49 protein-coding genes and 1 tRNA gene (1 of these 50 running past the window's edge) are annotated in these 57,671 nt (G+C 73.0%); 20 read left to right on the plus strand and 30 right to left on the minus strand.

From position 1 onward, the window contains the following. The 3 genes from FM110_RS07665 to FM110_RS07675 form a co-directional block, all read right to left on the minus strand. Positions 1-329 (minus strand): ArsR/SmtB family transcription factor (locus tag FM110_RS07665; RefSeq protein ID WP_327230585.1); only part of this gene is annotated, 329 nt, incomplete at its 3' end. Positions 330-888: 559 nt separating this feature from the next. Beyond that, complete coding sequence (locus FM110_RS07670) at positions 889-1,410, minus strand: rhodanese-like domain-containing protein (protein WP_087104187.1); 522 nt, start codon at positions 1,408-1,410, stop codon at positions 889-891. 363 nt (positions 1,411-1,773) lie between these two features. After that, complete coding sequence (locus tag FM110_RS07675) at positions 1,774-3,423, minus strand: DEAD/DEAH box helicase (protein ID WP_200810194.1); 1,650 nt, start codon at positions 3,421-3,423, stop codon at positions 1,774-1,776. 328 nt (positions 3,424-3,751) lie between these two features. Between FM110_RS07675 and FM110_RS07680 the strand changes: the two genes are divergently transcribed. Beyond that, on the plus strand, positions 3,752-5,770 hold the full coding sequence (locus FM110_RS07680) for a glycoside hydrolase family 2 protein (RefSeq protein WP_159458010.1): 2,019 nt from the start codon (positions 3,752-3,754) through the stop codon (positions 5,768-5,770). Positions 5,771-5,962: 192 nt separating this feature from the next. Here FM110_RS07680 and FM110_RS07685 read toward each other — a convergent pair whose 3' ends face one another. After that, positions 5,963-7,987, minus strand: a complete 2,025-nt coding sequence (locus FM110_RS07685) for an OPT family oligopeptide transporter (protein WP_234992050.1) — start codon at positions 7,985-7,987, stop codon at positions 5,963-5,965. Between the two features lie 399 nt (positions 7,988-8,386). On the opposite strand from FM110_RS07685, the gene FM110_RS07690 reads away from it, so the two are divergent. From FM110_RS07690 to FM110_RS07700, 3 genes are all read left to right on the plus strand, one after another. Beyond that, entirely contained in the window at positions 8,387-9,529 is a 1,143-nt protein-coding gene (locus FM110_RS07690; protein WP_087104191.1) for a ribonuclease HI family protein, read from the plus strand. A gap of 10 nt (positions 9,530-9,539) precedes the next feature. After that, positions 9,540-10,100, plus strand: coding sequence for a DUF4031 domain-containing protein (locus tag FM110_RS07695; protein ID WP_087104192.1), 561 nt, complete (start codon positions 9,540-9,542; stop codon positions 10,098-10,100). Between the two features lie 239 nt (positions 10,101-10,339). Next, a complete protein-coding gene (locus tag FM110_RS07700) occupies positions 10,340-12,187 on the plus strand; it encodes a phosphoenolpyruvate carboxykinase (GTP) (RefSeq protein ID WP_407641038.1) in 1,848 nt (615 codons plus the stop codon). A gap of 188 nt (positions 12,188-12,375) precedes the next feature. Here the strand turns inward: FM110_RS07700 and FM110_RS07705 are convergent, their stop codons facing one another. From FM110_RS07705 to FM110_RS07725, 5 genes are all read right to left on the minus strand, one after another. Continuing rightward, a complete protein-coding gene (locus FM110_RS07705; protein ID WP_234992052.1) occupies positions 12,376-13,950 on the minus strand; it encodes a sensor histidine kinase in 1,575 nt (524 codons plus the stop codon). A gap of 10 nt (positions 13,951-13,960) precedes the next feature. After that, on the minus strand, positions 13,961-14,680 hold the full coding sequence (locus FM110_RS07710; RefSeq protein WP_087104194.1) for a response regulator transcription factor: 720 nt from the start codon (positions 14,678-14,680) through the stop codon (positions 13,961-13,963). An 81-nt stretch (positions 14,681-14,761) separates the two neighbouring features. Next, positions 14,762-15,175, minus strand: coding sequence for a LapA family protein (locus FM110_RS07715; RefSeq protein ID WP_087104195.1), 414 nt, complete (start codon positions 15,173-15,175; stop codon positions 14,762-14,764). A gap of 116 nt (positions 15,176-15,291) precedes the next feature. After that, the gene (locus tag FM110_RS07720; RefSeq protein ID WP_087104196.1) at positions 15,292-16,935 is read right to left on the minus strand and encodes a DNA repair helicase XPB; all 1,644 of its coding nucleotides are present in this window, start codon (positions 16,933-16,935) and stop codon (positions 15,292-15,294) included. A 102-nt stretch (positions 16,936-17,037) separates the two neighbouring features. Further along, entirely contained in the window at positions 17,038-17,985 is a 948-nt protein-coding gene (locus FM110_RS07725) for a hypothetical protein (protein ID WP_087104197.1), read from the minus strand. 388 nt (positions 17,986-18,373) lie between these two features. Here FM110_RS07725 and gndA point away from each other — a divergent pair, with 388 nt between their 5' ends. Then, entirely contained in the window at positions 18,374-19,915 is a 1,542-nt protein-coding gene (gene gndA / locus FM110_RS07730; RefSeq protein WP_087104198.1) for an NADP-dependent phosphogluconate dehydrogenase, read from the plus strand. Between the two features lie 85 nt (positions 19,916-20,000). On the opposite strand, the gene FM110_RS07735 is transcribed toward gndA, so the two are convergent. The 3 genes from FM110_RS07735 to FM110_RS07745 all read right to left on the minus strand — a co-directional run bounded on the left by FM110_RS07735 (position 20,001) and on the right by FM110_RS07745 (position 23,062). Further along, positions 20,001-20,285 (minus strand): hypothetical protein, encoded by a 285-nt coding sequence (locus FM110_RS07735; RefSeq protein ID WP_087104199.1) that lies wholly within the window; start codon positions 20,283-20,285, stop codon positions 20,001-20,003. A 94-nt stretch (positions 20,286-20,379) separates the two neighbouring features. Then, entirely contained in the window at positions 20,380-20,700 is a 321-nt protein-coding gene (locus tag FM110_RS07740) for a hypothetical protein (protein ID WP_234992054.1), read from the minus strand. A gap of 190 nt (positions 20,701-20,890) precedes the next feature. Beyond that, positions 20,891-23,062, minus strand: a complete 2,172-nt coding sequence (locus FM110_RS07745) for a helicase-associated domain-containing protein (protein ID WP_087104200.1) — start codon at positions 23,060-23,062, stop codon at positions 20,891-20,893. A gap of 102 nt (positions 23,063-23,164) precedes the next feature. On the opposite strand from FM110_RS07745, the gene FM110_RS07750 reads away from it, so the two are divergent. Then, positions 23,165-23,238: transfer RNA gene (locus FM110_RS07750), tRNA-Leu, on the plus strand. A gap of 46 nt (positions 23,239-23,284) precedes the next feature. Here FM110_RS07750 and FM110_RS07755 read toward each other — a convergent pair. Continuing rightward, positions 23,285-23,608: a DMT family transporter gene (locus FM110_RS07755; protein WP_087104201.1), complete on the minus strand. Its 324-nt coding sequence runs from the start codon at positions 23,606-23,608 to the stop codon at positions 23,285-23,287. After that, positions 23,605-23,952, minus strand: a complete 348-nt coding sequence (locus FM110_RS07760; protein WP_087104202.1) for a DMT family transporter — start codon at positions 23,950-23,952, stop codon at positions 23,605-23,607. Before FM110_RS07760 ends, FM110_RS07755 begins: the two co-directional genes overlap by 4 nt. 122 nt (positions 23,953-24,074) lie before the next feature. Between FM110_RS07760 and FM110_RS07765 the strand changes: the two genes are divergently transcribed. Both FM110_RS07765 and FM110_RS07770 read left to right on the plus strand, forming a co-directional pair. Next, complete coding sequence (locus FM110_RS07765) at positions 24,075-24,761, plus strand: cyclodeaminase/cyclohydrolase family protein (RefSeq protein WP_087104203.1); 687 nt, start codon at positions 24,075-24,077, stop codon at positions 24,759-24,761. A 12-nt stretch (positions 24,762-24,773) separates the two neighbouring features. Then, complete coding sequence (locus FM110_RS07770; protein ID WP_234992055.1) at positions 24,774-25,526, plus strand: YggS family pyridoxal phosphate-dependent enzyme; 753 nt, start codon at positions 24,774-24,776, stop codon at positions 25,524-25,526. Between the two features lie 49 nt (positions 25,527-25,575). Here the strand turns inward: FM110_RS07770 and FM110_RS07775 are convergent, their stop codons facing one another. Continuing rightward, a complete protein-coding gene (locus tag FM110_RS07775) occupies positions 25,576-26,166 on the minus strand; it encodes a hypothetical protein (protein WP_087104204.1) in 591 nt (196 codons plus the stop codon). Between the two features lie 209 nt (positions 26,167-26,375). On the opposite strand from FM110_RS07775, the gene FM110_RS07780 reads away from it, so the two are divergent. From FM110_RS07780 to cls, 6 genes are all read left to right on the plus strand, one after another. Continuing rightward, entirely contained in the window at positions 26,376-27,509 is a 1,134-nt protein-coding gene (locus tag FM110_RS07780) for a trans-sulfuration enzyme family protein (RefSeq protein ID WP_087104320.1), read from the plus strand. A 130-nt stretch (positions 27,510-27,639) separates the two neighbouring features. Then, entirely contained in the window at positions 27,640-28,506 is an 867-nt protein-coding gene (locus tag FM110_RS07785) for a transporter substrate-binding domain-containing protein (RefSeq protein WP_087104205.1), read from the plus strand. A gap of 4 nt (positions 28,507-28,510) precedes the next feature. Next, positions 28,511-29,179: an amino acid ABC transporter permease gene (locus FM110_RS07790; RefSeq protein ID WP_087104206.1), complete on the plus strand. Its 669-nt coding sequence runs from the start codon at positions 28,511-28,513 to the stop codon at positions 29,177-29,179. Then, positions 29,163-29,960, plus strand: a complete 798-nt coding sequence (locus FM110_RS07795; RefSeq protein WP_087104207.1) for an amino acid ABC transporter ATP-binding protein — start codon at positions 29,163-29,165, stop codon at positions 29,958-29,960. Before FM110_RS07790 ends, FM110_RS07795 begins: the two co-directional genes overlap by 17 nt. 156 nt (positions 29,961-30,116) lie before the next feature. Next, a complete protein-coding gene (locus FM110_RS07800; RefSeq protein WP_087104208.1) occupies positions 30,117-31,082 on the plus strand; it encodes a Bax inhibitor-1/YccA family protein in 966 nt (321 codons plus the stop codon). A 142-nt stretch (positions 31,083-31,224) separates the two neighbouring features. Next, a complete protein-coding gene (gene cls / locus FM110_RS07805; protein WP_087104209.1) occupies positions 31,225-32,712 on the plus strand; it encodes a cardiolipin synthase in 1,488 nt (495 codons plus the stop codon). Between the two features lie 81 nt (positions 32,713-32,793). Here cls and FM110_RS07810 read toward each other — a convergent pair whose 3' ends face one another. Together FM110_RS07810 and FM110_RS07815 are read right to left on the minus strand one after the other, a co-directional pair. Beyond that, positions 32,794-33,564 carry a hypothetical protein gene (locus FM110_RS07810; protein ID WP_087104210.1) on the minus strand — a complete coding sequence of 257 codons (771 nt, stop codon included), beginning with the start codon at positions 33,562-33,564 and terminating at the stop codon, positions 32,794-32,796. After that, positions 33,561-34,436 carry a hypothetical protein gene (locus FM110_RS07815; protein WP_087104211.1) on the minus strand — a complete coding sequence of 292 codons (876 nt, stop codon included), beginning with the start codon at positions 34,434-34,436 and terminating at the stop codon, positions 33,561-33,563. Before FM110_RS07815 ends, FM110_RS07810 begins: the two co-directional genes overlap by 4 nt. A 187-nt stretch (positions 34,437-34,623) precedes the next feature. Here FM110_RS07815 and thiD point away from each other — a divergent pair, with 187 nt between their 5' ends. Then, positions 34,624-35,523 (plus strand): bifunctional hydroxymethylpyrimidine kinase/phosphomethylpyrimidine kinase, encoded by a 900-nt coding sequence (thiD, locus tag FM110_RS07820; protein WP_087104212.1) that lies wholly within the window; start codon positions 34,624-34,626, stop codon positions 35,521-35,523. A gap of 12 nt (positions 35,524-35,535) precedes the next feature. Here the strand turns inward: thiD and FM110_RS07825 are convergent, their stop codons facing one another. Next, positions 35,536-36,747, minus strand: a complete 1,212-nt coding sequence (locus FM110_RS07825) for a glycoside hydrolase family 3 N-terminal domain-containing protein (RefSeq protein ID WP_087104213.1) — start codon at positions 36,745-36,747, stop codon at positions 35,536-35,538. A gap of 63 nt (positions 36,748-36,810) precedes the next feature. Here FM110_RS07825 and FM110_RS07830 point away from each other — a divergent pair, with 63 nt between their 5' ends. Genes FM110_RS07830 through FM110_RS07845 form a run of 4 tightly spaced genes read left to right on the plus strand, consistent with a single transcriptional unit; the run spans position 36,811 to position 41,727 of the window. After that, positions 36,811-37,443 (plus strand): hypothetical protein, encoded by a 633-nt coding sequence (locus FM110_RS07830; protein ID WP_234992057.1) that lies wholly within the window; start codon positions 36,811-36,813, stop codon positions 37,441-37,443. Beyond that, the gene (locus FM110_RS07835; RefSeq protein ID WP_087104214.1) at positions 37,440-39,662 is read left to right on the plus strand and encodes a prolyl oligopeptidase family serine peptidase; all 2,223 of its coding nucleotides are present in this window, start codon (positions 37,440-37,442) and stop codon (positions 39,660-39,662) included. Before FM110_RS07830 ends, FM110_RS07835 begins: the two co-directional genes overlap by 4 nt. Next, positions 39,659-40,318, plus strand: a complete 660-nt coding sequence (locus FM110_RS07840) for a DinB family protein (RefSeq protein ID WP_200810195.1) — start codon at positions 39,659-39,661, stop codon at positions 40,316-40,318. Before FM110_RS07835 ends, FM110_RS07840 begins: the two co-directional genes overlap by 4 nt. After that, entirely contained in the window at positions 40,315-41,727 is a 1,413-nt protein-coding gene (locus tag FM110_RS07845; protein ID WP_087104215.1) for an alpha/beta fold hydrolase, read from the plus strand. The genes FM110_RS07840 and FM110_RS07845 overlap by 4 nt, the downstream gene beginning before the upstream one ends. Before the next feature lie 13 nt (positions 41,728-41,740). On the opposite strand, the gene FM110_RS07850 is transcribed toward FM110_RS07845, so the two are convergent. The 5 genes from FM110_RS07850 to yedE form a co-directional block, all read right to left on the minus strand. Next, positions 41,741-43,162, minus strand: coding sequence for a DUF2079 domain-containing protein (locus tag FM110_RS07850; protein WP_234992058.1), 1,422 nt, complete (start codon positions 43,160-43,162; stop codon positions 41,741-41,743). Between the two features lie 65 nt (positions 43,163-43,227). After that, positions 43,228-44,094, minus strand: coding sequence for a DUF3349 domain-containing protein (locus FM110_RS14280; protein ID WP_200810196.1), 867 nt, complete (start codon positions 44,092-44,094; stop codon positions 43,228-43,230). Positions 44,095-44,237: 143 nt separating this feature from the next. Then, positions 44,238-44,933, minus strand: a complete 696-nt coding sequence (gene msrA, locus FM110_RS07865) for a peptide-methionine (S)-S-oxide reductase MsrA (RefSeq protein WP_087104325.1) — start codon at positions 44,931-44,933, stop codon at positions 44,238-44,240. A 124-nt stretch (positions 44,934-45,057) separates the two neighbouring features. Next, positions 45,058-45,501 (minus strand): sulfurtransferase-like selenium metabolism protein YedF, encoded by a 444-nt coding sequence (gene yedF / locus FM110_RS07870; protein ID WP_087104216.1) that lies wholly within the window; start codon positions 45,499-45,501, stop codon positions 45,058-45,060. Further along, positions 45,498-46,811 carry a selenium metabolism membrane protein YedE/FdhT gene (yedE, locus tag FM110_RS07875; RefSeq protein ID WP_159458012.1) on the minus strand — a complete coding sequence of 438 codons (1,314 nt, stop codon included), beginning with the start codon at positions 46,809-46,811 and terminating at the stop codon, positions 45,498-45,500. Before yedE ends, yedF begins: the two co-directional genes overlap by 4 nt. 930 nt (positions 46,812-47,741) lie before the next feature. Here yedE and FM110_RS07880 point away from each other — a divergent pair. Further along, a complete protein-coding gene (locus tag FM110_RS07880) occupies positions 47,742-49,358 on the plus strand; it encodes an HNH endonuclease signature motif containing protein (protein ID WP_159458013.1) in 1,617 nt (538 codons plus the stop codon). Positions 49,359-49,503: 145 nt separating this feature from the next. Here the strand turns inward: FM110_RS07880 and FM110_RS13800 are convergent, their stop codons facing one another. The 7 genes from FM110_RS13800 to FM110_RS07915 all read right to left on the minus strand — a co-directional run. Further along, positions 49,504-50,946: a THUMP-like domain-containing protein gene (locus FM110_RS13800; RefSeq protein ID WP_143276326.1), complete on the minus strand. Its 1,443-nt coding sequence runs from the start codon at positions 50,944-50,946 to the stop codon at positions 49,504-49,506. A 218-nt stretch (positions 50,947-51,164) separates the two neighbouring features. After that, complete coding sequence (locus FM110_RS07890; RefSeq protein WP_159458014.1) at positions 51,165-52,385, minus strand: sialidase family protein; 1,221 nt, start codon at positions 52,383-52,385, stop codon at positions 51,165-51,167. Between the two features lie 75 nt (positions 52,386-52,460). Next, the gene (locus FM110_RS07895) at positions 52,461-53,144 is read right to left on the minus strand and encodes an N-acetylmannosamine-6-phosphate 2-epimerase (RefSeq protein WP_087104220.1); all 684 of its coding nucleotides are present in this window, start codon (positions 53,142-53,144) and stop codon (positions 52,461-52,463) included. Between the two features lie 101 nt (positions 53,145-53,245). Continuing rightward, positions 53,246-54,220: an ROK family protein gene (locus FM110_RS07900; protein WP_087104221.1), complete on the minus strand. Its 975-nt coding sequence runs from the start codon at positions 54,218-54,220 to the stop codon at positions 53,246-53,248. Position 54,221: 1 nt separating this feature from the next. Next, positions 54,222-55,166 (minus strand): dihydrodipicolinate synthase family protein, encoded by a 945-nt coding sequence (locus FM110_RS07905; RefSeq protein ID WP_087104222.1) that lies wholly within the window; start codon positions 55,164-55,166, stop codon positions 54,222-54,224. A gap of 50 nt (positions 55,167-55,216) precedes the next feature. Continuing rightward, complete coding sequence (locus tag FM110_RS07910) at positions 55,217-56,029, minus strand: ABC transporter ATP-binding protein (RefSeq protein WP_087104223.1); 813 nt, start codon at positions 56,027-56,029, stop codon at positions 55,217-55,219. Then, positions 56,026-57,671, minus strand: the 3' portion of a protein-coding gene (locus FM110_RS07915; RefSeq protein ID WP_087104224.1) for a dipeptide/oligopeptide/nickel ABC transporter permease/ATP-binding protein. Its footprint extends 352 nt past the window's final position; the window shows 1,646 of its 1,998 coding nt (coding positions 353-1,998); its start codon lies beyond the right edge, outside the window — the gene reads right to left on this strand; its stop codon occupies positions 56,026-56,028. The genes FM110_RS07910 and FM110_RS07915 overlap by 4 nt, the downstream gene beginning before the upstream one ends.

The following is a 57,671-nucleotide window of genomic DNA, read 5'->3' on the forward strand; positions in this document are numbered from 1 at the left end:
GGGGAGAACGGCGCCGGGTCGGGGGCGAGGGTGCCGTCGGGGGCGATGTGCTCGAAGATCTGCTCGACGAGTCCGACGACGTGCGGGTCGCGGACCTCGTAGAACGCATGCCGACCCTCGCGGGTGGCCGCGACGATCCCCGCCAGGCGCAGGCGGGAGAGGTGCTGGCTGGTGGTGGGGAGGCTCAGGCCCACGCGCTCGGCCAGGGCGCCGACGTCGTGGCGGCCGTGGGTCATCAGCCAGACGAGGTGGAGGCGCGCCGGGCTCGCGAGCAGGGCGAACGTGTCGGCCGCGGAGGCGAGCTGCGGCTCGGTGGGCTCTTTGTGCACGACCTTAGCTTCCCAGCGGTTCATCGCTTGCGCAATCGACGAAACGGCGGTGTGGGCAAGGTCGCCGGGTGCCGGGTGCCGGGTGCCGGGTGCCGGGTGCCGGGGTCGCGGGTACCGGGAGCTGGGCGCGGGCGCCGGGTACCTGGGTGCGGGTACCGGGAGCTGGGCGCGGGCGCCGGGGAGATGGTTGAGCTGGGGTGCCAGGTGCCAGGTGCCAGGTGCCAGGTGCCAGGTGCCAGGTGCCTGGTGCGAGGTGCCGGGCGCCGGGGGAGCTGGGCGCGGAGGAGGTGGTCGAGCGAGGTTCCCGGGAGTCAGCCGCGGGAAGCGGGACTCAGGCGAACGTCTGCCGACCATATGGGCCTCACCTCCCCACAGGAGTCCCGCTTCTCGAACGGGCGATGCCGGATGCGAGGGGCGCGTCGCAGAACTGGTAGCCATACGTGCAGACGGCGCCCGTAGAGGTGGTGTCTGCACGCATGGCTACCAGTTCTGTCAGCCGTGTGGCGTGCCGTGGTACCGGGGTGACGGTCGAGGCGGGAGCCGTCGGCGCTGACCCCGGTCAGGTGATGTAGCGCGTGGGCTCCGCCTGGATCGGCAGCCCTGCCTCGGCCCAGGCGCGGAAGCCGCCGATCACGTCGGTCGCGCGGGCGAAGCCCAGTTCCCGCAGGTCCCGGGCCGCGAGCGTCGAGGAGTAGCCCTCGTTGCACATGGTGATCACGAGATCGTCATAGCCGGGGCCGTCGGACAGTCGGCTGCCGCTCAGGGGATCCAGGCGCCACAGGAAGACGGTCGGCTCGATGACGACGCCGCCGGGGACATGTCCCTCGAAATCCCGCGTCCACGGGGTGCGCAGGTCGATGAGCCACGCCCCCTGGTCCAGCAGTCGGGGGAGGTCGTCGGCGTCGACGCGCTCCCGGCCTTCGCGCGCAGCGGCGACGATCTCGTCGATGCCGCGCGGCGCGGTGTCGGCCGGTGGCGCCGCTGGGGGACGAGAGGTGCCCGCAGCGTCGGTGTCGACAGCCGGGGCGTCGGCGGTGCTGGCCCCGTCAGCGGACAAGCGGCTGTCATCGAGGGTGTTCATGGAGACATTGTCGCGTGCGCGTCCGCCTCGGGGTCGACGCGAAGAGGACATCGGTTCTGCTGTCTCGGGGGCGACACCGCGCTGTCCTCGTCACGAGTACGAAGAACCTGCGGCTTCCGCGGCCGGATTCCCGCACTTCCTTCGTACTCGACTACCCGCACGTCCTTCGTACTCGACGTAGGTCGGTCAGAGGTGGCGGCGGCCGAGTGCATGTGACGGCAAGCGACCCTCCGCGTCGTCAGCGTTGTCCGCAACCCCAACGTCGTCCGCAGACCCAGCATCGTCTGCAGTCCCAGCGTCGTCAGCGTTGTCCGCAACCCCAGCGTCGTCCGAGTCGTCAGCGTGTCAGCGGCCCCGGAGTCGTCAGCGGCCGCGGCGTCCTGCGGAGAACGCCGCGAGGCCGCCCGTGCGCGAGGCGCCCGCACCGCTCGAGGACGTCGAGTACGCGGTGGACGTGCCGCCGCGACGCCCTGCGCCGGAGCGCGACCCGCCCTGGCCGCCGCCGGAGACTCCCTGGCCCCCGGCGGACCGGCCGTCGCGCTGGCCCTGACCGCGGGAGCCGGAGGCGCTGCCGCCCTGGCCGCCGCGCCCACCGCGCGCACCGCCGCCCGCCGCGCCGCCGCGACCGCGGGCGCCGCCCTGGGCGCCCCGGCCCTGGCTGTCGCGACCGTCGAGAGCCTGGCCGCCCTCGCTGCGGCTGCCGCGCCCACGCCCCTGGCCGCCGCCCGCGCCGCGACCGCCCTGCCCGGTTCCGCGACCACCGCGCCCGCCGCCGTTGCCGCGCCCGCCGCCCTGGCCCTGCTGCTGCGCCGGAGCGCGGTCGGGGACCTCGCCGAAGACGCGCTCGCCGGGAGCCAGCTCGGTCAGGATCGCGGCACCCCGGCGCACGCCCGTGTGGTGGTGCGGGCGGATCTTCGCCGCGCGCATCAGCCCGTGGACGTCATGGCGCTGCTCGGGGGTCTGCACGGTGATGACGGTGCCGGACTCGCCGGCGCGGGCCGTGCGGCCGCTGCGGTGCAGGTACGCCTTGTGCTCGACGGGCGGATCGGCGTGGACCACGAGGGCCACCTCGTCGACGTGGATGCCGCGGGCGGCGATGTCGGTCGACACCAGCGTGGTGGACCCGCCGCCGCCGAAGGCCTCGAGGTTGCGGGTGCGGGCGCCCTGGGACAGGTTGCCGTGCAGCTCGACGGCGTCGACGCCCTGCGCGCGCAGCTTCTTGGCCAGGCCCTTCGCGCCGTGCTTGGTGCGCGTGAACATGATGGTGCGGCCAGGAGCGGCGGCGAGGTCCAGGAGCACCTCGAAGCGGTCGGAGCCGGCGACCTCGAGCACGTGGTGGGTCATCGTCCCCACCGGCGAGGACGCGGGATCGGCCTCGTGCGTGACGGGGGAGTGCAGGAACTGCTTGACGATCTTGGCCACGCCCTCGTCGAGGGTCGCCGAGAACAGCATCCGCTGGCCGCGCTGAGGGGTCTTCTCCATGATCCGGCGGACCATCGGCAGGAAGCCCATATCGGCCATGTGGTCGGCCTCGTCGAGCACGGTGACCTCGATCGCGGAGAGGTCGCAGAACCCCTGGCCCATGAGGTCCAGGAGGCGGCCCGGGCAGGCGACGAGCACGTCGACGCCCGCGGTGAGCGCATCGGTCTGGGGCTTCTGGCCCACGCCGCCGAAGACGACGGCGGTGCGCAGGTTCGCGGCCTTCGCGAGCGGCTCGAGGGAGGTGGCGATCTGCGAGGCCAGCTCACGGGTCGGCGCGAGGATCAGCGAGCGCGGGCGCTTGGGCGCTCGGCGGGTGCCGGAGGCCTCCAGGCGCGCGACCAGCGGCAGCAGGAACGCGTAGGTCTTGCCGGAGCCGGTGCGGCCGCGGCCCAGGACGTCGCGGCCGGCGAGCGAGTCCGGGAGGGTCGCGTGCTGGATCGGGGTGGGGGTGGTGATGCCCTGCGGGGCGAGGGCATCGGCGAGGGGGGCGGGCACGCCGAGGCGCGCGAAAGTGGGCACAGAGGTGGTCACGAGGACTGTTCCGTTCGTTCAAGGGGGGTCACCGGGGCGCGGGGTCGTGCGCGGCCGAACGATTCGGCGGGCGGCGCGGACCTGCGCGGCCGACGGATCCCGGATCGCGGCCGCCGCGGCTCCGCCGAGAGGCGATGCGTCAGGTGGGGCCGGATGCGCCGCATCGGGCGGCGAGGGGACTCCGTGGCAGGTCGTCGCGGTGATGTTCGACGGCGACCGTCGCGTGCCACTGTAGAGGTGCGGCCCCCGCCCGGCGAGGAGCGGAGCCGCGGATGTGAGAAGGTCGTCCGCTCAAGCGAAACCGGAACAGCGTCGGATGGAGTCGCAGATGTCCCACAACCCGCCCGCCCGTCTCACCGCTCTCGCGGCCCGTGCCGACGCGCTCGCCGCCGCGCTCGAGCCTCCGCTGTCGAGGGCCGCAGACGTCCCGCGGCCCGAGCATCCGAGCCCGCAGCTGTGGCGCGAGGCGTGGCTGAACCTCAACGGGACCTGGCAGTTCGAGATCGACCGCTCGGACTCCGGCATCGACCGCGGCCTGCCCGACCGCGAGCTCGACGGCACGATCACGGTGCCCTTCGCGCCCGAGTCCGAGGCCTCCGGCATCGGCGACACCGACTTCCTCGAGGCCGTCTGGTACCGCCGCGAGATCGACATCCCCGCCGACTGGCAGGGCCTGCGCCCGGTGCTGCGCTTCGGCGCCGTGGACCACGACGCGACGGTGTGGGCGAACGGGATCGAGGTGGCCCGGCACCGCGGCGGCTTCACCCCGTTCTCCGCGGACCTCGGCGATATCGCCCGCGCCGGCGAGCGGGTGACGATCGTCGTGCGCGCCCGCGACCCGCGCGACAGCGCCCAGGCGCGCGGCAAGCAGGCCACGTGGCATGCGAACACGCACTGCCACTACACGCGCACCACCGGCATCTGGCAGACGGTGTGGCTCGAGGGCGTGCCGGAGACGTCGATCCGGGGCCTGCGGATCGCCCCCCAGCTGAGCGCGGGGGCGTTCGGCATCGACGTGGAGCTGAGCGCGAACCGGCCCGGCACCGTCCTCGAGGTCGAGGCCCGGCACCTGGAGGTCGCGCCCGACACCCCTGCCGCCGCCCTGCGCGCCGTCCCCGGCGCCCCGGTCACGGCATCGGCTCGCGCCGACCTCGACCTCGCTCCCCACCTCCACCTCGCCCTCCCTCCCGAGGGCGTGCACGTGTGGGGGCCCGGCTCGCCCGAGCTCTACGCCCTCGTGGTGCGGCTGCGCGATGCCGACGGGACCGTGCTCGACGAGGTCCGCTCCTATGCGGGACTGCGCTCGACCTCGCTCGACGGCCGCGCCTTCCGCATCAATGGCGAGAGGGTCTTCCAGCGCCTGGTCCTCGACCAGGGGTACTGGCCGCGCTCGCTCATGACCGCACCCGACGACGCCGCGATGGTCGCGGACATCCGCCTCGCCCTGGAGGCCGGGTTCACCGGCGCCCGTCTGCACCAGAAGGTCTTCGAGGAGCGGATGCTGTTCTGGTCCGACGTCCACGGCTACCTCACGTGGGGCGAGTTCGGTGACTGGGGCATCTCCGGGATGGGCCCCATCGGCCACAACCAGCAGCCGACCGCGAGCTTCGTCGCCCAGTGGCTCGAGGCTCTGCGGCGCGACCGCAACCACCCGAGCATCGTCGGGTGGTGCCCCCTGAACGAGACCCATCAGGTGCTGCACGACCGCATCACCGTGCTCGACGACGTCACGCACGCGATGTACGACGCGACCGAGCTGGCGGATCCGACGCGCCCGGTCCTCGACGCCTCCGGGTACTCGCACCGGGTCCGCGGCGCGGATATCTACGACTCCCACTCCTACGAGCAGGACCCGGAGGCCTTCCGCGCCCAGCAGGCCGGCCTCGCCGAGGGGGCCCCGTACGTCAATCGGGTCGAGCTCGCGCCCGAGCAGATGCCCCACGCCGACGGCACCTGGTCGCTGCCGTATGCGGGCCAGCCGTATTTCGTCTCCGAGTACGGGGGCATCTGGTGGAATGCGGAGGAGGCGGCCCGCGTCGAGGCCGAGCGCGTCGAGGCCGAGCGCGCCGCCCGCGAGGCGGGCGGGGAGGCCGGCAGCGATCAGGCGGTCTCCTGGGGCTACGGGGAGCGCGTGCGCGATGAGGACGAGGTGTACGCGCGCTTCGAGGGCCTCACGCGCGTGCTGCTCGAGGACCCGGAGATGTTCGGCTACTGCTACACGCAACTCACCGACGTGTTCCAGGAGAAGAACGGGGTGGTCGACTTCGAGCGCGGCCGCAAGCTCGATCTCGCGCGCCTGCGCGCCGTGCAGGAGCGTGCGGCGGCCTACGAGCAGCGGGAGGACTGAGCCCTCCGCGAGGTGGGCGTCCAGAAAGTGCATCCCAGCGGCATCTGCCCTGGACTATCCAGGGCTTCTGCCGTGGGGATGCAGATTCTGGACGGGGCGGATGGGCTGGACGGGTGGCCCGGGCAGGACCGGCCGGGTGGCGGAGCGGGCGGGACGGGCGGAGCCGCTCAGCCCGCGTCCGTCCCGCGGCGGTCAGCCCTCGGCGGTGACGGGGGAGTCCTGCGCCTCCGCCTTCGTCGACTGCCCGGCGACCCACCGGTACAGCCCCGCGACGACGCCGACGAACAGGATCACGCCGATCACCTGGGCGGCGCCCTCGAAGCCGTCGCCCATGATCGCCAGCGGCGCGTCGTCGCCGACCGCGGCGATGATGCCCGCGTTGAGCACCCCGAAGAGGCTCTCGCCGACGATCAGGCCGGTGGCCATGAGCACCCCCAGGCGCTTCGACCGCTCGGGGTCCGCGGTCCGCGCGGCCCAGCGGTCGTAGAGGAGGCCGATCAGGGCGCCGAGCGGGATCACGAGCGACAGCGACATCGGCAGGTACATGCCCATGCCGACGGCCAGCGGCGGCAGCGCGAGCGTGCGCGCTGAGCTCTTGGTCATCGCGCGCAGGATCTCGTCGACGACGATCGCGCCGATGCCGATCAGGGCGCCGATGCCGATGAGGTTCCACTGCAGGTCGCCGCCCATGACGCCCTGGACGAGCGAGGAGATGAGCGAGGCCTGCGGCGCGGCGAGGGCGTCGGGCCCCGCGCCGGGGGCGCCGGCGAAGCCGAAGGCGGAGCCCATCAGCGTGAGGACCGGCGGGATGATGATCGACCCGAAGACGACGCCGATGACGAGCGCGACCTGCTGCTTCCACGGGGTGGCGCCGACGAGCTGGCCCGTCTTGAGGTCCTGCAAGTTGTCGTTGGAGATGGTGGCGATGCCGAACACGACGGCCGAGACGAACAGGGTGAAGGCCACCAGGGCGGCGGTCTCCTCGGCGGACCCGCCGTGGACGGCCTTGACCACGAGCGCGGCGGTGATGGCCACGAGGATGCCGACGCCGGAGATCGGGGAGTTGGAGGCGCCGATGAGGCCGGCCATGTACCCGCAGACGGCGGCGATGACCAGGCCGGTCACGAGCACGAACACGATGGCGATCGCGATCAGGGCGGTGGTGTTGTGCGCGAGCGGCGTGCCCTGCACGAACAGCCACAGCAGCACGCCGATGGGCAGCATCGACGCCAGGGTCACACCGGCGACGACGCCGAAGGGGATGTCGCGCTCGGTCAGCGGCACCTCGCCGCCCGCATGGCGGGAGCGGGAGGAGGCCAGGGACTCGCGGATGCCGCGGATGATCGGGAGGATCAGCTTGATGAGGGTCCAGATGGCGGCGATGCCGATCGCGCCGGCGCCCATGAAGCGGATGTCGGATGCGAAGACGCCCTGGACCGCGTCGGCGATGTCCCCGGAGACGGGGACCAGGCCCTGCGAGAGCATCGGCAGCAGCACGATGTAGGAGATGATCACGCCGACGACCATGGCGACGCCGACGGTGATGCCCACGAGGTGGCCCACGCCGATGAGGGCCAGCGACAGGCTGGCGCCGAACATGCCGCCGCCGGCGCCGACGCGGAAGAACTTCTCGACGGCGCCCGTGGTGACCTTCAGCGCGGTGAGCAGGGCCATGCCTGCGGAGGCGAGGCCGCCGGCGATGATGACGGCGAGGCCGCGGCGGTTCTCGTCGGCCGCGCCCTGGCTGTCGCCCACGCGCAGCACCTCGGCGGCGGCGACGCCCTCGGGGTAGGGGAGGTCGGAGCCGGTCACGAGCGCGCGGCGCAGGGGGATGGAGTACATGACGCCGAGGGTGCCGCCGATGGCGCACAGGGCGACGGTGGTCCAGTAGGGGAAGCCCGTCCACCAGCCGACGATCACGAGGCCGGGCAGGACGAAGATGATCGCCGAGAGGGTGCCGGCGGCCGAGGCGATCGTCTGCACGATGTTGTTCTCGACGACGGTGTGGTCCGTGAAGAACCGCAGGATCGCCATGGAGATCACCGCGGCGGGGATCGAGGTGGCGAACGTGAGGCCGACCTTGAGGCCGAGGTACACGTTGGCGGCGGTGAAGACGAGGGTGATGATGCCGCCGAGGATGACGGCGCGGAGCGTGAGCTCCTTGACGGGCGACGTGCGGCGCGCCGGGGCCGCGGCGCTCTCGGGTGTGCTGGACACGATGGTCTCCAGGTCCTGTGGGAGGTGATGGATGGCTCGGCGCGTCGGCGCGACGAGCCCGTCCACGGTACGCGCCGGTAACCTCCGCGGCGGGGGACATGGGGCCCGCAGGCGGCGGATTGCGACATGCGCGACACGTGACGGAGGCGGCGGGTCGGGTGCCGGGGACGGCGGTCGGGTGCCGGGCCGGGAGGCGAGAGTCGGCGCCTGCGCAGCACGATCTGCGAGAACGTCGAAACAAGCCATATCTGCGGCTCGTTTCGGTGATCTCGCGGGCCGAAGCGGCTCGTTCTTGCGTTCTCGCGATCTCGGCTGCGGGCAGCGGGCGCCCGCCTCAGGGTCCTCGGCGGCCGACCGGCGCGTGCTGGTCCGTCGGCCCCCTGTGGAAGCATGGCGCCCATGACGATCATCGCTGCCGCCGACGGCTCCGCCCTCGGCAATCCCGGGCCCGCGGGCTGGGCCTGGTACATCGACGAGGACTCCTGGCGCGCCGGCGGCTGGCCCCATGGCACTAACAACATGGGCGAGCTCAAGGCCGTGCTGGACCTCCTGGAGGCGACGGCGGTCGATGCCGATCAGCACCTGCACATCCTGTGCGACTCGCAGTACGTCATCAACTCGGTCACGAAGTGGATGCCGGGCTGGAAGCGCAAGGGCTGGCGCAAGAAGGACGGCAAGCCCGTGCTGAACGTGGAGCTGCTCAAGGCCATCGATGCGGCCCTGGCCGGGCGCAGCGTCGAGTTCGAGTGGGTCAAGGGCCATGCCGGGCACGCGATGAACGAGGCCGCGGACCGGCGCGCGAACGCCGCCGCGACCGCGTTCCAGCGCAAGCAGGACCCGCAGGTGGGGCCCGGGTATCGGGGGAGCGGGGAGTCGGTCGCGGCGTCCGGACCCGCCCTCGCGCGCTCGTCGGCCGATGCCCCGGTCTCGCGCCCCGTCTCCGGGCCGGTCGATACCCCGATCCTCCGCCCGGCCGACGCGCCATCGGCTCGCGCTCGCACCGACGCCGCATCGCCGGTCGCTGTGCGCTCGTCGGCCGATGCCCCGGTCGACCGCCCGGCCGATGACCTGCTCGCGATGCTCGACGAGCTGGCCCCGGAGGACATCGCCTCCTCGACTTCGGCGAGCTCGGGCGGCGGGTCGGCCTTCTCGTCCCCCTCCTCGTCGGCCTCATCCGGGGCGGGCGATGCGAGCGGCGCCGCGTTCGAGGACGTCGTGACCCGCGAGCTCGCCCTGCTCACCGACGCCCTGCGCGCGGATCCGCCGAGCGCCGCCCAGCTGCTGCACCCGTCCTTCACGGAGGTCGGAGCCTCGGGCCGCACGTACGACCGCGACGAGATCCTCGGCGTCCTCGCCCCGATCCCCGGGGGCGTCGACGCGAGCGACATCGTGGCCGACGAGATCGCCCCGGGCGTCGTCCTGCTGCGCTACACCGCCCAGGACGGTGCGGGGGAGCGCGCCGAGCGCAGCTCGATCTGGGTGCGCGAGCGCGGGCAGTGGCTGCTGCGCCACCACCAGGGCACACCCGTCACGGGCGCGTGAGCCGGATGTCGTGACCGTCTACGCCGATACCCCGCGCTGGCCCCGCCACGGGCTCCTGTGGGGGCACATGATCTCCGACCGCTCCCTCGCCGAGCTGCACGAGAGGGCCCGCGAGGCCGGTCTGCACCCGCGGTCCTTCGACCTCGATCACTACGACTGGCCCGAGCATGCGCGCGCCGACCTCGTGGCCGCGGGCGTGGTGATGGTGGGGAACAAGGAGCTCACCCGGCGCCTGATCGCCGGCGGCCTGCGCATCCCCGCCGCGCGCCGTGCGGCCGCCCGCCGCGAGCGCACCGAAGCCGCGGCCCGTGACCTCGGCCTGGACCGTGTGCCGCTGGACCTCATCACCGGACCCGTCGGGCACGTCGACCCGCTGCCGCAGCGCCCCGGCGCCTTCCGCCTGACACGGGACGAGGCGGGCGCCCCGCCGCGCATCGAGGCGCAGGACGCGGACGGCCGTCGCGCCGCCGAGCGCTTCCTCGCCGCCGTCGACGATGCGTCGTGGACCCGTACGGGGGCGCTGTGGATCGGGCAGGTCGTGGACGCGCCGGAGAGCGGTCGCCCCTCCTGACCGGCAGCGGCGGAATCCGAGCCGCCCCGCAGGGCACGCCGCGCCTGCCTCTGCTCGTGGACGCGGGACCGCTGACCCCGGGTGCGCTCTTGTCGCATCCCATGTTCGGTGAATCACGCGAACCCCTGCCGCGGAGCCGAGTGAGCGTATACGATCGGGAGGGTCAAAGGCTGGTACGACGAGGTGCCCCGCCGCGATCATCCACAGGCCCGGAAACCCCGCCCGGTGCCATCGGCCCGATCGCATCCGCCGCCTCCGCCGGCACCGGACCGCGCGCACCCCGCACCGGCCGCGGCCGCGCGGCCCTGGACCGCTGGGTCGCCGACGTCGCCGCCCTCACCCGCCCCGACGAGGTCGTCTGGTGCGACGGCTCCGAGGAGGAGAACGAGCGCCTGCTCGCCCAGATGGTCGAGGCCGGCTCGCTCATCGCCCTCGACGACGACCTGCGGCCCGGCAGCTTCCTGGCCCGCTCCGACCCGGCGGACGTCGCGCGCGTCGAGGACCGCACCTTCATCTGCTCCGAGCGCGAGGAGGACGCGGGCCCGACCAACAACTGGCACGACCCGGTCGACGCGAAGCGGCGGCTCCTGGCGCGCTTCGACGGCGCGATGGCCGGCCGCACCATGTACGTGCTGCCGTTCTCGATGGGCCCCGTCGGGGGCGCGATCTCCCAGATCGGCGTGCAGGTCACCGACTCGCCGTACGTGGTCGTCTCGATGCGGATCATGACGCGGATGGGGGCCGACGCGCTCGCGCAGATCGGGGAGGACACCTTCTGGGTCCCCGCCCTGCACTCGGTCGGCCAGCCCCTCATCGACGCCGACGGCACCCGCCGCGCGGACGTCGCCTGGCCCGCCTGCGAGAACAAGACGATCGACCACTTCCCCGAGACCCGCGAGATCTGGTCGTTCGGCTCCGGCTACGGCGGCAACGCCCTGCTGGCCAAGAAGTGCTTCGCCCTGCGCATCGCCTCGGTCATGGCCCGCGAGGAGGGCTGGCTGGCCGAGCACATGCTCCTGGTGCGCGTGACCAATCCGCAGGGCCGGGCGATGCACATCGCCGCCGCGTTCTCCTCGGCCTGCGGCAAGACCAACTTCGCGATGATGATGCCCTCGCTGCCGGGATGGAGGGTCGAGACCATCGGCGACGACATCGCCTGGCTGCGCCCCGGCGCGGACGGCCGCCTGCGCGCCATCAACCCCGAGGCCGGGTTCTTCGGGGTGGCCCCCGGGACCGGGCGCTCGACCAACCCGGTGGCGATGGACACCATCGCCCGCGACACGATCTTCACCAACGTCGCGCTCACCGAGGATGGCGACGTCTGGTGGGAGGGCATGACGACGGAGCCGCCGGCGCGCCTGACCGACTGGCGCGGCGAGCCCTGGACGCCCGATGCGGGCCGCCCGGCCGCCCACCCCAACGCCCGCTTCACCGTCGGTGCCGCCCAGTGCCCGTCGATCTCCGAGGACTGGGACGATCCCGATGGCGTGCCGATCGACGCGATCGTCTTCGGCGGCCGCCGCGCCACCAACGTGCCCCTCGTCTCCGAGGCCGAGGACTGGGGCCACGGCGTATTCTTCGGCGCCACCATCTCCTCGGAGCAGACCGCCGCGGCGGAGGGCCCCGTCGGCGAGCTGCGCCTGGACCCGTTCGCGATGCTCCCCTTCTGCGGCTACAACATGGCCGATCACTGGGCGCACTGGCTGCGGATGGGGGAGACGCTGGGCGAGGGCGCGCCGCGGGTATTCCGCGTCAACTGGTTCCGCAAGTCCCCCGAGGGGAAGTTCCTCTGGCCGGGCTTCGGGGAGAACGCCCGGGTGCTCGAGTGGATCGATGCGCGCCTGCACGGCGAGGTCGAGGCGGAGGCCTCACCCGTCGGCCTGCTGCCGCGGCTCGAGGACGTCGACCGCGAGGGCGTCGACCTCGATGATGAGACGCTCGCGCAGATCTTCGCCGTCGACCCGGACTCGTGGCTGGCAGAGGCCGAGCGGCTGCGCGAGGGGCTCGACCGCTACGGCGACCGCGTGCCCCCGCGTCTCGTCGAGCTGCTCGACGAGCTGGAGGAGCGCCTGCGCGCCCGCGCCTGACGCGTGCGCCCCTGACGCGCCCGCGCCTGACATGTGCCTGTGCTGCCCGGTCGCCTGCCAGCCTCAGCGCCGGTGCGCCAGCTTTGTGTCCATTTCCGTGTACATCCAGGCCGCCATGTACACGGGAATGGACACAAATTATGGTGCGGTGCGGTGCTTCAGGCGTCGGCCCCGCCTCAGCCCCCGGCTCAGCCCTCGGTCTCGGTATCGGGGGTGGCGACCCCGCCGATCGCCCGCGTCTGGTCGGGCATGACGGCGTCCTCGGGGGCCACCTCTGCGGCGACCAGCTCGACGCGGAACGTCGCTCCGCCGCCCGGCGTCTGGTGCACCGAGATGCGCCCGTGATGCTGCTCGACGATCGTCGCCGCGATCGACAGGCCCAGGCCGGCGCCGCCGCCCTGCGTCGCCGAGCGCTGGCGCGACTCGTCGGTGCGGTAGAAGCGCTCGAACACCTTCTCGCGCTGCTCGGGCGGGATGCCCTCGCCGTGGTCGCGGACCTCCACGATCACGGAGCCGTCGCGGGAGTGCCCGACGGCCAGCTCGACCGGTGAGCCCTTGGGGGTGTGGCGGTTCGTGTTGCCCACGAGGTTCAGGATCACCTGGCGCAGGGACGGCTCGTCGCCGAGGACGCCGATGGGGGCGTGCGGCTGCACGGCCAGCGGCGTGCCTGACAGGTTGACCACCTGCACGCGCCGCTCGGGGTCGAGAGCGCGCAGGTCCTGGGCGGCGTCGAACACGGCGTCGGTGATGTCCACGGGGGCCAGGTCCGGCTCGGGGTTCTCGTCGAGGCGGGCCAGGCGCAGCAGGTTCTCCACCAGGGAGCCCATGCGGCGGGCCTCGTCCTCGATGCGGCGCATCACCTGGGCCACATCCTCGTCCTTGCGCAGGGCACCCATGCGGTACAGCTCGCCGAAGCCGCGGATCGCGGCCAGCGGGGTCCGCAGCTCATGGGACGCGTCGCCGACGAAGCGGCGCATGCGGGCCTCCGACGCGGTCGCGCGGGCCTCCGACGTCGACTGCGCCTCGAAGGACTCCTCGATGCGGACGAGCATCTCGTTGAGGGAGACGGCGAGGTCGTGGACCTCCTGGGAGGTGGAGGAGACGGGGACGCGGCGCGAGAGCTCGCCGCCGACGATCTCGCGGGCGGTCGCCTCGACGTCCCGCAGGGGCTCGAGGGCGCGGTGGGCGACGTAGCCGCCGATGCTCATGCCGCCGAGCACGACGGCGGTGCCGACCAGCACGATGATGAGCGCCATCTCGTGCATCGTCGTGTCGACGTTCTGCAGGGGCAGGGCGATGTACACGGAGCCGCCCGAGGCGGGATCGGGCACCGCGAGCACGCGCCAGCGCTGCTGATGCGCGTCCAGCAGGGTGAAGGGCTCGCCGTCCAGGGCCCGGATCTGGGAGGAGGTGAGCTCGGGGAAGTCGAGCGCGGGGTCGCCGGCCCCGTGGTTCTGCTCGACGCGGCGCAGGGTCTCGCCCGCGTCGTCGCGGTACTCGACGACGAAGTCGACGGGGGCGAACGAGCCGCCGTCGACGCCGTCGACCCCCTCGGCGGCCACGGCGTCGGGCCCCTGGGACACGACCTGGGCCTGGGCGTCGTGGAGGTCCTCGTCGACGGAGCTCAGCAGCGTCCGGTTCAGGAGGTACAGCGAGAGCGCGCCGGTGATGATGGTCCCGGCGACGAGGACCGCGGAGATGACGGCGACGACCCGTGTCCACAGGGAGACGGGTCGGTCGGAGCGCCGGGGGCGGCGAGCCACGAAGCGGGCGTCAGTGCGAGTCGGCGGCGCGCAGGACGTAGCCGATGCCGCGCTTGGTGTGGATCATCGGCTCGCCCACGACATCGATCTTGCGACGCAGGTAGGAGATGTACGACTCGACGATGCCGACCTCGCCCGACCAGTCGTAGTCCCACACGTGGTCGAGGATCTGCGTCTTGGAGACGACGCGGCCCGCGTTCAGCATGAGGTAGCGCAGGAGCTTGAACTCGGTGGGGGACAGGTCGATGGGGGAGTCGGCGCGCGTGACCTCGTGGGAGTCCTCGTCCAGGCGCAGGTCGCCGACGACGAGGGCGGAGTCGCTGGGCGCCTCGTGGCCGCCGTGGGTGCGGCGTAGCACGGCGCGGATGCGGGCCACGACCTCCTCGAGGCTGAACGGCTTGGTGACGTAGTCGTCGCCGCCGACGGTGAGGCCCGCGACCTTGTCCTTCGTCTCGTCGCGCGCGGTGAGGAACAGGATCGGGTAGTGCTCGCCGCGGTCGCGCAGGCGCCGGGTCACGGTGAAGCCGTCCATGTCGGGCAGCATCACGTCGAGGACCACGAGGTCCGGGGTGTGCTCGGTGGCCTCGCGGATCGCCTCGTTGCCCGTCGACGCCGTGAAGACCTCGAAGCCGGCGAAGCGCAGCGAGGTGGCGAGCAGGTCGCGGATGTTGGGCTCGTCGTCGACGACCAGCAGCCGCGCCTCGAAATCCTGGTCGGTGTCAGCACTCATGCCACCAGTCTGGGGACAGCGCGTGGGAATTGCCTGGACGCGCGCTGTGAGCGCGCGAAGCCGTGCAGCGGCGTCCGGGGCTCAGTCGCCCTGGACCAGGTTGCGGAAGGCCTTCTGGTTCTTGCGCAGGCGGCGCATCTCCCAGGACATCTGGATGATCCGCACGGTCCCGACGAGCGCCATGACCAGCGCGCCGGCGATCGCGGCCAGCAGCATCGCCACGCCGAGCGGGAGCTGGAAGGTCGCGCCGAAGTACTCGAACTGCGTCGAGGCGGAGTTCTGGATCACGAAGATCAGCAGCAGGACCAGTACGATCGCGCCGAGGATGAGGGCGATCCAGATGCCCGCGGTGCGGGATCCGCCCTTCTTGGCGTCGTCGGGCAGCTGCTGGGAGAGCTCGCGGTCTCGCTGGGCGCGGGCGTCGCGACCGGCGTCGTGCGCGGGATCGGCGGGGGCGTCGGAGACGGGGGCCTGGCGGTCGTCGAACTCGGTCATCGTGCTTCTCCTTGGGGAAGGGACGGCGCGGGCGCCGGGTGACGGGCCCACACTACTCACGGTGCGGCGCACCGGGGAGAAAGCGGACAGCGCCCGGGCGCGGCGCTTGCGCGGCGTCACGCCGCGGCGAGGTCCTCCGCGTCGAGGATCGAGTAGGCGTACCCCTGCTCGGCGAGAAAGCGCTGGCGGTGCGCCGCGAACTCCTGGTCCTGGGTGTCTCGCGTGACCACGGTGTAGAAGTGCGCGGCCCGCCCGTCGGCCTTGGGACGCAGCAGGCGGCCCAGGCGCTGGGCCTCCTCCTGGCGCGAGCCGAAGGCCCCGGAGACCTGCACGGCGACGGAGGCCTCGGGCAGGTCGATCGAGAAGTTCGCGACCTTGGAGACCACGAGGCGGCTGATCTCGCCGGCGCGGAACGCGTCGAACAGCTCCTGCCGCTTCCTCACGGGGGTCTTCCCGGTGATGAGGTCGCAGCCCAGGCGCTGCGAGATCTCCTCGAGCTGGTCGATGTACTGGCCGATCACCAGCATCGGCTCGCCCTCGTGCCGGGCGGCGATCTGCTCGACGACGGCGGTCTTGGCGGGGTGGGTCGCCGCCAGGCGGTGGCGGTCGCCGGCCTCCGCGGTCGCGTAGACCATGCGATCGGACTCCGGCAGGGCCACGCGCACCTCGGTGCACTCGGCCGGGGCGATGTACCCCTGGGACTCGATGTCCTTCCACGGGGCGTCGTAGCGCTTGGGGCCGATGAGCGAGAACACCTCGTCCTCGCGGCTGTCCTCGCGCACGAGGGTCGCGGTCAGTCCCAGGCGGCGGCGCGCCTGGAGGTCCGCGGTCATGCGGAACACGGGCGCCGGCAGCAGGTGCACCTCGTCGTACACGATGAGGCCCCAGTCGCGGGCGCTCATGAGCTCGAGGTGCGGATGCACGCCGCCGCGCTTGGTGGTCAGCACCTGGTAGGTGGCGATGGTGACCGGGCGGACCTCCTTGGAGGTGCCCGAGTACTCGCCGATCTCGTCCTCGGTGAGGGAGGTGCGGCGCACCAGCTCGGCCTTCCACTGCCGGGCCGAGACCGTCGAGGTCACGAGGATCAGCGTGGTGCGGGAGGTGCGGGCCATGGCTCCGGCGCCCACGAGCGTCTTGCCCGCGCCGCAGGGGAGGACCACCACGCCGCTGCCGCCCAGGTGGAAGCCCTCGACGGCCTCCCGCTGGTAGGGGCGCAGCGCCCAGCCGTCCTCGATGAGCGCGATGTCGTGCTGCTCGCCGTCGACGTATCCGGCGAGGTCCTCGGCGGGCCAGCCGAGCTTCAGCAGCGCCTGCTTGAGGTTGCCGCGCTCGGAGGGATGGACCGCCACGTGGGTCTCGTCGAGGCGCTCGCCCAGCATCCCGGCCACGCGCTTGGCGCGCACGACCTCCTCGAGCACGGCGCGATCCAGGGCATGCAGGACGAGACCGTGGCTCGGATCGGAGACGAGCTGCAGGCGCCCGTAGCGATCCATCGTGTCGGCCACGTCGACCAGCAGGGAGTGGGGGACCGGGTAGCGGGAGTTCTCCACCAGCGCCGCGATCACGGTCTCCGCGTCGTACCCGGCGGCGCGGGCGTTCCACAGGCCCAGGCTGGTGATCCGGTAGGTGTGGATGTGCTCCGGGGCGCGCTCGAGCTCCGCGAACGGGGCGATCGCCGCGCGCGCGGCGGCAGCGGCGGGGTGCCCCACCTCGAGGAGGAGGGACTTGTCGCTCTGGACGATGAGGGGGCCGTCGGTCACCGCGACAGGCTACGCGCGGTGGCCGACGGCCGGGAGGGACGGGAGGCGCCGATCACGCCTCGGCGGCGGCGCGGGGCGTCAGGCGCCTGCCGGCCGGGGCTCTCAGGCGGCCTGGGGCTCGACGAGCTCGCGACCGTTCAGGCGCTCGTACATCCCGCGCAGGAACAGCGCCGTCAGCGCCGGCAGCACGACCAGCGGCAGCAGGAACGTCCCGCCGATGGAGGAGGCGGCGTAGATGATCAGCATGGTCACGATCGAGGTGGCCACGTTCTCCTTGGCCAGGCGCGCGCTCTCCTTGAGCGCCTCGATCGGGGTGGCACCGTGCGTGGAGGCGGGGATCGCCCACAGGAAGAAGAAGGCCGCGAGGATGCCGGGCAGGTAGCACAGCAGGGAGCCGATGAACGTGATGACCGCGACGAGCAGGGCGGTCGTGATCACGCGCCCGGGGCCGGTGAAGGCCTCGCCGGTGCTCGGGCGCCTGCCGTCCACGATCGTCGCGGCGGCGCGCGCCGATCCCGACTGCCACAGCAGGCTCGGGATCATGGTGAGGAGCGACAGCCCCGTGAAGATGCCCAGGCCGATGAGCAGGCGCTCGAGGTTCGGGGTGTACTCGCCGGCGACGGGGTCGTACTGCATGTCCGAGACGAAGCCCCAGACGTACGCCGCGATCGCGCCGCCGATGAGGACCAGCATCAGCAGCCCGTAGACGATGCCGGGCACGAGGAAGGCACTGAGGTTGCGCGTGAAGGACTGCCACATCCAGCGCATCGCCGCGGAGATGTCGGAGCCGAGGTCGGTGCCCGGAGAACGCTGACCGGCGGGGGCGTACGGCGCGGAGTCAATCGCGGGCGCGCCGGGCTGCTCCGCCTGCGGCGCGGGCTGCCCCCACTGGCCGCGGCTCGGCTGGGACGGGGTCTGGTCGGCCGACGGCTGTCCCCACGGCGTCCGCCCGGGCGCGGGCGGGGCATCGTGCTGCGGCTCGGACGGAGCGACGGGCTCCGGGGGCGAGGCCTGCCAGGGCTGCTGCGGGTTCTCGGGCGTGGTGCTCATCGTGACCTCGGAATGTCGGGAAGCGCTGCGGGTCGACGGGGGCGGATGCCGCAGCCTGTGCGGCCCGCACCTCGACGTCTCCTCCACGGTAGGCACCGTCGTGCCCGGGCGCACCCTCCGGCGGCCGCGTCGATACCTGGGACGGCGAGATGTCGACCTTCGTCGGAGCCTCCGCGGTCTGCCCCTCGGCGGCGGGAACGGATACGCATGCCGTCCCCGTCTCCGTGCCTGTCGCCCCGGCGCCGCTCGCCGCCGCCCGCCCCAGGGGCAACTGCTGGCACGGGCGACCGTCCGTCCAGGCGTGATCCCTAGAATGACAACGACGCCGAGGGCGCCCGCCGTGCGCGGCGCACCCGGCCCCGACGCCCACGACCAGAGGAGCATGCACATGGCCACCTTCGAACCCTCCCCCCGGGACTCCGCCGACATCGGCGTGACCGGCATGGCCGTGATGGGGTCCAACCTCGCGCGGAACCTCGCCCGTCACGGCTACAAGGTCGCGATCCACAACCGCTCCGTCGCCAAGACGGAGGCCGTCATCGCCGAGCACGGCTCCGAGGGCGCGTTCTTCCCCTCCGAGTCCATCGCGGACTTCGTGGCCTCGCTGAAGGCGCCGCGCGTCGCGATCATCATGGTCAAGGCCGGCGGCCCCACCGACGCCGTGATCGAGGAGCTCGCCGAGCACATGGAGCCGGGCGACATCATCGTCGACGGCGGCAACGCACTGTACACCGACACCCGCCGTCGCGAGGCGGCGCTCAAGGAGCGCGGCCTGAACTTCGTGGGCATGGGCGTCTCCGGCGGCGAGGAGGGCGCGCTCAACGGCCCCTCGATCATGCCGGGCGGCTCGCCCGAGGCCTGGGAGCGCCTGTCCCCGATACTGCGGGACATCGCCGCCAAGGCCGATGAGGACGGCGAGCCCTGCACCACGTACGTGGGCGCGGACGGCGCCGGGCACTTCGTGAAGATGGTCCACAACGGCATCGAGTACGCGGACATGCAGGTCATCTCCGAGGCCTACGACATGATGTCGAAGGCCCTGGGCATGAGCGCCGCGGAGATCGGCGACCGCTTCGCCCAGTGGAACGAGGGGGACCTCGAGTCCTTCCTCATCGACGTGACCGCGACCGTGCTCAAGCACGTCGACGCCCGCACCGGCAAGCCCTTCGTCGACATCATCCTCGACCGCGCCGCCCAGAAGGGCACCGGCGCCTGGACCGTGCAGACCGCGCTCGACCTGGGCGTCCCGGTCACCGGCATCGCCGAGGCCACGTTCGCCCGCTTTGTCTCCGGCGACATCGCCCAGCGCGAGGCGGCGCAGAAGACGCTGCAGGCGCATACGGCCGATGAGCAGATCACCGATCCCGAGCAGTTCATCGACGACCTCCAGAAGGCGCTGTACGCCTCCAAGCTCGTCGCCTACGCGCAGGGCTTCGAGGAGATCGCCAAGGGTGCCGAGGTCTACGGCTGGGACATCGACCTGGGCGCGATGGCCCGGATCTGGCGCGCGGGCTGCATCATCCGCGCGAAGTTCCTCGACCGCATCACCGAGGCGTACGAGCGCGACGCGAACCTGACCCTGCTGCTCGCGGACCCGTACTTCGCCGAGGCGATCAACGACTGCGTGCCCGCGTGGCGCCGCGTCGTCGCCTTCGCCGCGGCCAACGGCTTCCCGGTCCCGGTGTTCGCCTCGAGCCTGTCGTACTACGACGCGATCCGCGCCGAGCGCCTGCCGGCGGCGCTCGTGCAGGCCCAGCGCGACTACTTCGGCGCGCACACCTACCAGCGCGTGGACGCCGAGGGCTCCTACCACGTCGAGTGGACCCGCGATCGCTCCGAGACCCGCACGGACGGCGGCGAGGGCGGCGTGACCCACGGCGCCGTCGACCCGCAGGCGGGGGAGAAGATGCAGGAGGCGACGACGAGCTGACGTCGCCCCGAGCACGGCGAAGGCCCGGAGCCCCGCAGGGTTCCGGGCCTTCGCCATGCCCTGTGCGCTGGTGCGCACAGAGATGTCACACGCCGGTCGTCGACATCGATGCGGAGAACATGCCGGTCGCGATCGCGATGACGATCCACAGGATGTTCAGGACCCAGATGATCGCGAAGACGATCCACGCCCACTTGGTGAACATCTTCGCGGTCTCGGGCTCGGTGTCCGCCTTGAGGTAGCCGAGGAGGCCGAGGACGCCCGGGATGACGCCGCCGCAGAGGAAGCCGACGATCATCGCGATGAGAGCGTTCTTCTTGATCGCCGCCTTGGCGGGGTTCGCGGCGGGCTGGTTCTGGTACTCGGTCATGATGCTCTCCTGAGGAGGTCTCGGTGCCCGCCGGGCGGCGGGACGGGATCGGGATGAGGCGCTGCGGGGCGGGTGCCCGGCAGCGATCGAGCGGTCAGTGGGTGGTCGTCGTCGTGCCGACGGCGGCGAAGACGAAGATGTTCAAGAGGATCACGGCGACCCAGGTGAGGATCATGAGCGCCCACATGATGCCGAAGGCGATCCAGGCCCACTTCGTGAACTTCTTGGCGGTCTCGGTCTCGGTGTCCGCCTTGAGGTAGCCGAGCAGCCCCAGGATGCCGGGGATCATGCCGCCGCACAGGAAGCCGACGATCATCGCGATGAGAGCGTTCTGCTTCACCTTCTCGACGTCGAGTCCGCCGACGGGGCCGCCCGCCGGGGCGCTGCCGTAGGGCTGGTTCGGGTACTGCGTCATGGAAGCTTCTCCCCTGATTCGTCGAGGCCGCGGCATGTGCGGTCCGGATCTGTCGGCCGGATCGGTGCCCTTGTGATCCGCCGTGCCCAGACTTTATCCCAGGGTGTACCAAGGAAGGCGATGGGGAGAGCTCCCCATGAGACGAGTCGTCCGTTGCGCGCGCGTTCGTCCCGGCCTCGTCGCCGGCCGTTCAGCCGAGCGTCACCCGGTGGACGAGAACGGTGAACTCCTCAGCTCCGCGCGCATCCCGGGCGCGCAGGCGCCCTCCCTCGAGCGATAGGGGCACGGCGTCGCGGGCGATGATGCCGCCGCGGCCGTCGACGATCCCCAGGCGCAGCTCCTGGCCGTGGGCGATGGCCTCGAGGAGGCGGTCCGTCACCGAGAGGTCCTCGCCGTCCCCGGCATCGGCCTGGCGGATGCGGGAGACGGCCTCGGCGGCGGGCAGGCGGAGCTCGGGGCCCTCGACGGTCTCGAGCTCGGGCTCGACGGGGCCGCCGTGCAGGCTGTGGTCGCGCTCGTCGCGTGCGGTCAGCCCGTCGGGCCCGACGGCGATCGCCGACAGCCCCGAGCGCCGCACCATCTGCAGCACGAAGCCGGGGTCGGAGGCGGTGATCGCGACCGTCGGCGCGAGGCGCTGCAGGTGCAGGGCCTCGGCGTGCGGCGTGCCCTGGAAGAGCGTGAGGACGTCCTCGTCGGCGGTGAGGTAGGCGGCGGCGCGGCCGATGCGGATCTGCCCGTGGCGCCGGGCCTCGTCCCGCAGCAGGTACTCGAGCGTCTGGGGGACGGGGGTGCGGGAGGCATCGCGCAGCAGGGCCAGGAGGTCGTCGCCGTCGAGGCCCGCCCCCATGGCGCGGCGGATGGTCGCCGCCGTGAAGCGCAGCGTCATCGCACCGCCGCGGGAGACGACGTCGGTCCACGGCAGGAGCGCGAGGAGGCGCTCGGAGGGGCGCCCGGGGATCGTCGCGGTGAGGTCCGCGTCCAGCAGCAGCTCATCGACCGGAGGCGGGGCCAGGGCTCTCAGCACATCGGCAAGATGCCCGTCGGCGCTCTCGACGTCCTCCTCGAGCGCGTCGACCAGGGCGGTGCCGAGCGTGGTCAGCGCTCCGTCGAGGACCACGCCCAGAGCGGTGCCCTCGACCAGCGCCGCATGCACCTCCTCGGCGAGGAGGGTGGGCGCGACCAGCGGGAACGCCCAGCCGAGGGAGGCGGCGAGCGACGCCTCGGTGGCATGGATCCCCGTCGCGGGGCGCAGCGCGCGCAGGATGCTCAGGCGCCGCGTGCGCAGGCCGTCGCGCGCGCTCGCGCTCGACAGCGCCGCGCGCGCCTGTCCGTGCTGGGGATCGGCCGGGGCCGAGGCCACGGCGAGGTGGCGGCAGCGCGCCCAGGTGAGCGCGAGCTCGGCCCAGCGCTGCTCGAGGCCGCGGGTGCGGAAGGCGTCCCAGTCGGCGGTCGGCTGCCAGGACTCGCCGTCGTGGCCCAGCAGGCCCGCGCACCAGGCCGTCTGGATCACGGTCGTGTACGTGTCGAGCGGGGCGTCGGCCTGCTGCGCCAGGCGGCGCAGGTCCCGCTGGGGGATGCCGCCGCGGCGCAGCACCGCGGGCGGGTCGTCGTCCCAGGCGCGGACCGTCCCGACCAGGCGCACGGCCTCGAACGCGGCCTCGACGGACTGGGCGTCGCGGGTCCCGGGGATGCGCTCGCGGATCGCCTCGCCCTCCGGGAGGGGCCGGGTGATCGTGATCGCGGGGCAGACGCGGCCGCCGCGCAGGGCCAGATGCACGGGGCGGGGGATCAGGTGCAGGTCGCCGCGGCGCACCAGCACGCCGGCCTCGCCCAGGACCCGCGCGGCGGCGGAGCCCTCGGCGGCGTCGACCTTCGCAGGTCCCCAGGCGAGGCGCTCGAACAGGGGCTCGAGCTCCGGCGGTGCCTCTCGCAGACGGCGTGCGGCCTCGGCGGGGGAGGGGTCGTCGTCGGCCTCGGGGGCCAGGCCCGCCGGGGTGCGCAGCACCTCGCGGACCGTCCGCACCGCCCGCAGCTCGCTCTGGCCCCACACCAGGGCCAGGGTGCGCAGGCGGTCGAGCACGCCGGCGATCTCCGCGGGCGTCGCGCCGACGGCCGCGGCGACATCCGCCGGGCAGGTCGGGTCCTCCAGCACGGCGAGGGCCTCGAGGACCGACAGCTCTGGGCGGGTCAGCGCACCGAGCGCCCGCTGCACGGAGGCGGCGCCGGCGGCGCGGGCGGCGAGGGGGCCGATGCCGCGGGGCACGGGCGCGGAGAGGTCCGGCCGGGCGAGGAGGAGCTCGGTGAGGCGCTCGTCGTCGAACCGGCGCAGCTCGTCCGCGAGGGACCGGGTGGGCTCGGACATGACTGCTCCAGCATAGGCTGACGGCCGTCGCCCGGTGATCCGAGTGCACGGCGGTCCGAGCTCGCGTCCGAGGACCGCCGTGCCGTAGGACCGTCCGGGCGCGCCCCCATAGCCCAATCGGCAGAGGCGGCCGCCTTAAAAGCGGCGCAGTCCGGGTTCGAGTCCCGGTGGGGGCACGCACCGGGCCAAAGATAGGGGCGCGTGCGCGTGGGCGGCGCGGCCTCAGGGCGCGCCGCCGACCTCCACAAGGACGACGCCGACGATGATGAGCGCGATGCCCGCGACCATCCGCGTCGTGAGCGGATCGCGCCAGATCGCCCGCGCGAGCACCGCGACCGCGGCGATCCCCGTGGCCGTCCAGATGCCGTAGGCGACGCCGACGGGCATGCCGGATGCGAGCGCGCGCTGCAGAGCGGCGAAGGCCGCGAGGTAGCCGAGCACGACGACGATGAGCCAGCCGCGTCGCCGCAGCCCGTCGCTCGCCCGCAGCGCCAGGGTTCCGCTGATCTCGCTCGCGATCGCGGCGGCGAGCCACAGCCCGCTCATGCCGCATCCGCCCGGGCGGCGGTGCGCTCGCCGGAGCCGGTCTCGACGAGCACGACGCCTGCGATGATCAGCGCGATGCCTCCGATCGCGGTCGCCCCCAGGCGCTCGTCGAACAGGACGGCGCCGAGGGCGGCGGTCAGCGCGACCCCGCTGGCGCCCCAGATGCCGTAGGCGACGCCGATGGGCATGCCGCCGCGCAGGGCGATGCCCAGCAGCGCGAACGCGGCGGTGTAGCCGAGGGCGACGACGGCCAGCCAGGCGGGGGCGTCGATGCTCGCGCGCAGGGCGAGGGTCGCGGTGGTCTCGGCGAGGATCGCGACGACAAGGGCGATCGAGGGGCGCATGCCGCGACGCTATCGACTCCGGATCCGCCCGAGCACGCGGTCGGTGACGCACGGCACGGACGACCTGCGCCCCCTACACTCGCCGCGGACGCGAGCCGCCGAGCAGGGAGACCGAACGCAGCATGACCGATGCCCAGCCCACTGTTCCCGGCGCGGCCCCCGACGATCGCCTGGCCGCGCTCCCCGTCGAGCGCTTCTGCACCGAGCTCGCCGCCCGCCGGCCCGCTCCGGGAGGCGGTGGCGTCGCGGCGCTCGAGGCGGCGCTGGCCGCCTCGCTCGTCGCGATGGCCGCCCGCTTCACGACCGGGGAGCAGGACCCGGACTGCGCCGACGAGCGAGGCCGCATCACCGAGGCCGCCGACCGCATCCGTACCCGCGCGCTCGAGGCGGTGCAGGAGGATGCCGACGCTTTCGAGCAGGTCTCCGCGGCCTACGCCCTGCCCCGTGAGAGCGACGAGGAGCAGGCGCGGCGCCGACAGGCCCTGGCCGCGCGCACCGCGACCGCGGCGCGGACGCCTGCCGCCGTGATCGGTCTCGCCGGTGAGCTTCTCGACCTCGTCGAGGGTCTCCTGCCCCGCGTCAAGCCACTGCTGGTCTCCGACCTCGCCATCGCCGCGTCCTCCGCGCGCGCCGCCGCGGTCGCCGGCCGCATCAGCCTGCACGCGACCCTCCCGGACATGGACGACGGCGGCCGTCATGCCGCCCTCGAGGCGTCGACGCGGGTGGAGGAGATCGCCGCACGCGCCGACGCGATCGAGCGACAGATCAGGGCGCGCACCCTCGCCGCCGCGGACCGACGGGCGGACTGAGAGGATGGCGGCATGGATGATCGGACGGCGATGAGAGCGCACGATGGCGCGGGACAGGGCGGGCAGGGACTCGAGGGCCGCATCGACGCGATCCTCGCGCGGATCGACGCCGCCGCCGAGCGCGCCGGTCGCGCCCCCGCGGACGTGACGATCCTGCTGGCCACCAAGACCCGCACGGCCGATGAGATCCTCGCGGCCGTCACGGCCCTGCGCGAGCGCGGGCGGCGTGTGGCGGTGGGGGAGAACCGCATGCAGGAGGCCGCCAAGCACGAGGATCCGCGCCTGCTGGCCCTCGACATCCCGCGCCACGTGATCGGCCGCCTGCAGACCAACAAGGCCAAGGACGCCGTGGCCTTCGCGAGCGTGATCCACAGCGTCGACCGCGATGACCTGATCGAGGCCCTCGAGCGGCGCTGCGCGCTCGCCGACGTGCAGCGGGACGTGATGGTGCAGGTCAACACGTCGGGGGAGGAGTCGAAGGCGGGCTATGCCCCCGACATCGAGGCCGTCCGCGGCGCCCTCGAGCGGATCCGGGCGACCGAGCGCCTGCGGTGCATCGGCCTGATGACGATCGGGGCGAACACCGCCGAGGAGACAGCGGTGCGGGCATCGCTGTCGCGGCTGCGGGAGCTGCGCGACGAGCTGGGCGAGGTCGAGGTCCGGGAGCTGTCGATGGGTATGAGCGGCGACCTCGAGATCGCCGTCGAGGAGGGCGCGACGATCGTGCGCCTGGGCTCGGCCGTGTTCGGTCCGCGCGAAGCCTGACAGGCGGCCATCCCTTCGCGGTCGGCGGTGCTCTCTGCCCGTGCCCCTGTCAGCGGCGGGTGTGGTGCCGGTGCGCCTGGCGCCAGCGCCGCAGGGTCCGCAGCAGGACGATGCGCGTGCCCGCGAGCGAGTCGGCGGCGATCGCGACCAGGATCGTCGAGGCCACCGAGGCGATGAACGTGCCGGTCGCGGTGCCCAGCAGGCCGAGGTGCGAGGCGAGCGTCCAGGAGCCCGTGGCCGCGGCGCCGCCGGCGGCGATGTCGCGCATGCGCAGGGAGCGGACGGCAGCGGCCGTGGTCGGGGCCGCATCATCTGCGCTCGTGCCTGTGCCTGTGCCTGTGCCTGTGCCCGGTGCGGTGGTTGCGCCCGTTCCCGTGCCGGTGCGCGTGGTCCTTCTCGCGCCTGTGGCCGCCCCGGCGGATGACCGCTCCGCGGCTCCCGTCATGGCGGCCCCCGTCGCCGTGGTGGTCGGCGGGGCGATGATCTGCGGGATGGGTCCGGTCCCGATCGCGCGCAGCATCGAGGTGGCGGTCTGCTCGCGGCGCGGACGGTGCCTTTGGACGCGGACGTGGGCGTGGACGTGGTCCTGGACGTGGGCGGGGGCGGCGGCGGGGAGCTCGAGAACGGCGGTCGACGGCATGGGATCCAGCCTCCTCCTCGCATCCCCGAGCGTCACCCCCGGTGCGGGGGAGGCCCCGTAGCGGGTTCGTGAAGACGGTGCGAAGGTGACGACTCGGGCGTCAGGCGCGATGCGAGCCGTCACATTCGGACACATGTGGTTATGTGAGACCAAAGGCAGGCTTTATGGTGGTCGGCATCCGCTCGCCCGATCGCCTTCCCGGAGGACCCGTGCACATCGACACCATCGCCGTCCAGACGCTCCGCGACCACGAGCACGGCGCCGTCGTCCCGCCCGTGCACCTCGCCTCCACCTTCGAGCTCGACCCCGCCACCGGGGAGGGCGCCTACGCCTACCAGCGCGGCTCCAACCCCACCCGCGCCCAGCTCGAGACCGTGCTCGCCGCGCTCGACGGCGCGGAGCACGCCTTCGCCTTCGCGACCGGCATGGCCGCCACGGGCGCCGCCTTCGGCCTGCTCGCAGCGGGCGATGAGGTCATCGCCTCGGCGAGCGTCTACGGGGGCACCTACCGCTTCATCGACCGGATCTTCCCCGCCCGCGACCTGACCGGACGCTTCGTCGACGACCTCGACGCGCTCACGGATGCGGACTTCTCCGAGCGCACCCGCATGGTCTTCATCGAGACCCCGGCCAACCCGACGCTGAGCATCACCGACTTGCGCCGCGTGATCGCCCTGGCGCACGACCACGGCGCCCTCGTCGTCGTCGACAACACGTTCATGACGCCCGTGCTGCAGAAGCCCCTCGCGCTCGGCGCCGACGTCGTCGTGCAGTCCGCGACCAAGTACCTCGCCGGGCACTCCGATCTCCTGGCCGGCGTCGTGACCACGGACGACGACGCGATCGCCGAGCAGATCGCGCTCGCGCAGAAGGCCCTGGGCGGCGTCCTCGCCCCCTTCGACGCCTACCGCCTGATCCAGGACATCAAGACCCTGCCGCTGCGCCTCGAGCGCCAGCAGGCGAGCGCCGTCGCGATCGCCGAGCACCTGCGCTCCCACGAGGCGATCTCCGCGGTGCTCACGCCCGGCTCCGCGAGCGAGGAGCAGGCCGTCGTCCACGCCTCCCAGGCCTCCGGCCCCGGTGCCGTGCTCTCCTTCGAGCTCGCCGACGGCGTCGACCGCGTCGCCTTCCTCCGCGCCCTGCGCATCCCCGTCTACGCGGTGAGCCTCGGCGGCGTCGAGTCGCTCATCTGCCACCCCGCGACCATGACGCACGAGGCCATGACCCCCGCGGCGCGCGCCGCCGCCGGGATCTCCGACGAGCTGCTGCGCCTGTCCGTCGGCATCGAGCACATCGATGACCTCATCGCCGACCTCGACCAGGCGCTCGCCGCCGCCCGCTGACCCGGCGCCCGAAGACCCGGCGCCCGAAGACCCCGCGCCCGAAGACCCCGCGCCGCCTGCTGGCCCGGCGCCGCCCGTCACCGCTGCACCCATCGCCCCGCCGCATCCGCCTCGCACCCCTGGAGCCATCATGACCCCCGCACGCCACCTCGCCCGCCGCACCGCCGTCGCCCGCCGCACCGCATTGGCCCTCGGGCCCGCCGCCGTGCTCGCGACCCTCGCCGCCTGCGGCCCGTCCCAGAACCGGGATGCGAGCGGATCCGCCGCATCCGGCACGCCCGCCGCGGAGGACCTGCTCGAGCGCATCCGCGCCGACAAGAAGGTCCGCATCGGCATCGAGGGCACCTACAAGCCCTACGCCTTCCACGACGACTCCGGCGCCCTCGTCGGCTTCGAGAAGGAGATCGCGGACGCGATCGCCGCAGGCCTGGGCGCCGAGCCCGAGTACATCGAGACCGAGTGGGACTCGCTGATCGCAGGCCTCGACGTCGACAAGTACGACCTCGTCATCAACAACGTCGGCATCACCGACGAGCGCAAGAAGAAGTACCTGTTCTCCCAGCCCTACGCGCAGACCGCCGGGCGCATCGCCGTCGCCGAGGACTCCGACATCCAGACCCTCGCCGACGTCTCCGGCCGCACCGCGGCGCAGACCGCGACGAGCAACTGGGCCCAGGCCATGACCGACCTCGGTGCCCAGATCCTCCCCGTCCAGGGCTTCGCCGAGGGCATCGAGCTCGTGCTGCAAGGCCGCGCGGACGCGATCGGCAACGACCTCGTCTCCTTCAACACCTACCGCGAGGAGCAGCCGGACGCCGCTTTCCGCCTGCTCGAGGAGCCGCTGCCGACGAACGCGACCGTGGGCGTCATCATGCCGTCGGGCCAGGAGGCGCTGCGGGGCGCGGTCGACGAGGTCATCACGCGCATGAAGGACGACGGCTCGCTGGCGGCGATCTACCAGCAGTGGGTGGGGCTGGACCTCACCCCGCAGGGCTGAGCGAATGGGACGCGCCCTCGAGCTGTGGACCAGCTCGCTGCCCCGCCTCCTCGAGGCCACCATCGCCGTCACGATCCCCCTCTCGCTCGCGGCCTTCGCCCTGGCCCTCGTGATCGCCGCCGCGGTCGCGCTCGTGCGCCTGTACGCGCCCGCCCCGCTGCGGGCCCTGGCCTCGGCGTACGTGTGGGTCTTCCGCGGCACGCCGCTGGTGGTGCAGCTGTTCATCGTGTTCTTCGGGCTGCCGAACGTCGGCATCGTGCTGCCCGCCTTCGCAGCGGCCGTCGTCACGCTGGCCCTGAACACGGGCGCCTACGCCTCCGAGGCGATCCGCGCGGCGATCCTGTCGATCCCGCGCGGCCAGTTCGAGGCGGCGCAGACGCTGAACCTCTCGCGCCGCGACACGTTCCGGCGGGTCGTCGCGCCGCAGGGGCTGCGCATCGCGCTGCCGCCGCTGGCCAACGACTTCATCGACCTGGTCAAGGGGACGAGCCTGGTCTTCGCGATCACCCTCGTCGACGTGTTCCAGGTGGGCCGCCAGATCGCGGCGACCACGTTCGAGCCGCTCGTCCTGTACGTCGAGGTCGCCGCGATCTACCTCGTCATCGTGTCCCTGCTGAGCCTCGCGCAGTCCCAGCTCGAGAAGAGGGTGTCCCGCCATGTCCGCAGCAGCTGAGCCCGGAAGCGCCGCGCCCTCAGACCCCGCCGCGTCGGCGCCCGCCGTCAGGATCCGCGGCCTGCGCGCCGAGTTCGGGAGCCTCGTGGCCCTCGACGACGTCTCCCTCGACATCCCGCGCTCGCGCACGACGGTGCTGCTGGGGCCGTCGGGCTCGGGCAAGTCCACCCTCCTGCGCTCGATCAACCTCCTCGAGCGCCCGAGCGCCGGCACGATCGACCTGGGCGACGGGCCGGTCGAGCTCGGCGGGCGCCTGAGCCGCCGCACGGTCCGGGCGGTGCGGGCCCGCTCGACGATGGTCTTCCAGCAGTTCAACCTCTTCGCCCACCTGACGGCGCTCGGCAACGTGACGCTCGCGCCGATCGCGACCCGCGGTCTGGGGCGCGCCGAGGCGGAGGCGCGCGGGCAGGAGCTGCTGGCGAAGGTGGGGCTGGCCGACAAGGCCGACGCCTACCCCGATCGCCTCTCCGGCGGGCAGCAGCAGCGCGTCGCGATCGCCCGGGCGCTCGCGATGGAGCCCGATGTGCTCCTGTTCGACGAGCCCACCTCGGCGCTCGACCCGGAGCTCGCCGCCGAGGTCGTCGCCGTGCTGGCGGACCTCGCCCGCGAGGATCGCACCCTCGTGGTCGTCACCCACTCGCTCGCCTTCGCGCAGCGCGTGGCGGACAAGGTGGTGTTCCTCGAGGGCGGGCGCGTGCTGCTCGACGACGAGCCCGGCGCGTTCTTCGACAGCGACGATGAGCGCCTGGTGCGCTTCCGGGACGTCATCGGCTCCGTCTGAGCCGACCGCGCGATCCGGCGCGGTGCGCCCTGAGCGGAACCGGCGCTCCGGCGCGCCCCAGGCACAGACAGTCCTCATCGCCCGCCGATATGGTGGTGCGTGCCGGTGCGTCGCCCGAGCGCGTTCCCGGACCCGTCCGGCCCTGAAGGAGGAGCCATGGCTCGTCACAATCTCATCCTCGGCAACGACCGAGCGTTCACCGGCACGTACGCCGGATTCGACGGCGGTCGCGTCGACGACCGCCAGGCCCCACGTGACCCCTACGGCGGCGCGCAGGGCTACGCCTCGCCCCAGTACGGCCAGTCGGCGCAGTACGGCCAGCCCGCGCAGGGCCAGCACGGCCAGGCGACCGAGTACGGTCAGCAGGCCCCGCGCCGCGAGGACCTCGAGGCGATGTACGCGCGCCCGTCGGCTACCGGGCACGACACCGGCCGCATGACCATGCGCGACGCCCTCAACGCGATCACCGCGACGCTGGGCGTCGTCGTCCTCGTCGGTGCCGCCGTCATGGCCGCACCGATCGCCCTGGGCCTGGCCCTGGGCACGCAGGGCGCGGAGCTCGGCTACGGCCTGGCGATGATCGCGACCCTCGTAGGCCTCGTCGGCGGTCTCGTCCTCGGCCTCGTCAACGCCTTCAAGAAGCAGCCGTCGGCGTTCCTCGTGCTCGCCTACGCCGTCTTCGAGGGCCTGCTGCTGGGCGGCATCTCCACGAGCTTCGAGGTGATCTACCCGGGCATCGTGCTGCAGGCCGTCATGGGCACCCTCGCCGTCGCGACCACCATCCTGGTGCTGTTCCGCGTGGGCGTGCTGCGCACCTCGCCCCGCCTGACGAAGATCTTCATGGTCGCGATGCTCGCCTACCTGGGCTTCTGCCTCGTGAACATCGGCATGCTGGCCATCACGGGCACGGACCTGCGCAGAGGGATGCTGGGTCTGGCGATCGGAGCCCTCGCCGTGCTCATGGCCTCGTACTCGCTGGTCATGGACTTCGAGGACGTCCAGCGCGGCGTCTCCAACGGCGTCCCGCGGGTCTTCGCCTGGCGCTGCGCCTTCGGCCTTGCCGCGACGCTCGTGTGGATGTACATTGAGATCCTGCGCATCTTCTCGATCTTCCGCGACTGACGGAGCGCCGCCCCGCTCATCGGGGCGCGCATCGACGACGGGTCCGGCACCGCTGCGGTGCCGGACCCGTCTCCGCAGGGCACCGGGGTAACGAGGGCACCAGGTAACGAGGGCACCGGGGAATCGGAGGGGGAAGCAGGGCATGGACAGCATGTGGGCGTGGATCGTCGCGCACTGGCCGGTGGCCTCGACGACGCTCTACACGCTCGTCGACGTGGTCCTGCGCCTGGTCGCGATCGTCGTCGTCCCCCGCAACCGGCGTCCCGCCTCCGCGATCGCGTGGCTGCTGGCGATCATGGCGCTGCCGATCGTCGGCTTCCCCCTGTACTTGATGCTGGGCAAGGCGCAGTTGCCGCGGCGGCGCCGCGAGAAGCAGCGCGTGGTCAACCGCCTCATGCGCGGGCGCGCCCAGGACATCCCGGACTCCGAGCTCGACGACGACAGCCCCAGCTGGCTGCAGAGCGCCGTCCAGCTCAACCGCGAGCTCGGCGCCTACCCGCTCACCGGCAACAACTCCGCGGACCTCGAGACCGACTACGAGCGCACCCTCGCGCGCATGGCCGCGGACATCCGCTCCGCCCGCGACAGCGTCCACGCGCTCTTCTACACGATGGGCCTCGATGAGGTGACCGAGGACTTCTTCGCAGCCCTCGGGGAGGCGGCCGAGCGCGGCGTGACGGTGCGCGTGCTCTACGACCACTTCGGCTCCGCGACCCACCGCCGGGTCTACCGGGCCATGAAGCACCACCTGGACGCCTGCGGCATCGAGCACTACCCGATGATGCCGATCAAGCCGTTCCACGACGGCGCCCTCCAGCGCCCGGACCTGCGCAACCACCGCAAGGTGCTCGTCGTCGACGGCGAGGTCGCCTGGATGGGCAGCCAGAACATCATCGCCCGCCACTACGACAAGCGCGCGAACATCCGCCGCGGACTGCGCTGGCAGGAGACGATGGTGCGTCTGCGCGGCCCGATCGTCTCCGAGCTCAACCTGCTGTTCGCGACCGACTGGTTCTTCGAGTCCGACGAGTTCCTCGCGGAGTCCGAGCTGGTGCGCCACTCGCCCGACACGTCCGGCTCCTTCGAGTGCCAGATCCTGCCCTCGGGCCCCGGCTTCGTGCTCGAGAACAACCTGCTGCTGTTCAACCAGCTGTTCTACAGCGCCCGCGAGCGGATCGTCGCGGTCTCCCCGTACTTCGTGCCCGACGAGACGATGCACGCGGCCCTCATCACCGCCGCCAAGCGCGGGGTGCAGGTCCAGCTGCTCGTCTCCAAGGCCGCCGACCAGTTCATCGTCTCCCACGCCCAGCGCTCCTACTACTCCCCGCTGCTCGAGGCTGGCGTCGAGATCTGGGAGTTCGAGGAGCCCTACATCCTGCACGCCAAGCACATCACCATCGACGACTCGGTGACGGTGATCGGCTCCTCGAACATGGACATCCGCTCGTTCCTGCTGGACATGGAGTCCTCGCTGATGATCGGCGGCTGCGACTTCATCGAGCGGATGCGCGAGATCGAGGACGGCTACCGCGCGCGCTCGACCCGTCTGGATCCGTCCGAGTGGGCGCAGCGCTCCTTCCCGCGCCGCACGCTCGACAACCTCTGCCGCCTGGCTTCCGCGATCGTCTGACCGCGCCGCTCAGCGGGTCGCAGAACGGGGGCGCAGGCGGCGCTCAGGGGTGCGGGCGGCGCCCACGGCTTACGGGGGCGCTCAGACCACGACGAGGGTCTGGATCGCGGCGTCCCGCTTCGCCTGCAGGTCCGTGTTCTCCCGGGGGATGTCGGAGAAGAACAGGACCGGGCCGTCGGGGGCGTCCAGGACGATGGCGGTCAGGATCGTGCCCGAGGTCTTCGTGAGCTTGTGCTGGTCGAAGACCAGCACGGCGTCGGTGCGGTGCCCTGACAGGCCGCCGATCTCGACGGCCTCGGTGGTCCTGGACTCGACATGGCGCTTGGAGACCATCGAGTCCCACGGACCCGAGGACCCGGCGAAGCAGTCGACCACGCGCTGGGCCGCCTTCTCGGTGCCCGGGAACTCATAGCCCGGCTGCCAGACGACGCCGCCAACGGCCATGAGCGCCACCCAGTTCTCGTCGACGGGCGTCGTGATCACCGAGACGTCGTCCAGGGCCGGCACGTACGGCAGGGACGTCTGGTGCTGCCAGTCGATGCCCTGGGGGACCGCCATCTGCAGCCCGCCGCCGGCGATGCGCCCGCTCGGGTCGACCGAGGTGCGCTTCTCCTCCGCGTTGTACCAGCAGAACTCCGCCTCCCCGGTCGGGGTGATCGCCGGGTCCGGGGTCGGCACCGGATCGGTCGCGGGCACGGTGGTGTCGATGCTCGTGGCCGACGCCGTCGGCGGATCACCGCCGCCCGCGCCCCCGCGGAGCACGAGGAAGGCGACCGTGCCGCCGATGATGAGGGCGAACACGGCCGCGAAGGCGACGGCTCCGGCCAGCAGGATCTTCGTGCGGCTGCTCATGAAACGACCTCCAGGCTCGCGATGATGTCCTGCAGCTCCTGGACATGATCGGGGTGATCGGCGGCGACGTCGGAGACCAGGGCGCTGGGCCCGTTCGGCGTCTCCACGACGATGGACGTGACGATCGACTGGTCGGTCGTCGTCAGCTCGGGGCGGTCGAAGTGGTAGGTGGCCTGGACGATCCACGCGGGCGTGCCGTCGACCGTCGTCGCCTCGGTGCGGTAGTCCGTGACCACGGGGGTCTCGCCGAAGTACTCGATGAGGCCCGAGGAGGTGGCGTAGCACTGGAAGATCGTGATCGCGGCCTGCTCGCTGCCGGGGTAGGCGCCCTCGCTCTCGGGCCAGACCACGCGGCCCACGCTCACGACCGAGTACCAGGAGTCCTCGACGTTGCGGGCGTAGCCGGAGACGTCCTCCATGTAGGAGAGGTTGCCGTTGCCCCAGGGGAAGCCCCAGGTGCTCGGGAGCGTGTACTGCAGGCCGCCGCCGCGGACCTTGCCGGGCGGCTGCTGGCTGACGGAGGCCTGCGGCAGCACGCTGCAGCTGGCGCTGGGCGCCTGCGTGAAGATCGGCGGCGGCGGCGCCAGGTCGGGATCGTCCGGGTCGGGCACGTACTCCTTCTGCCCGGTCGCGGTGCCCGAGGGCGGGGCCGCCCAGTCCGTGTCGTCCCCCGGCTGCTTGAAGAGGGTCTGGCTCAGCACCAGGGCGACGACGGCGATGATCGCGACGCTCGCGCCGATCACGGTGAGGATCAGGGCCTTCGAGCGGGAGCGGGCGGCCTCGTCGGGCGGGCTGAGGGTCGGCGCCCCGGGCACGGGCTCGGCGAAGTCCGGCAGCGCACCGTCGTCGTGCGGATCATCGGCCAGCGTCATCGTCCCCTCCTTCCGGTCCCCACGCAGATTGTTCCACAGCGCACCTGCGTCCACAGAGCCCCGGGCGGACGGGGCTGGGGGCTCGGGAGCCGCGGCCTGGGAGACGCGGCGGCGCCGACGGGGCACAATCGCGGGGAGGGCCGCGACGGCGAGCGTCGGGTCCCGCCGCCGACTGGAGGAGACCCCGATGCGACCGCCCACAGCCCTCTCGATCGCCGCGACCGACCCGAGCGGGGCCGATGGCCTCTCCGCGGACCTCAAGACGTTCACCGCCCTGGGCGTCTACGGCGCCGCGGCCGTCACCGCGCTGATGCTCCCGGACGACGACGGGGACGTGCGGCCGCGGACGCTCGGCGCGGACCTGGTGCGCGGCCAGGTCGAGGCGGTCCTCGACGAGGTCGAGATCGACGCGACGCGGATCGGCCTGCTGCCGACGGCCGCCGCGGCCGAGACGGTCGCGGACCTCGTCGAGACCCGTGCCGACGAGCTGGGCCGGATCGTCCTGGACGTCGTGATGGTGAACGAGGAGCAGACCGTGCTCGTGACCGCCGAGGCCGCGGCGGCGCTGCGCACCCGCCTCCTGCCGTGCGCCCATGTGCTCGTGGCCGGACCCCTCGAGGCGGCGCAGCTGCTCGGGGAGGTGGTCGCCCGCGACGAGTTCGCCCTGCGCGACCAGGCCGAGCGCCTGCGCGCCCTGGGCCCGGCGGCCGTGGTGCTGCGCGGCGAGCTCGGCGACGTCGAGGCCGACGATGCCGAGGACGCGGACGACGAACCCGAGACGCACGTGGTCATCGCGCACCCCGGGGGAGCCGATGCCCTGCAGGCCGACGGCGGCATCGAGCTGGGGCTGCGGGGGACCGCGGCGACGCTGTCCGCGGCCATCGCGGCGCAATACGCCCGCATCGCCCAGTTCGATCGCGAGGGCGAGCTCGGGGAGATCGGCCGCCGCGGCGCGACGGACGACGACCTCACCGTCATCGGCTCCGCGCAGGAGTTCCTGGCGAGCGCCGTCGACAACGCCGAGGAGTGGGAGGTGTTCCACGGCGGCGCCGGCCCCGTGAACCACCTCATCACCCTCGCGGAATGACGGCGGGCGAGGTCAGGGCAGCAGGTCCTGCCCGGCCTTGACGTCGAGCAGGCGGGCGACCGACTCGCGCACGCGCTCGGCGTTGGCGGGCGAGGCCGCGGCCCAGTCGGCGATCGCCGCGGCGAGCTCGGGCCCCAGCGAGGGATCGGCGGTGAGCACCACGTCCCCACCGGCCTTGAGGAAGCGGGTCGCGCGCTCGCCGACGGGCACGTCGCTCACCGCGGCGGCCGCGCCGATGTCGTCGGTCATCGCCAGGCCCGCGAAGCCGAGGCGCCCGCGCAGCAGGTCGGTGACGACGGCGCGCGAGAACATCGCGGGGGAGTCCGGGTCGATCGCCGGGTACGTGGCGCTCGCGAGCATGACCCCGACGGCCCCGGCATCGACGCCGCGCGTGAACGTCGCCAGGGCAGGGTCCTCCGGGTGCGTGGAATCGTCGGTGATCCCGTCGGCGGAGAAGTCGGTGTTCTCGCGGATGCGGCCCAGTCCGGGGAAGTGCTTGACGACGGCGGCGACGCGGTGCTCGGCCAGCCCCGTGACGGCGGCCTCGACGCAGGCGCCGACCGCCTCGGGATCGGTGCCGAAGCCGCGCTCGACCTTCCCGACGGGGGCGTTGTCGCGTCCGAGCTCCGGATCGACGACATCGGCGACGGGCGCGAGGGCCATCGCGAAGCCGAGGTCGGCGAGGTCCGCGCCGATCGTCGCGTAGGCGGCGCGCACGGCCTCGGGGCCCTCGGCGCCGAGGTCCGCGGCCGACGCCGTCTTCTCGGCGGCGTCGCCCCGCAGCACCCGCACCTGCCCGCCCTCCTGGTCGACCGAGGCGAGCGGCGCGATCCCCACGGCCGCCGCGGCCGTCGCCCGGGCGTCGTCCAGGACGGAGCGGACGTCCTCGGCGCTCTCCCAGCGGCCCAGCAGGAACAGCCCGCCGCAGCCGGTCTCCTCGAAGGACGCGTGATCGGGCCGCGTGCCCGCGGGCACGCCGATCCACACGAGCTGGCCGGCGAGCTGCGCGGGGGAGAGGGCGTCGAGCAGGGCGGCATGGCGCTCGGCGGCGGGAGGGACGGGCGTCGCGGTGGACTCCTGCGCACCGCTCGCGCCCTCGGACGCCCCGCCGCCGGAGCCGCCGGCATCGGACGGCGCCGACCCCGATCCGCCCGCCGAGCACCCTGCCAGCACGGGCACGGCAGCGGCGGCGGGCAGGGCGCTGAGCACGGTTCGGCGTCGCATGCGGCCAGTCTGGCACGGCGGTCGCCCCGCTGCTCCGTCGCCCCCGGCCGCTAGGGTGGCGCCATGGCGTCACCGTCGAAGTCCGCGTCCAGTGATCCTGTGCCTCCCAGTGATCCCGCGCCGTCCGTCGCAGCCCCGACGCCCTCGGGGCCCGCGCCCGCGGGTCCGCCGCCCGCCCGCGCCGCCGCGATCGAGGCGTGGACCGGCACGACGTTCGAGCGCTGGGTCGAGATCCTCGATGCGGCAGGCGCCCGCACCATGGAGCACCGCGCGATCGCGCGCCGGCTAGGCGATGAGCACGGCGTCGAGCCCTGGTGGGCGCAGGGCGTGACGGTCGCCTACGAGCAGCGGATCGGTCGCCGCGTCGAGGGCCAGAGCTGCGCGGGGACGTTCACCGCGAACATCTCGCGCACGCTTCCGGGCGCGCCCGAGGAGGTCCTGGAGCGCTGGGAGGCCTTCATCGCTCCGCGCCTGGCGGGACTGGGGCTCGAGAACCCCCGGACCTCGCGGACCGAGCGCTGGCTGTACTGGCGCGCCGGCGGCATCGACGGCACCCGGGTGGCCGGCACCCTGCAGGTCAAGGGCGATGACCGCACCGTGCTCGCGATCGGACACGAGAAGCTGGCCGACGCCGATGACCGCGCCGCGCGCAAGGCGGCCTGGACGCAGACCATGAAGGAGTTCACGGCCCCATGACCGCGCAGACCACCCCCGCGCCGGAAGCGCCCGACGACCAGCCCGCTGCGGGTGACCTCCCCGCCGCTGATGGCGTGCCCGGCACCGACGGCCTGCCCGCCCCCGACGGCTCCGCCGACCCGTGGCTGTGGCTCGAGGACGTCGACGGCGAGCGCGCGCTGGACTGGGTGCGCGAGCGCACCGCCCGCGCCGAGGAGGAGCTGGACGCGGACGGCCTGTCGGCCGTGCTCGAGCGCGAGATCCTCGAGATCCTCGACGCCCCCGACCGCATCCCCGGCGTCACGGCGCGCGGCGCGCACCTGTACAACGTGTGGACCGACGCCGAGCACGAGCGCGGCCTGTGGCGCCGCACCACGCTGGACTCCTTCCGCACGGACGATCCCGCCTGGGAGGTGCTGCTGGACGTCGACGCCCTGAACGAGGCCGAGGGCGAGGACTGGGTGTGGCACGGCGCGCGCCTGCTGCGGCCCGCGGAGGGCGAGCCGTACCGGCGGGCGCTCGTGAGCCTGTCCCACGGCGGCTCCGACGCGGACACGACCCGCGAGTTCGACCTGGAGACCCGTGCGTTCGTCCCGGAGTCCGAGGGCGGCTTCGTGCGGCCCGCGGCCAAGGGGTCGATGTCGTGGATCGACGAGGACACCGTGTGGGTGGCCACGGACCTGGGCGAGGGGACGATGACCACGTCGGGCTACCCGCGCCAGGTGCGGCGCTGGCGCCGCGGCCAGGCGCTCGCCGACGCGGAGCTGGTGTTCGAGGCCGATGCGACCGACATGGTCGCGGCGGGCGTCCACGACGCGACGCCGGGCTGGGAGCGCGACTGGATCGTGCGGGCCCGCGCCTTCTACGATGACGACCTGATCCTGGTGCGGGAGGACGGCGAGCTGGTGACGGTCGAGGCCCCGCGCGACTGCGAGGTGGGCGCCCACCGCGACCTCGTGACGTTCCTGCCCCGCAGCGACTGGAGCGTCGGCGACGACGTCTTCCCCGCCGGGTCCCTCGTCGTCGGCGACCTCGAGCAGCACCTCGCGGGCACGGGCCGCCTGACGATGCTGTTCGAGCCGACGCCCTCGACCTCGCTCGCGGGTCTCACGATCACCCAGAACCTGCTGGTGCTGACGATCCTCGAGGACGTCGTGCACCGCCTCGAGGTGCACCGCCGCGACAGCGACGGCCGCTGGATCAGCGAGGACCTGTTCCCGCAGCTCACGGGCTCGATCGGCGTCGCGGCCGTCGACGCGGACGCATCCGATGAGGTGTGGCTGAGCACCACCGACTTCCTGCGCCCGGCGGCCCTGCAGCTGGCGGACCTGGCCCCGATCGCCCGCGGCGAGGCGCCGGGCGAGCCCGAGACGCTGAAGTCGGCCCCCGAGCGCTTCGACGCGAGCGGCCTCGTGGCCACCCAGCACTTCGCGACCTCCGCCGACGGCACGAGCATCCCCTATTTCCTCGTCGGCCCCGAGGAGCCGACCGCGCCGGGGGAGCAGCCGACGCTGCTGTACGGCTACGGCGGCTTCGAGATCTCGATGACCCCCGGATACCTGGGGGCGACCGGCAAGGCCTGGCTGGAGCGCGGCGGCACCTACGCGGTCGCGTGCATCCGCGGAGGCGGCGAGTACGGCCCCGCCTGGCATCAGGCGGCGCTCACCGAGAACCGTCACCGCGCCTACGAGGACTTCGAGGCCGTCGCGGCCGACCTCATCGAGCGGGGCGTCACCTCGCCCTCCCATCTGGCGGTGCGCGGCGGCTCGAACGGCGGCCTGCTGACGGGGAACATGCTGGTGCGCAGCCCCGAGCTGTTCGGCGCGATCGTGATCCAGGTGCCGCTGCTGGACATGAAGCGCTACTCCCACCTGCTCGCCGGCGCGAGCTGGATGGCCGAGTACGGGGACCCCGACACCGACGACTGGGACTTCCTCCGCTCCTTCAGCCCGTACCACCTGCTCGATCCCGACGCCGAGTACCCGCCGACCTTCCTGCTGACCTCCACACGGGACGACCGCGTGCACCCCGGCCACGCCCGCAAGATGACCGCGGCGCTGGAGTCCCTGGGCGCGGACGTGCGGCTGTGGGAGAACATCGAGGGCGGACACGGCGGCGCGGCCAGCAACCAGCAGGCCGCCCGCATGAGCGCCCTCGTCCACGCGTTCCTGTGGCGGACGATCGGCGCCGATGCCGCGGTCGCACGCGACGTGCAGGACTCGCCGGGGGAGGCGCCGTGACCCCGACCCACCGCGCCGACGGCGCGGCTGCCGACGGCGCGACTTCCGCCGACGACGGCGCCTTCGACGACTTCATGGACCGCATGGCCGCCGAGCAGGCCGCCGCCGCACCGCCGGAGCCGGAGACGGTCGAGGAGGATCCGCGCGACGACCGGCCGGACCCGCCGCTCCTGGGCGGCGAGATGGAGACGCTCGGCGGCTTCCTCGACTTCCTGCGCGCGACCGTCCACCACAAGTGCGCGGGGCTGACCGACGAGCAGGCCGCGGAGTCCCCGCTCGGCTCCCTCACGAGCCCGATCGGCCTGGTCCGCCACCTCGCGGACGTCGAGCGCTACTGGTTCGGGGCCGTGATCGGCGCCGTCCCGTCCGAGGAGGTCGGCTACCGCTGGAGCGCAGGTCCGGGCGCGGGGGAGGACGGCGCCGAGTTCCGGCTCGAGCGCGGGGCGTCGCTGGACGCGGCGCTCGAGGACTACGCCGCCGCCTGCGCGTCCTCGCGGGCGATCCTCGCCGGTCGGGAGGGCGATGACGAGGCCCGCGGCGCGCGTGAGAGGCGCAGCGTCCGCTGGGTGCTGATCCATATGGTGGAGGAGACGGGGCGCCACCTGGGGCATCTCGATGCCGTGACCGAGCTGATCGACGGAAGGACCGGGGAATGAGCCAGGCCGACGCGACCCGCCGTGCGAACGACGCCGACGACGCCGCGACGCTCGAGCCGCGGGGCGTGCGCCCGCCGCTCGTGGACATCGCCGACCGCCGCGGCCAGGACGAGCTGCTGCAGATCCGCAACGACCTCATGACCGTCTACCGGCCCGTGAGCGCCGACGACCCGCGGCTGTTCCCCCTCCGCTACGCGCGGGCGGGGGCCGGGCGCGACGGCAGGCGCAGCGGCCTGCCGCCCATCGTGATCCTCCCCGACGGCCCCGAGCTCGCCTCCGTGCTGCCCTACGACGTGCTGCGCCGCATGATGACCATGCGCGGGCTGGACGTGATCATGGTCGAGCACCGCGGGGTGGGCCTGTCCCGCCTGGACGCGGAGGGTCGCGACCTGCCCGCGGACGCCATGCGCCTGGCGGAAGTGGTCGGTGACGTCCTGGCCGTCCTCAACCGCTCGGGCGTGGAGCGCGCGGTGCTGTACGGCGTCGGGTACGGCGCCGCCCTCGCTCAGATCCTCGCCGCCGAGCATCCCGAGCGCGTGCACTCCCTCGTGCTCGATTCCCCGCTGACCTCCGCCGACGACGAGGCGGTGGGCCAGCGCCGCTTCCGCGAGCTGTACTGGGAGGGCGCTGACCCGCAGACGGCGTCGATCGCCTCGGTGCTGCGGGGCCTCGTCGAGGACGGCGTGCTCGACGGCCCGAGTGCGGGACCGGTCCTGGCGGCCGTCCACGAGTACGGCGGCCCGGATGCCGTCGGCGACCTCGTCGATCTGCTCGCCCAGGGCCGCGGCGCCCTCACCTGGCGCTCGATCCGCGAGGTGCTCACGCGCGAGTGGCTGCAGTCCACGCCCTACGTCTTCGAGAACGACCTGGTGGCGCGCATCGCCCGCACCGAGCTGGGGATGGGCTCGCACGCCGACGGGGGAGACCTCGACCCGCTCGCGCTGCTGGCCGAGCAGGTGGCGGACGCGGCGCCGTTCGCGGGGGAGCCGTTCGACCTGCACGCCCTGAGCCGCCGGATCACCGCGCCGACGCTCGTGCTCGCCGGGGCCGAGGATCTGGTGTCGCCGCCGGAGATCGCCCGGGACCTCGCCGGGCGCATCCCCGGTGCGCATCTGCTGGAGCTGCCGGGGCTGGGCCACTCCATCCTCGATGCGCACCCGAACGTCGCGATCGTCGCCGCCTGGTGGTCGGCCGCGGGCTGCGCGGATCAGCTCGCGGGCCGGGAGCGGGAGCTCGCGGCGATCCCGCGGGCCTCGCTGAACCGGGCGCTCGGGCACACCCTGCGCATCGCCCTGCTCGCCGAGCGGATCTCGCCGTGGAAGCTGCGCCTGGAGTCGGCGCGGATGCGGCGCGAGGGCGCCGGGGAGAACGCGACGGGCCGCCGGGCGCGCCGCGCCAGCGCGCTGTGAGGGAGGGATTCCGCTACCGGCACGCGACCGCGAAGCCCCCGTCGGCGAAGGTCTCGGTGAACGTGCCCGGTGCCTGGCCGTAGTGCTCGTCGGCCCAGGCCGCCGTCGACGTCGGCGGGGCCGTGCCCCAGGAGAACGCGTACTGGTCGGTCAGCACGCACTGCGGGACGCGGCGGTTGGGGCCGTGGGTCCACTGGACGTCGTGGTCTGTCACCAGCGGCGACATCAGCGTGATGTCGGTGGCGACGGTCGCGCCGTCCGGCACGGCCTCCATCGCGGCCCGCGCGGGCTCGGCGCGCCACGTCGGCTCCCAGCTGGCCGGCCGCACGAGATCGGCCAGCGGCATCGACCCGGCCAGCATCGCCGTCACGCCGAGGCTCGCGATGACCGCGACCGCCCGGTTCCAGGGACGCAGGCGCGGGGCGACGTCCAGCAGGGACGCGAGCGCGATCGGCATCAGCACGGCGTTGTAGTGCCAGTACCAGTCCCAGTAGAACTCGACGGTGCCGGTGAAGCGCCACGCGAGCGTGGGCAGCATGAGCGCCATGAGCGGGGAGCGCAGGCCGACGCAGCCCGCCAGCAGGATCAGCATCACCACCGTCTGCCACTTGTCGAGAGGGACGAAGACCTCCCACAGCGAGCCGAGGTTGTCGGTGTAGTCGTACTGCCCGGCCGTGTTCAGCAGCGGCAGGATCACGAACATCGACAGCACGAACCAGCCGCCGCCCCACAGGGCCAGCCCGATGCCCTCGAGCCGGTGCGCGCGGCCGCGCAGGGCGATGACAAGGCCGAGCATGAGCACCGTGAGGCCCAGGTCCTCCTTCACGAACACCAGCAGGCCACCCCAGATGCAGGCGGACAGCACCCTCCCGCGCAGCAGGCGCGTGAGCGACATCGCCAGGATCGGGACGCCGAAGGCGATCTCGTGGAACTGCACGTCCTGGGCGCTCTGCAGGCCGAAGGAGAAGGCGTAGGCGATGCCCGCGAGGGTGCCGGTCACGGTGCCCAGGCGCTCGATCGCAAGGCGGGCGAGGGGGATCGCGGAGACGCCGAACAGCGCGGCCTGGGTCCACAGCAGGGCCAGGCCCGAGGGCCAGATCGCCCAGATCGGCCCCAGGAGCACGAGGATCGGGTGGAAGTGGTCTCCCAGCAGGTTCACGTCGTCGCCCTTGATGGGGACGATCGGCGCCTCGAGCCGGGAGTACGCCTTCGCGAGCTCGGAGAAGATGCCCGGGTCCCAGCTGGGGGCCTGCAATGTGCGCCACTGCAGCGTCGACAGCGTCCCGTAGGCGGCGGTCGCGGCGACGGCGATCAGGACGGGGATGATCCAGGAGACGGCGCTGCGAGGGGTGCCGTCAGCGGTGTCGTCGCGGTCGGCGCGAGCGATGTCTGCTGCGGTGTCGTCGCGGGCGGCGACAGGGCGGGGCTCGGGCACCCGCCGAGCCTATCGGGCCGGGGCGAGCCCGTGATCGTGCGCCCTTGCTCTCAGCTCTCGCGCTCTCAGTTCTCGCGACGGTCCGATGCGAGCGGCCAGCCGCGCGCCGCGAGCCGTGCGGCGACCCGCTCGAGCTCGTGCGGCGTCGCGCCGTCGTGGGTGACCTCGTCGATGAGGGCCTCGGCGGCGGATGCCGCGACCGGCTGCCCGTCGGCCTCGCGCTCGAGGCGCCGGGCGATCTGCTCGGCCTCCTCGTCCGTGAGGCGGCGGCGCAGCAGGGCCATGATCGGCACCCGATCGGTCGCGGGCACGCCCTCGGGGAAGCCGACGTCGAACCAGTCGGAGATGCGCTGGACCAGCCCGGGAGCGGGGTTCTCCGCCGGGCCGGCGCCTGCTGCGCCAGCGGTGCCGGTGACGATTCCGTCTGCACCGTCGTCGCCGTCAGCGTCCGCTGTGCTCGATGCGGCCCCTGCGCGCGATGTGCCCACCGCGCTCGGTGCATCCGCCGCGGCCCCTGTGCTCGATGCATCTGGCGCGGCCACCGTGCTCGATGCATCCGGTACGGCCTCCGCGTCCTCGACGCTGCGGCCGAAGGCGCCCGCCGCGGCAGGGCTGCGCTCGCCGAGCCGCGGGGCGTCGGGGTCCCCGAGGGGCCAGCCTGCGGCGGCGAGGCGCGCGGCCACGTCGCGGACGTCGGACTGGTTGGGCGGCGCCTGCTTGACCTGCTCGATCGCCTGGTGGACGTCGCGCTCGTGGATCGGCCCGTCGGTGCTCTCGTCGATGAGCGTGGCGACGATCTCGTCGAGCTCCTCGTCGCTCAGCGTGCGCGCGAGCAGCGCGAGCAGGGGATAGAAGTCCTTGGGCGGGACCCCCTCGGGGTAGCCCTTATGGAGCCAGCCGAGGACCGGGGCCAGGGGATTGCTCGTCGGCATGTCAGCGACCTCTCGAACGGGCGGGCAGGGGAAGGGTGGGGCGTCCAGGATGCCGCGCGCCCGTCGCATCATCGCGGCGGCGCGTCACCTGTTCACCGATTGTCCACCCGGGGAGGGGCCGAAGGAGCCGGGCGAGGCGGACGTCACCCCATCGAGCACGCCACCCCGTTGAACCCGTGGTTGCAGTAGCCGCCCGGGTTCTTGGCGAGGTACTGCTGATGCTCGGCCTCCGCGGTGAAGTACCGGCCGCAGCCCGCTTCGGCCAGCGGCAGGAGCTCCGTCGTGATCGCGCCGCGACCGGCGCCGTCCAGCGCCTCCTGGTAGCGCCGGGCGCTCTCGCGGACGATATCGCCCTGCACGGGGCCGGTCCAGTAGACGGCAGAGCGGTACTCGGTGCCCACGTCGTTGCCCTGGCGCATCGCGGTCGTCGGATCATGCTGGGACCAGAACTGCTCCAGCAGCGCGCGCAGCGTCGCCTCCCCGCCGCGGTAGATCACCCGCACGGCCTCCGCGTGACCGGTCTGCGCGGAGAACACCTCCTCGTACGTGGGGTGGGGCGTCCAGCCGCCCGCGTAGCCCGCCGACGTCGTGTGCACGCCCGGCACCTGCCAGGCGATGCGCTCGATGCCCCAGAAGCAGCCCCCGGCCAGCACGATCTCCTCCGTGTCGGCGGGCCAGGGCATCGGGTCCGTCGGAGCGTCGGGGCCCAGCATGTCCGTGCCCAGCACGGCGTGCTCGCGCGCGAGGGGGTACGGGTAGGCGTCGCGCCCGGGCAGGGCGTCCTCGCGCGCGACCATCTCCTTCTTGTGCCCGTTGATCAGGTCCATGAGTTGCCACATGGGCGTCACGGTAGCGAGGGGGGCTGACAGTCGACGGGGCGGCGCTCGTGCGGTCGGCTCGTCGCTCGACCGGCGCGGGCGCTCGGCTCGACCGGCCTGTGCGCCGGGCCGACCCGTGACGCGATCAGGCGCGTCGCCCGAACAGCCCCCGCAGTCCGCGACGCGGCACGGCGATCGGCGCATCGGAGCCGGCCCCTGCAGCGCCCGCGGAGCCCTGTGTGCCCGTGGAGCACGTCGCGCCCGGAGCATCGGCCCCCGGCGTCGCGCGCTGCGCGGCCCGCTTCCGCGCGGCCTTCGCATCGACGGGCCGCTCGCCCACCTCGATGAGGAAGCTCATGCGGGCGCCCTCGCGGATCGGCTCGCCGATCATCCGGCTGCCGTAGGCGACGGCCTCGTCGGGGATGTTGCGGAAGGACTGCGGGCAGTCGGTCGCGACCTCGAGCAGCGCACCGGGCTCGAGCGCGTCGATCGCCTCGAGCGTGCGGATCACGGGGTACGGGCAGGACTCCCCGCACAGGTCGACCTCGAACTCGGGGGCGGGGCGGGCGGTGTCGTCGGTGGTGCTCATCGTGCTCCTTCGATGCTGATCAGTCGTGCGCGTCGGCGAGTGCGGATCCCTCGCATGGCGAGGGACCAGGCGCCGAGCGCGGCCAGAGAGAGGGCGAGGGCGGGCCAGGGCCCGAACGTCGTCAGGAGGTCGATCTTGGGGGCGCCCGCGACGAGGGTGCGCTGGATGCCCCAGTGGTCCCAGCCGTAGGCCAGGACGGTCGCGCCGACGATGTTGCCGATGAACGCGAGCCACGCGGACGTCTGCCCCTCCGTCGCGCGGTACATCATCCCGGTCTCGCAGGCGCCCGCCATCACGATGCCCAGGCCGAACAGGACGCCGCCGATCACGGTGTGCCAGCCGACGGGCTTGGTCAGCGGTGCGGTGCCGGTGACCTGCAGGACGATGAACGTCGCGACGGTCGCGACCACAAGGCCGAGCACGAGGGCGTCGGCCAGCTTGGTCTTGCCCGTGACCCACAGGTCGCGGAAGGCGGCGGTGAAGCAGATCTGCCCGCGCTGGATGAGCGCGCCGAACGCGGTGCCGAAGACGACGGCGACGGCGAGCATCGGGCGCCCCGTCAGCGCGTAGCCGACGGTCGCGGCGAGCAGCCCCAGGCCGATGATCGCCGCGGTCGCCCGGTGGCGGCGCAGGCGACGGGCCTTGGCCTCGGGCGTCATCGCCGTGCGGGCCACCGCGGGCCGGGGGATCGTCGGCCCCTGCCACCAGCGCAGGCGGATCAGCCGCACGCCCAGCCAGGTGCCGAGCGCGGTCATCGCCGTGAACACCCAGGCGTGCAGGGAGAACTGCGGGATGCCCGTGAACATCGCGGCGAGGTTGCAGCCGAAGGCCATGCGGGCGCCGAAGCCGGCGACGATGCCGCCCACGAACGCCTGGACCAGGCGCCGCCGCAGCTCGGGCACGCGCAGGCGGAAGTCGCCCGCGGCGAGGGCGGCGACGAGGGAGCCGCCGAGCATCGCCACGACGATCCAGCCGTCCGTGCGCGAGAGCGGGTCGCCCTCGAGGTGCACGACGTCCGCGAAGTACGCCCACTGCGGCACGGTCGGGTCGAACAGCTCGACCACGTGCCCGCCCAGGCGCGTGAACTCACCGGTCACGGCCCAGACCGTGCCGGTGATCGCGAAGTAGAGGGCGCTCAGGAGGCCGAGGGCCGCGAACACCGGGCCGGGCGGGAGGCCCACGCGCGAGCGGAACGGCGTGTCCGTGGAGACGTGGGTCGATGAGGCGGATGCGGCTGCGGTGGCCGCGGCGACGTCGGGCGCGGTCGCCACGGGCGCGGCTGCGGCGGTGCTGTCGGGTTCTGGGTGCACGTCTGCTCCTGCTCGACCGGCGCATGAGGCGGGGTCGTTCGTGAGGAGGCGCCGGACGCTCAGTCTATTCGGACCGGGGCGTGCCGTCGGGGTCTGGTCGGTGCTCGGGAAGCGGGGCGGTGCTCGGGACACGAGGGGCGACGCTCGGGACACGGGGCGGCATCGGGGCGCAACGGCGGTGCTCGGGGCAGGGGTGCGGACCTCGGAATGCGGGACTCGCGGCGCTCGGGACACGGGAGTGGCGCTGGCGCCCGACGGCCCCTGCGTGCGGGTTGGTGCTCGGGGCACGGGTGCGGCGCTGGTACCCGACAGCCCCTGCATGTTCGCTGGCGCTCGGGACGCAGTGGTGGCCGCTGTCGCTGGTCATGCACTTCGCGCTCGCTGGCGCTGCGCTCGGCGTGTGCACTGCAAGTGCGTCAGGTGGTCGTCGCGTGACCGTTGCTCGCGTAGCCATCGCTCGCGTGGCCGTTGCTCGTGTGGCTGTTGCTCGCATGATCGTCGCGTGGCCATTGCGGGGATGCCGCGAGCGCCGAGGTCGATATATCCCTGGCTCCCTCGAGGGAAACCGGCGGCCTTTCCTCCACATTCCCAGTTTTCCACACCGGGAATGCCGAGCAGGAGATATGGAACCGGAGGGTGTGCGAGCGCAGTTACGCCGTCTGCCTGCGAGGATGCATGCAGCCGCATTCGCGCTGAGGGCCAGATGAAACCGCGAGGCAAAAGACATTCTGTGGAAAAGTCTGCAGTTCCGTCGCATGGGCTTCGTTCGTCAGTGGGGTCGAATACGGTCAATGCATTGCTGGACGGGAATGGCGGGCGCGGCAGGTGTGTCGGCGCAGGACACAGGAGAGGAGGTGCAGACCGATGATGCTGATGAGGGGTTCAGGAGACGGGGCGACCTCGTCCCTTCCAGGGGAGCTGGAGGACTCCGTGCCGGACACGGTGACCGGCCTGGTCGCCCGTGCCCTTGCGGCCGTGGAGGCCCTGTGCCGGTCGAATCTGCCGTGTCCCGGCCGTGAGCCCGATGCGCCGGGGCAGGCTGATAGCTGTGGTGCCGTCAGCGACGCCGACCGTGGTGCCGTCAGCGACGCCGACCGGATCGACGCCATCGCCGCCCTCGAGCGGATGAAGGGCATGATCGCGGCGGCCCAGGCGCGCCTCGAGGTCGACTTCCGCGACTCCCAGATCGCCGCCCAGCGTGCGGCCGGCGTCCCCCGCGAGGACCTGGGCAGGGGAGTCGCTGATCAGATCGCGCTCGCCCGCCGTATGAGCCCCAAGACCGCCGCCGATCAGCTGGCCCTGCGTCGCGTCGTCGTCGAGACGCTGCCGTGCACCTTCGCCCACCTGGCGGCCGGGCGGATCAGCGAATGGTCGGCGCATGAGGTCGCCAAGGCCGTGATCGTCCTCGACGACGAGGACCGCGCCCGGGTCGATACGGATATCGCCGACCGCCTGCCGGAGGTGACCGCGCAGCGCGCGGGGCGCCTCGCCCGGGCTCGCGCGAACGAGCTCGACCAGCTCGCGGCCCTGCGCCGCAATGAGCGAGCGAAATCGCAGCGGTGCGTCTCGGTGCGACCCGCGGCCGACGGGATGGTGCGTCTGTCCGCCCTGCTGCCCACGCGGGACGGCGTGGGCGTGTACGCGGCCCTGCACCGGGACGCGAAGGCGCTGCGCACCGCGGGTGATCCCCGCAGCATGGGTCAGATCATGGCGGATGCTCTCGTCGCGCGGGCCACCGGTCTCGAGAACCCTGAGCGCATCGGTGTCGAGGTGCAGCTGCTCATGACGGATACGGCCCTGCTCGCCGGTGCCTCCGATGCCGCGAGCATCGACGGCTTCCCGATCCCCGCCGTCGTCGCGCGGCGCATCGCCCTGGGACGCGACACGGCCTGCGGTGACGGAAGCGACGGCAGTGTCCTCGGCGGTGTCGACGGCTCCGCTGCTCGCTGGATCCGCCGTCTCTACACCGACCCGGCGTCCGGACGGCTCACGGGGGCCGAGCCGCGCCGACGGCTCTTCACCGGCGAGGTGCGGCGCTTCATCCGGCTCCGCGACCAGCACTGCCGGGGCCCGTTCTGCGATGCGCCCGTCCGGGACATCGACCACGTCCACCGTCACGCGGACGGCGGCGAGACGAGCGCGGAGAACGGGGCCGGTGTGTGCCAGCGGTGGAACCTGGCCGTCGAGATGCCGGGCTGGAGCACCCGAACGATGCCCGAGCCGGTGCCTCCGGGACAGCCATCGGATGCCGCGGCGTCGCGGTCAGGACCCGACATAGCACCTGGTCAGGCCGATGATCAGGGTGCGCAGACTTCTGTCGGCGCGGGTGCGGAACCCGGCATCGACGACGCACGCCCGCCTGGCCCGCCTGGCACGCATGGCGTCCCGCCCATCCTCGTCGTCACCACCCCGACGGGCCACACCTACACGTCACGGGCGCCTGTCCTCCGGCGCCCGCACCCGATGCGCGGCGAACCGGACGGCGCCGATGACGAGTCTGATGGGAACGCACGCAATGGGGACGGCACCGGAGCCGCGGGCATCTGATCGGGGGAGTCCATCGCCGGTGGAGCTGGGCGCCTGAGGCTGCCTGCGACCGACGCGGCGAGCGCCCCACGCGGCGCGTGCCCGATACAGCGCGCATCCGATGCGGCCAGCACCCAGGGGAAGCGCGCCGAGCCCGCGATGCTCGTCAGGCGCCGAGCTCTCGGTGCGGCGTCGCGACGATCACGGACTGCTCCCCGGCGATGCGGGTGAGGATCAGCGTGGCCGACTCGTCCCCGAACCGCTTCGGGCGCAGACGCCGACGCAGCTCCTCAGGCTCCACCGCGGTGCCGCGCTTCTTGATCTCCAGGCGACCGATGCGATGCTCCCGCAGATAGGACGACAGACGCTTCATCCCGAACGGCATCACGTCCCGCACCGCATATCCGTGCGCGAATGGTGTGGACACCCGCGTGTCGGTGGTGAGGTAGGCGATGGTCGGGTCGATCGTCAGGGCACTGGCACTGGCACTGGCACTGGCACTGGCACTGGCACTGGCACTGGCACTGGCACTGGCACTGGCACTGGCACTGGCGCCGGCACCATTCCCCAACTGCGCCGCGAGCACGCCGAGCAGGCCGGCGCGGATCACGGCGCCGTCGGGCTCGTACAGGTGGTCGCCCAGAGGACCCGTGGGCACGGAAGATCCCTCGGCCGCGTCGCCAACGGCAGCACCTGCTCCGGCGTTCGTCAGCAGATGCGCGCCGTCGACCCCGATCACGAGGGCGCTGCGCGAGACGCCCGGCGTGGCGAGCGGGCCGAACCAGCAGTCGGCCTCGAGCACCTGGCCGTGCCAGGAGATCCACTGCGTCTCCGTGCCCGCGGGCAGGGCGACATGCTCGATGCCGGGACCGAGCTTGACGCCCACAGGACCGAAGCCGCTGGTGGGCTCCGCTCCGCCGTCCGCCCGCTCAGCCAGACGCCGCGCGATCCGCACCACGGTCGACAACGGCGGCGAGTACTCCTCGGGATCGTGCAGACGCCGCGCGGGCCCCCGAACGGTGCGCCGCGCAGGGTCCATCCAGACCCCGTCGACCCGATCGAGGTCGAAGGCCTCCGCGTCCCCGAGCTCCGCCGCCGACCCCGGGAACGCCGACAGATTCATGGTCGCGACGGCCACCGTCACCGGATCCCGGTCCACCGCGATCACGTCGAGCCCCAGCGCCGAGGCCGCCATCGCGTCACCGCCGATGCCGCAGCCGAGGTCGGCGATCGTCGCGACGCCGGCATCGAGGAAGCGCCGCGCGTGCAGCGCCGCGATCGGCAGACGCGTGGCCTGCTCGAGCCCGCGGGGCGTCAGCAGCATCCGGTCCGCGAACTCGCCGAACTTCTCGCGCCCTTTGGCTCGCAGCCGGGACTGGGTGAGCACCGCGGAGACCAGCTCCGGATCGTGCCCCGCCGCCCGCAGCGTCGCCCCGAGCTTCAGGGCATCCGCCTCGACGTACGGGGGCAGGGTCTGCAGCAGATCCCAGCCCTCGGGCACCAGCACGCGCTCGAGACCCGCGGCGAAAGCGGTATCGGCGGGGTCGGTCGACGCAGGGCCGGAGTGCGCAGGGGAGCCGGACGGGGCGGACTGCTGATCCGAGGCCATGGAGGGCTCCTGAGGTCTGGAGGTCGAGTGGGTGGGAAATCGAGAGTGCAGAGGTCGAGAGTGCGGACGGGCACCTCACCGTAGCCGGTGAGGTGCCCGTCCGCCTCCTGGCAGAACTGGTCGTCATACATGCGCACGCCCGCTTCGCAGGCGGTGTCCGCACGTATGACGACCGGTTCTCGCAGCCAGCACCGTGTCCGGCGCGGCATCGAGAAGCGTCAGCGCGACAGGATCCAGTTCATGTCGAGCGACGCGACCATGATCGTCTCGCCCGCCCCCTCGTACGCCAGCGCGTAGGTGCCGCGCCCTGTCGGCACGATCACGGAGTACTGGCAGGCGCCGGGCTGGAACACGCGCTTGCGGATCCAGGTCCGGCCGTCGTCCTCCGAGTACTCGATCGTGCCGTTGACGCGGGCGGAGGGCTGAGCGTCGGCGTGAGAGAACAGCAGGACCTTGGCCTTCGCCGACCCCTGCGGGGCGTCCGGGTACGCGCGCGTGATGTGCGCGTTGTTCCCGGGATCCACGAGATGGGGATCGCGGTGCAGGTCCTCCCACGTCTCGCCCCCGTCGCGGCTGTACGCGATCCAGCGGTGGCCCGTGCGCCTGTTCTCGCGCGAGTTCATCATGAGGGTGCCGTCGGACAGCTCGGCCACCTTGTTCTCGTCCATGCTCTCGCCGACGGGCTGGCCCATCGTCCAGCTCTCGCCGTGGTCGTCGGAGAACACGGAGTACGCCTGGACCAGCTGGCTGCCGTCGTTCTGCCGGAACCATCCGGCGAACTGCTGGACGAGGCGACCGGCATGGGGCCCGTACCGCAGCTGGATCCCCGCGCCCGATGACGCGAACATCGCCCGGCAGCTCTCCGGCTTGACGACCGAGGTGATCAGGCGGGTCGTCCACGTCTGCCCGTCGTCCTCGCTGCACGAGACGGCGGCGGAGATGATGCCGCGGTCCGCGTCGTCATCGCCGTAGCCGCTGTTCCAGACGCCGACGTCCTTGGAGAACACATGGAAGCAGAAGATCATCCCGGTCTTGCGGTCGACCACGTAGGAGGGGTCCGAGTATCCGGTCCTCGCGCCGGTCTCGGTGCCGGCGGCTATGACGGTCGGCTCCTCCCAGGTCGCGCCGCCGTCGCGGGAGCGGCGCTGCCAGATCGAGTTCGGCGCCGGAGCGTCGCCTCCCACCGGGCGCTTGTCGAAGGCGGCGACGAGGTCGCCGCCGGGCGTGACGGCCAGCGCGGGGATGCGGAAGTTCCTCACCCCCTGGTACCCGGCCCAGGCGAGCTCCTGCTCGCGGTAGGTGCCGTGCCGGCGCCCGTGGTCCTTGGGCGGGGGAGCCGCCTGCGCCGCGGGCGCCAGGAGGCCGAGTCCCGTCAGCGCGGCGGTGCCGGTGAGGGCGGCGGTGCCGGTGAGCATTCCTCGTCGGGTCGGTGCGGTCATTTCCATGGGTCGTCTCCTTCGTCGACATGGGTCCGCGCGCCGGGTCGGCGTGCGGGAGGCACGGGCGGTCCCCGCTCAGCTCTCCGTGAGCGCCTCGCGGAACCAGCCGGTGATGGTGGCCGGGTGGGTGATGGCGGTGCCGACGACGACGGCGTGGGCGCCGGTGTCGCGGCAGGAGGCGGCGTGGGAGGGGGTGTGGACGCGGCCTTCGGCGATGAGGGCCGCAGTGTCGGGGAGACGGTCGGCGAGCTCGGCGAGCAGCTCGAGGTCGGGGCCGCTGGTCTTGGGGCGGGCTGGGGTGTAGCCGGCGAGGGTGGTGCCGATGATGTCGATGCCGAGGTCGGCGGCTGCGAGGGCCGCGTCGAGGCTGTCGCAGTCGGCCATGATGGGGCCGTCGAAGCGCTCCCGGACCGCGGTGATGGTCTCGGCCAGGGTGCGGCCGTCGGGGCGAGGGCGGAGCGTTCCGTCGAGGGCGAGGATGTCGGCTCCGGCGTCGATCACGGCGAGGCAGTGGTTGAGGGTGGGGGTGATGAACACGCCCTCGGTGCCGTCCTTCCAGATGCCGATGACGGGGATGGTGACGGCGTCCTTGACGGCGCGGATGTCCTCGAGGCCCTGGGCGCGAACGGCGGAGGCCCCGCCTCGCTGCACGGAGGCGGCGATCTGGGCCATGGTCTCGGGGTGGCGCATGGGCTCGCCGGGGTAGGCCTGGCAGGAGACAATGAGGGTGTCGCGGAGGGACTCGACGATCGGGTGCATGAGGAGCTCCTGAGGTGGTCGGACGGTCGAACGGACCGCGGGGGTCGGAGGGACGACGGTGATGCGGGACGGGGCGCCGGAGCGTGAGGGGTGTGACCTGGTCAGAGGCCGTCGAGGGTCCAGGCGGCCGCCCCGAGCAGGGCGGCATGTGTGCCCGCCGCGGCGGGCAGGAGCGGGGTCGCGGCCACGACGTCCATCGCCTCGGCCGCGATGCCCTCGGCGAGGGCCGACGTCCACGGCTCGCCGACGGCGGCGACCCCGCCCGTGAGCGCGACCGCGTCGACGTCGAGGACGTTCAGCAGACCGCCGAGCATGCGCCCTGTGGCCCGGCCGGCGAGACGGTAGGCCTCGGCGGCCGGGGATCCCGGGGCCCGTGCCGCCCGGGCCGCGAGGTCCGCGCCGCGGGACACGGGAGCGCCGTCCTCGCCGACGGCTCCGAGGCGCGCGGCGAGCGCGAGGATCCCCGGTCCGGAGGCGAGGCCCTCCAGGTGCCCGGTCCGCCCGCAGGTGCAGGCGATGCCGTCGGCCTCGGGCACGGTCACGTGGCCGATATGCCCCGCCGCGCCGTGCGCCCCGGTCACGGGTGCGCCGTCGACGAGGTGGCAGCCGCCGATCCCCGTGCCGATGGCCGCGAGCAGGAGCGAGGAGCGGCCGCGTCCCACGCCGAAGCGTGCCTCGCCGACACCGTGGCCGTGGACATCGTTGAGCACCGACACGGGCACGCCGAAGCGCTCGCGCGCCGGACCTGCGATATCGGTCCCGGCCCAGCCGGGTAGGGCGTCGGTCGCATGGGTGATCGCTCCGCGCACGGTGTCGACGACCCCGGCGCTCGCGATGCCCAGCGCCTCGATGTGCCCGCCGGCCGCCCCCTCGCCCAGGCTGGTATCGGCGGCCTCGGCGCGCACGCAATCGGCGAGATCGAGCGCCCCGGTCAGCACCGCGTCGGAGCCCTCCCGGGCGGGGGTCGGCGCCGTGCGGACGGCGAGTACGCGCGCGTCGTCCGCACCGACGGCGACGAGGGCCGCCGCGGTCTTCGTCCCGCCGATGTCGACGGCGAGCGCGAGGCGGGACGGCATGTCAGGCCTCCAGCAGGGAGGCCTCGGCCAGCACGGCGCGGATGTGCGCGGCATCCTCATCGCCGAGCGCGGCCATCGGCGTGCTCATCGTGTTCGTGGTGAACACGCCCAGCTCCCGCAGCGCGGTCTTGAAGGCGCCCACTCCGGCGGCCGGCCCCACCTTCCCGACGGGCTGGAAGACGATCTCGAACAGCGCCGCGAGGCGGTCCTGCTCGGTGCGCACCGTCTCCCAGTCCTCGGCCATGGCCGCACGGTGCATGCGCACGTACCCGGCGGGCTCGACGTTGGCCAGGCCCGGCACGGAGCCATGGGCCCCGGCCAGGTAGGCGCCGTCGACGACCACCTCGTGGCCCGTCAGCAGCGCCAGGCCGGTGCCGGCGGCGCGGTCCATCGCGACCAGACGGCGGAACGAGACGTCGTCCCCGCTGGAGTCCTTGACGCCGGCGAGCACGCCGTCGGCCCCGAGGTGCACCAGGTGGGCGGGGGAGAGCTTCGTGTGCACGCACACCGGGATGTCGTAGGCCCACAGGGGAGCGGGGGAGGCGGCGGCGAGCGCTCGGAAGTGGGTGTCGATCTCATCGGGTCCGGTGATCGCGTAGAACGGGGCGGTCGCGACGATGCCGGCGGGGGAGAACCGCTCGGCCGTGCGCACGTGCTGGATCGCCCGGGAGGTCTGCATGTCGATCACGCCGATCAGCAGCGGCACCTGGCCCGCGACGATCCCGGTGACGGCCCCGAGCACCCGCTCGCGCATGGCGTCGTCGAAGAACGCGGCCTCGCCGCTCGAGCCGAGCACGAACAGGCCGTCGACACCGGCATCGAGGTGGCGGGCCACCAGACGCTCGAGCGAGGGGATGTCGAGCTCGCCGTCGGCGGTGAGCGGGGTCAGCAGCGGCGGGATGACGCCCGTGGGGGTTCCCTCGCGGACAGCTGCGGTGGCGGTCATGATCTCTTCTTCCGGGTGGGGTGCGGGGTCGTGGTGCGCGGGGCGCCGGGTCACAGCAGGCGGGGCGCGGCGGCCAGGAGGGTGCGGGTGTACTCGTCGTCGGCGCCGCCGAAGATCTGCTCGACGGTCCCGTGCTCGACCACGCGGCCGCGGTTCATCACGATGATCTCGTCGGACACGAAGCGCACCGTTGAGATGTCGTGGGAGATGAACACGAGGCCCAGGCCCAGCTCGCGGCGCAGGTCCATGAGCAGGTTGAGCACCTGCGCGCGGACCGAGACGTCCAGGGCGCTGGTGGGCTCGTCGGCGACGATGATCTCGGGCTCGAGCGTGAGGGCGCGGGCGATCGCGACGCGCTGGCGCTGGCCGCCGGAGATCTGCCGGGGCAGGACGTCGAGGGCCGACTGCGGGAGGCCCACCAGGTGCAGCAGCTCCCGCACCCGGGCCAGGCGTGACTCCTCGGAGCCGATGCCGTGCACGCGCAGCGGGTCCAGCAGGGTCTCGCGCACCGTCAGGCGCGGGTTGAGCGCGGTCGCCGGGTCCTGGAAGACGACCGACACGGTGCGTCCGAGGTCGCGCCGGGCGGCCTTCGAGCGGGAGTGGCGGCTGCCGTGGAACAGCACCTCGCCCTGCGTCACGGGCTGCAGGCCGATCATCACGCGGGCCAGGGTCGACTTGCCCGAGCCGGACTCCCCGACGATGCCCAGGACGCGGCCGCGGTGGACGTCGACGGAGACGCCGTCGACGGCGCGGATGGTGTCCGGGTGCAGCAGGCTGCCGGTGCGCAGGCGGTGCACGACATGGACGTCGCGCAGGGTGATGACGGGCTCGTCACCGGTCGCGGTGGTCGGCTGCGTGCTCATCGGAGGGCTCCTTCCAGAGCGGCGGGGACGTCGCCGGTGCTCGCGACCTCGTGGTCGGCATCGCCGACTCTCAGCAGGCGCAGCGGGGCTGCAGGGTCCGCGTCCGGGTCCTGGGAGCGCGGCGCGAAGCGGTCGCCGACGGCGAACTCCCGAGGGGAGGGGACCGTCCCGGGCACCTGGTGCAGGCGCTCGGCTCCGGCCTCGATCGACAGGACCGAGCCGAGCAGGCCGCGCGTGTACTCGTGGCGCGGGTCGAGTAGCAGCTCGCGGGTGTCGGCGCGCTCGACCACCTGTCCGGCGTACATGACGGTGATGCGGTGGGCCAGCGCCGCCACGAGCGCGAGGTCGTGACTGACGAACACCATCGCAAAGCCGAGCTCGCGGCGCAGCCGGTCGAGCAGCTCCACCACCTGCTTCTGCACGGTCACGTCGAGGGCGGTGGTGGGCTCGTCGGCGATCACCAGCTTGGGGTCGCGGGTGAGGGCCATCGCGATGAGCACGCGCTGGCGCTGACCGCCGGAGAGCTCATGCGGGTAGGAGGCCAGGGTCCGCTGCGGGTCGAGGCCCACCAGCTCGAGGAGCTCCTCGGCGCTGCGGGTGCCCCCGCGCCGGGTCAGCTGCGCCATCTGCGAGCGGATCAGCATCGACGGGTTCAGCGAGCTCAGGGCGTCCTGGTAGATCATCGCGATCTCGTTGCCTCGCAGGGCGTTGAGCTCGCGCGCCGACATGCTCAGCAGGTCCCGCCCGTCCAGCAGCACCTCGCCGCTGATCCGTGCGGTGCGGGGCAGCAGGCCCATGATCGCCAGGGCCGTCACGGACTTGCCGGAGCCGGACTCGCCCACCAGGCCCATGGTCTCGCCGGCGCGGACGGTGAAGGAGACCCCGTCGACGATGTCCACGTCGCCGTGGGCCTCGGGGAAGGCGACGCGCAGGTCGCGGACCTCCAGGACGGCGGGCGCCTCGGCATCGACGAGCTCGCGCGGGGCGCGCTCGGTCTCGGCCCGGCGCAGGTGCGCGAGCGACGTGCGCAGCACCTCGCGCGCCGTCTCATCGTCGGTCGCGCCGAGGACCTCGGCGGGGTGATCGTCCTCGCGCATCGCCTGCTCATCGGCCTCGACATCGGCGCGCGAGCGCACCCGGGGGGAGGCGAAGGCGTCGGTCAGGCCCTCGGAGAGGATGTTCAGGCTGAGCACGGTCAGCAGGATCATCAGGCCCGGGAAGAACGTGGGCCACCAGTACCCGCCCAGCAGCACCTCTTTGCCGCCGGCGAGGATGTTGCCCCAGGAGGGCTCGGGCGGCTGCACGCCGGCGTTGATGAACGAAAGCGAGGCCTCGAAGACGATCGCATCGGCCACCAGCACGGTCGCGAACACCATGATCGGGGCCATGCAGTTGCGCGCCACGTGCTTGAGCAGGATCCACGGCGTGGACGCGCCCATCACCTTGGAGGCGGCCACGTAGTCCTCGCCGAACTGGGCGAGCACGTTGGCGCGGATCACGCGGGAGAGCTGCGGGACGTACAGGAAGCCGATCGCGAAGACGATCACCGGCAGGCTGGTGCCGAACACGGCGATGAACACCGCGGCGAGCGCGATCCCGGGGAACGACATGATCACGTCGAGGACGCGCATGAGGATCTCGG

This window comes from Brachybacterium nesterenkovii (assembly GCF_900163655.1).
Lineage (GTDB): Bacteria > Actinomycetota > Actinomycetes > Actinomycetales > Dermabacteraceae > Brachybacterium > Brachybacterium nesterenkovii.

Coding starts and splice junctions, on each gene's coding strand:
- FM110_RS07845 (WP_087104215.1), top strand. CDS start 40,315: ATGAGCCAGGCCGACGCGACCCGCCGTGCGAACGACGCCGACGACGCC.
- FM110_RS07775 (WP_087104204.1), bottom strand. CDS start 26,166: ATGCCGTCGACCGCCGTTCTCGAGCTCCCCGCCGCCGCCCCCGCCCAC.
- FM110_RS07710 (WP_087104194.1), bottom strand. CDS start 14,680: ATGAGTGCTGACACCGACCAGGATTTCGAGGCGCGGCTGCTGGTCGTC.
- FM110_RS07785 (WP_087104205.1), top strand. CDS start 27,640: ATGACCCCCGCACGCCACCTCGCCCGCCGCACCGCCGTCGCCCGCCGC.
- FM110_RS07735 (WP_087104199.1), bottom strand. CDS start 20,285: ATGACCGAGTACCAGAACCAGCCCGCCGCGAACCCCGCCAAGGCGGCG.
- FM110_RS07680 (WP_159458010.1), top strand. CDS start 3,752: ATGTCCCACAACCCGCCCGCCCGTCTCACCGCTCTCGCGGCCCGTGCC.
- FM110_RS07765 (WP_087104203.1), top strand. CDS start 24,075: ATGACCGATGCCCAGCCCACTGTTCCCGGCGCGGCCCCCGACGATCGC.
- FM110_RS07795 (WP_087104207.1), top strand. CDS start 29,163: ATGTCCGCAGCAGCTGAGCCCGGAAGCGCCGCGCCCTCAGACCCCGCC.
- FM110_RS07800 (WP_087104208.1), top strand. CDS start 30,117: ATGGCTCGTCACAATCTCATCCTCGGCAACGACCGAGCGTTCACCGGC.
- FM110_RS13800 (WP_143276326.1), bottom strand. CDS start 50,946: ATGGCCTCGGATCAGCAGTCCGCCCCGTCCGGCTCCCCTGCGCACTCC.
- FM110_RS07890 (WP_159458014.1), bottom strand. CDS start 52,385: ATGACCGCACCGACCCGACGAGGAATGCTCACCGGCACCGCCGCCCTC.
- FM110_RS07670 (WP_087104187.1), bottom strand. CDS start 1,410: ATGAACACCCTCGATGACAGCCGCTTGTCCGCTGACGGGGCCAGCACC.
- FM110_RS07715 (WP_087104195.1), bottom strand. CDS start 15,175: ATGACCGAGTTCGACGACCGCCAGGCCCCCGTCTCCGACGCCCCCGCC.
- FM110_RS07830 (WP_234992057.1), top strand. CDS start 36,811: ATGGCGTCACCGTCGAAGTCCGCGTCCAGTGATCCTGTGCCTCCCAGT.
- thiD (WP_087104212.1), top strand. CDS start 34,624: ATGCGACCGCCCACAGCCCTCTCGATCGCCGCGACCGACCCGAGCGGG.
- FM110_RS07825 (WP_087104213.1), bottom strand. CDS start 36,747: ATGCGACGCCGAACCGTGCTCAGCGCCCTGCCCGCCGCCGCTGCCGTG.
- FM110_RS07745 (WP_087104200.1), bottom strand. CDS start 23,062: ATGTCCGAGCCCACCCGGTCCCTCGCGGACGAGCTGCGCCGGTTCGAC.
- FM110_RS07900 (WP_087104221.1), bottom strand. CDS start 54,220: ATGCCGTCCCGCCTCGCGCTCGCCGTCGACATCGGCGGGACGAAGACC.
- FM110_RS07835 (WP_087104214.1), top strand. CDS start 37,440: ATGACCGCGCAGACCACCCCCGCGCCGGAAGCGCCCGACGACCAGCCC.
- FM110_RS07770 (WP_234992055.1), top strand. CDS start 24,774: ATGGATGATCGGACGGCGATGAGAGCGCACGATGGCGCGGGACAGGGC.
- FM110_RS07810 (WP_087104210.1), bottom strand. CDS start 33,564: ATGAGCAGCCGCACGAAGATCCTGCTGGCCGGAGCCGTCGCCTTCGCG.
- FM110_RS07725 (WP_087104197.1), bottom strand. CDS start 17,985: ATGAGCACCACGCCCGAGAACCCGCAGCAGCCCTGGCAGGCCTCGCCC.
- FM110_RS14280 (WP_200810196.1), bottom strand. CDS start 44,094: ATGCCGACGAGCAATCCCCTGGCCCCGGTCCTCGGCTGGCTCCATAAG.
- yedF (WP_087104216.1), bottom strand. CDS start 45,501: ATGAGCACCACCGACGACACCGCCCGCCCCGCCCCCGAGTTCGAGGTC.
- FM110_RS07755 (WP_087104201.1), bottom strand. CDS start 23,608: ATGAGCGGGCTGTGGCTCGCCGCCGCGATCGCGAGCGAGATCAGCGGA.
- FM110_RS07760 (WP_087104202.1), bottom strand. CDS start 23,952: ATGCGCCCCTCGATCGCCCTTGTCGTCGCGATCCTCGCCGAGACCACC.
- FM110_RS07815 (WP_087104211.1), bottom strand. CDS start 34,436: ATGACGCTGGCCGATGATCCGCACGACGACGGTGCGCTGCCGGACTTC.
- FM110_RS07790 (WP_087104206.1), top strand. CDS start 28,511: ATGGGACGCGCCCTCGAGCTGTGGACCAGCTCGCTGCCCCGCCTCCTC.
- gndA (WP_087104198.1), top strand. CDS start 18,374: ATGGCCACCTTCGAACCCTCCCCCCGGGACTCCGCCGACATCGGCGTG.
- cls (WP_087104209.1), top strand. CDS start 31,225: ATGGACAGCATGTGGGCGTGGATCGTCGCGCACTGGCCGGTGGCCTCG.
- FM110_RS07690 (WP_087104191.1), top strand. CDS start 8,387: ATGACGATCATCGCTGCCGCCGACGGCTCCGCCCTCGGCAATCCCGGG.
- msrA (WP_087104325.1), bottom strand. CDS start 44,933: ATGTGGCAACTCATGGACCTGATCAACGGGCACAAGAAGGAGATGGTC.
- FM110_RS07905 (WP_087104222.1), bottom strand. CDS start 55,166: ATGACCGCCACCGCAGCTGTCCGCGAGGGAACCCCCACGGGCGTCATC.
- FM110_RS07910 (WP_087104223.1), bottom strand. CDS start 56,029: ATGAGCACGCAGCCGACCACCGCGACCGGTGACGAGCCCGTCATCACC.
- FM110_RS07740 (WP_234992054.1), bottom strand. CDS start 20,700: ATGACGCAGTACCCGAACCAGCCCTACGGCAGCGCCCCGGCGGGCGGC.
- FM110_RS07895 (WP_087104220.1), bottom strand. CDS start 53,144: ATGCACCCGATCGTCGAGTCCCTCCGCGACACCCTCATTGTCTCCTGC.